Source organism: Glycocaulis sp. (assembly GCF_051859565.1).
GTDB lineage: Bacteria > Pseudomonadota > Alphaproteobacteria > Caulobacterales > Maricaulaceae > Glycocaulis.
Window position 1 is genome coordinate 222,767 of the sequence record NZ_JBHYFK010000001.1, and the last position, 57,671, is coordinate 280,437.

Annotated in this window: 48 protein-coding genes (1 of these 48 cut by a window edge); 17 read left to right on the top strand and 31 right to left on the bottom strand. The window is 64.3% G+C overall.

Annotated features, from left to right (window positions below; genetic code table 11):
- On the top strand, positions 1-640 hold the 3' portion of the coding sequence (locus ACTIGC_RS01085; protein WP_439632650.1) for a hypothetical protein. It extends 506 nt beyond the left edge of the window; 640 of the gene's 1,146 nt are visible here — the last part of the coding sequence; the start codon falls outside the window, past its left edge; the stop codon is at positions 638-640.
- Positions 641-658: 18 nt separating this feature from the next.
- On the opposite strand, the gene ACTIGC_RS01090 is transcribed toward ACTIGC_RS01085, so the two are convergent.
- Entirely contained in the window at positions 659-4,783 is a 4,125-nt protein-coding gene (locus tag ACTIGC_RS01090) for a translocation/assembly module TamB domain-containing protein (RefSeq protein ID WP_439632651.1), read from the bottom strand.
- On the bottom strand, positions 4,783-6,483 hold the full coding sequence (locus ACTIGC_RS01095; RefSeq protein ID WP_439632652.1) for an autotransporter assembly complex protein TamA: 1,701 nt from the start codon (positions 6,481-6,483) through the stop codon (positions 4,783-4,785). The genes ACTIGC_RS01090 and ACTIGC_RS01095 overlap by 1 nt, the downstream gene beginning before the upstream one ends.
- 277 nt (positions 6,484-6,760) lie before the next feature.
- On the opposite strand from ACTIGC_RS01095, the gene ACTIGC_RS01100 reads away from it, so the two are divergent.
- From ACTIGC_RS01100 to ACTIGC_RS01130, 7 genes are all read left to right on the top strand, one after another.
- Positions 6,761-7,915, top strand: coding sequence for an efflux RND transporter periplasmic adaptor subunit (locus tag ACTIGC_RS01100; RefSeq protein ID WP_439632653.1), 1,155 nt, complete (start codon positions 6,761-6,763; stop codon positions 7,913-7,915).
- A complete protein-coding gene (locus ACTIGC_RS01105) occupies positions 7,912-11,106 on the top strand; it encodes an efflux RND transporter permease subunit (RefSeq protein ID WP_439632654.1) in 3,195 nt (1,064 codons plus the stop codon). The genes ACTIGC_RS01100 and ACTIGC_RS01105 overlap by 4 nt, the downstream gene beginning before the upstream one ends.
- 85 nt (positions 11,107-11,191) lie before the next feature.
- Positions 11,192-12,499 carry a tRNA (N(6)-L-threonylcarbamoyladenosine(37)-C(2))-methylthiotransferase MtaB gene (gene mtaB / locus ACTIGC_RS01110; RefSeq protein ID WP_439632927.1) on the top strand — a complete coding sequence of 436 codons (1,308 nt, stop codon included), beginning with the start codon at positions 11,192-11,194 and terminating at the stop codon, positions 12,497-12,499.
- A complete protein-coding gene (gene ftsY / locus ACTIGC_RS01115) occupies positions 12,496-13,653 on the top strand; it encodes a signal recognition particle-docking protein FtsY (protein WP_439632655.1) in 1,158 nt (385 codons plus the stop codon). The genes mtaB and ftsY overlap by 4 nt, the downstream gene beginning before the upstream one ends.
- Entirely contained in the window at positions 13,653-14,498 is an 846-nt protein-coding gene (locus tag ACTIGC_RS01120) for an EamA family transporter (protein ID WP_439632656.1), read from the top strand. The genes ftsY and ACTIGC_RS01120 overlap by 1 nt, the downstream gene beginning before the upstream one ends.
- 83 nt (positions 14,499-14,581) lie before the next feature.
- Positions 14,582-15,301: an inner membrane-spanning protein YciB gene (locus ACTIGC_RS01125; protein ID WP_439632657.1), complete on the top strand. Its 720-nt coding sequence runs from the start codon at positions 14,582-14,584 to the stop codon at positions 15,299-15,301.
- 86 nt (positions 15,302-15,387) lie between these two features.
- On the top strand, positions 15,388-16,119 hold the full coding sequence (locus ACTIGC_RS01130; RefSeq protein ID WP_439632658.1) for a DUF1223 domain-containing protein: 732 nt from the start codon (positions 15,388-15,390) through the stop codon (positions 16,117-16,119).
- A 1-nt stretch (position 16,120) separates the two neighbouring features.
- Here ACTIGC_RS01130 and ACTIGC_RS01135 read toward each other — a convergent pair whose 3' ends face one another.
- From ACTIGC_RS01135 to ACTIGC_RS01150, 4 genes are read right to left on the bottom strand one after another with little or no spacing between them, the layout of a single operon-like run.
- Positions 16,121-17,158 carry a DUF4340 domain-containing protein gene (locus tag ACTIGC_RS01135; RefSeq protein WP_439632659.1) on the bottom strand — a complete coding sequence of 346 codons (1,038 nt, stop codon included), beginning with the start codon at positions 17,156-17,158 and terminating at the stop codon, positions 16,121-16,123.
- Positions 17,155-18,993, bottom strand: a complete 1,839-nt coding sequence (locus ACTIGC_RS01140) for a GldG family protein (protein WP_439632660.1) — start codon at positions 18,991-18,993, stop codon at positions 17,155-17,157. Before ACTIGC_RS01140 ends, ACTIGC_RS01135 begins: the two co-directional genes overlap by 4 nt.
- Entirely contained in the window at positions 18,990-19,730 is a 741-nt protein-coding gene (locus ACTIGC_RS01145) for an ABC transporter permease (protein WP_127565181.1), read from the bottom strand. The genes ACTIGC_RS01140 and ACTIGC_RS01145 overlap by 4 nt, the downstream gene beginning before the upstream one ends.
- Positions 19,727-20,494 carry an ABC transporter ATP-binding protein gene (locus ACTIGC_RS01150; RefSeq protein ID WP_439632661.1) on the bottom strand — a complete coding sequence of 256 codons (768 nt, stop codon included), beginning with the start codon at positions 20,492-20,494 and terminating at the stop codon, positions 19,727-19,729. Before ACTIGC_RS01150 ends, ACTIGC_RS01145 begins: the two co-directional genes overlap by 4 nt.
- Before the next feature lie 332 nt (positions 20,495-20,826).
- Here ACTIGC_RS01150 and ACTIGC_RS01155 point away from each other — a divergent pair, with 332 nt between their 5' ends.
- Positions 20,827-21,153, top strand: coding sequence for a DUF2794 domain-containing protein (locus ACTIGC_RS01155; protein WP_439632662.1), 327 nt, complete (start codon positions 20,827-20,829; stop codon positions 21,151-21,153).
- Positions 21,154-21,217: 64 nt separating this feature from the next.
- Here ACTIGC_RS01155 and ACTIGC_RS01160 read toward each other — a convergent pair whose 3' ends face one another.
- The 16 genes from ACTIGC_RS01160 to ACTIGC_RS01235 form a co-directional block, all read right to left on the bottom strand.
- Positions 21,218-21,988 (bottom strand): Bax inhibitor-1/YccA family protein, encoded by a 771-nt coding sequence (locus ACTIGC_RS01160; RefSeq protein ID WP_439632663.1) that lies wholly within the window; start codon positions 21,986-21,988, stop codon positions 21,218-21,220.
- A gap of 263 nt (positions 21,989-22,251) precedes the next feature.
- Positions 22,252-22,941: a tRNA (guanosine(46)-N7)-methyltransferase TrmB gene (gene trmB / locus ACTIGC_RS01165; protein WP_439632664.1), complete on the bottom strand. Its 690-nt coding sequence runs from the start codon at positions 22,939-22,941 to the stop codon at positions 22,252-22,254.
- 4 nt (positions 22,942-22,945) lie between these two features.
- Positions 22,946-24,130 (bottom strand): methionine adenosyltransferase, encoded by a 1,185-nt coding sequence (gene metK / locus ACTIGC_RS01170; RefSeq protein WP_439632665.1) that lies wholly within the window; start codon positions 24,128-24,130, stop codon positions 22,946-22,948.
- Between the two features lie 73 nt (positions 24,131-24,203).
- Positions 24,204-24,623, bottom strand: a complete 420-nt coding sequence (locus ACTIGC_RS01175) for a helix-turn-helix domain-containing protein (protein WP_439632666.1) — start codon at positions 24,621-24,623, stop codon at positions 24,204-24,206.
- Between the two features lie 90 nt (positions 24,624-24,713).
- Positions 24,714-26,315: an apolipoprotein N-acyltransferase gene (lnt, locus tag ACTIGC_RS01180; protein ID WP_439632667.1), complete on the bottom strand. Its 1,602-nt coding sequence runs from the start codon at positions 26,313-26,315 to the stop codon at positions 24,714-24,716.
- A 14-nt stretch (positions 26,316-26,329) separates the two neighbouring features.
- Complete coding sequence (locus tag ACTIGC_RS01185) at positions 26,330-27,241, bottom strand: hemolysin family protein (protein WP_439632668.1); 912 nt, start codon at positions 27,239-27,241, stop codon at positions 26,330-26,332.
- Positions 27,238-27,702: an rRNA maturation RNase YbeY gene (gene ybeY / locus ACTIGC_RS01190; protein ID WP_439632669.1), complete on the bottom strand. Its 465-nt coding sequence runs from the start codon at positions 27,700-27,702 to the stop codon at positions 27,238-27,240. The genes ACTIGC_RS01185 and ybeY overlap by 4 nt, the downstream gene beginning before the upstream one ends.
- Positions 27,692-28,690, bottom strand: a complete 999-nt coding sequence (locus ACTIGC_RS01195; protein WP_439632670.1) for a PhoH family protein — start codon at positions 28,688-28,690, stop codon at positions 27,692-27,694. Before ACTIGC_RS01195 ends, ybeY begins: the two co-directional genes overlap by 11 nt.
- Positions 28,687-30,093: a tRNA (N6-isopentenyl adenosine(37)-C2)-methylthiotransferase MiaB gene (gene miaB / locus ACTIGC_RS01200; protein ID WP_439632671.1), complete on the bottom strand. Its 1,407-nt coding sequence runs from the start codon at positions 30,091-30,093 to the stop codon at positions 28,687-28,689. Before miaB ends, ACTIGC_RS01195 begins: the two co-directional genes overlap by 4 nt.
- A 104-nt stretch (positions 30,094-30,197) precedes the next feature.
- Positions 30,198-30,491, bottom strand: a complete 294-nt coding sequence (locus tag ACTIGC_RS01205) for a hypothetical protein (protein ID WP_439632672.1) — start codon at positions 30,489-30,491, stop codon at positions 30,198-30,200.
- Positions 30,492-30,560: 69 nt separating this feature from the next.
- Positions 30,561-30,977: a Fur family transcriptional regulator gene (locus ACTIGC_RS01210; protein WP_439632673.1), complete on the bottom strand. Its 417-nt coding sequence runs from the start codon at positions 30,975-30,977 to the stop codon at positions 30,561-30,563.
- 83 nt (positions 30,978-31,060) lie between these two features.
- Positions 31,061-31,504, bottom strand: coding sequence for a GNAT family N-acetyltransferase (locus ACTIGC_RS01215; protein ID WP_439632674.1), 444 nt, complete (start codon positions 31,502-31,504; stop codon positions 31,061-31,063).
- On the bottom strand, positions 31,501-32,157 hold the full coding sequence (gene tsaB / locus ACTIGC_RS01220; RefSeq protein WP_439632675.1) for a tRNA (adenosine(37)-N6)-threonylcarbamoyltransferase complex dimerization subunit type 1 TsaB: 657 nt from the start codon (positions 32,155-32,157) through the stop codon (positions 31,501-31,503). Before tsaB ends, ACTIGC_RS01215 begins: the two co-directional genes overlap by 4 nt.
- Before the next feature lie 7 nt (positions 32,158-32,164).
- A complete protein-coding gene (locus tag ACTIGC_RS01225) occupies positions 32,165-32,791 on the bottom strand; it encodes a malonic semialdehyde reductase (protein WP_439632676.1) in 627 nt (208 codons plus the stop codon).
- 226 nt (positions 32,792-33,017) lie between these two features.
- A complete protein-coding gene (locus ACTIGC_RS01230) occupies positions 33,018-33,578 on the bottom strand; it encodes a NifU family protein (RefSeq protein ID WP_439632677.1) in 561 nt (186 codons plus the stop codon).
- A 107-nt stretch (positions 33,579-33,685) separates the two neighbouring features.
- Complete coding sequence (locus tag ACTIGC_RS01235) at positions 33,686-34,159, bottom strand: universal stress protein (protein WP_439632678.1); 474 nt, start codon at positions 34,157-34,159, stop codon at positions 33,686-33,688.
- Positions 34,160-34,214: 55 nt separating this feature from the next.
- Here ACTIGC_RS01235 and ACTIGC_RS01240 point away from each other — a divergent pair, with 55 nt between their 5' ends.
- Positions 34,215-34,802: a hypothetical protein gene (locus tag ACTIGC_RS01240; RefSeq protein ID WP_439632679.1), complete on the top strand. Its 588-nt coding sequence runs from the start codon at positions 34,215-34,217 to the stop codon at positions 34,800-34,802.
- Here the strand turns inward: ACTIGC_RS01240 and ACTIGC_RS01245 are convergent.
- Positions 34,799-35,695 carry an ATP-grasp domain-containing protein gene (locus ACTIGC_RS01245; RefSeq protein WP_439632680.1) on the bottom strand — a complete coding sequence of 299 codons (897 nt, stop codon included), beginning with the start codon at positions 35,693-35,695 and terminating at the stop codon, positions 34,799-34,801. The genes ACTIGC_RS01240 and ACTIGC_RS01245 overlap by 4 nt on opposite strands.
- A gap of 164 nt (positions 35,696-35,859) precedes the next feature.
- Between ACTIGC_RS01245 and ACTIGC_RS01250 the strand changes: the two genes are divergently transcribed.
- From ACTIGC_RS01250 to ACTIGC_RS01275, 6 genes are all read left to right on the top strand, one after another.
- Positions 35,860-36,870 (top strand): adenosine kinase, encoded by a 1,011-nt coding sequence (locus tag ACTIGC_RS01250; protein WP_127565199.1) that lies wholly within the window; start codon positions 35,860-35,862, stop codon positions 36,868-36,870.
- A 145-nt stretch (positions 36,871-37,015) separates the two neighbouring features.
- The gene (locus ACTIGC_RS01255) at positions 37,016-39,112 is read left to right on the top strand and encodes a putative bifunctional diguanylate cyclase/phosphodiesterase (RefSeq protein ID WP_439632681.1); all 2,097 of its coding nucleotides are present in this window, start codon (positions 37,016-37,018) and stop codon (positions 39,110-39,112) included.
- Positions 39,113-39,438: 326 nt separating this feature from the next.
- Positions 39,439-40,053 (top strand): hypothetical protein, encoded by a 615-nt coding sequence (locus tag ACTIGC_RS01260; protein WP_127565201.1) that lies wholly within the window; start codon positions 39,439-39,441, stop codon positions 40,051-40,053.
- A gap of 26 nt (positions 40,054-40,079) precedes the next feature.
- Positions 40,080-40,889, top strand: a complete 810-nt coding sequence (gene xth / locus ACTIGC_RS01265; protein WP_439632682.1) for an exodeoxyribonuclease III — start codon at positions 40,080-40,082, stop codon at positions 40,887-40,889.
- 91 nt (positions 40,890-40,980) lie between these two features.
- Entirely contained in the window at positions 40,981-41,262 is a 282-nt protein-coding gene (locus ACTIGC_RS01270) for a type II toxin-antitoxin system RelE/ParE family toxin (protein ID WP_439632683.1), read from the top strand.
- Between the two features lie 29 nt (positions 41,263-41,291).
- Positions 41,292-41,594, top strand: a complete 303-nt coding sequence (locus ACTIGC_RS01275) for a HigA family addiction module antitoxin (RefSeq protein ID WP_439632684.1) — start codon at positions 41,292-41,294, stop codon at positions 41,592-41,594.
- Positions 41,595-41,603: 9 nt separating this feature from the next.
- Here the strand turns inward: ACTIGC_RS01275 and pgeF are convergent, their stop codons facing one another.
- From pgeF to ACTIGC_RS01295, 4 genes are all read right to left on the bottom strand, one after another.
- Positions 41,604-42,389 carry a peptidoglycan editing factor PgeF gene (gene pgeF, locus ACTIGC_RS01280; RefSeq protein ID WP_439632685.1) on the bottom strand — a complete coding sequence of 262 codons (786 nt, stop codon included), beginning with the start codon at positions 42,387-42,389 and terminating at the stop codon, positions 41,604-41,606.
- Positions 42,386-43,834, bottom strand: coding sequence for a protein adenylyltransferase SelO family protein (locus ACTIGC_RS01285; protein WP_439632686.1), 1,449 nt, complete (start codon positions 43,832-43,834; stop codon positions 42,386-42,388). Before ACTIGC_RS01285 ends, pgeF begins: the two co-directional genes overlap by 4 nt.
- The gene (locus ACTIGC_RS01290; protein ID WP_439632687.1) at positions 43,834-44,742 is read right to left on the bottom strand and encodes an alpha/beta hydrolase; all 909 of its coding nucleotides are present in this window, start codon (positions 44,740-44,742) and stop codon (positions 43,834-43,836) included. The genes ACTIGC_RS01285 and ACTIGC_RS01290 overlap by 1 nt, the downstream gene beginning before the upstream one ends.
- Before the next feature lie 65 nt (positions 44,743-44,807).
- Positions 44,808-45,047, bottom strand: coding sequence for a hypothetical protein (locus ACTIGC_RS01295; RefSeq protein ID WP_233352452.1), 240 nt, complete (start codon positions 45,045-45,047; stop codon positions 44,808-44,810).
- 296 nt (positions 45,048-45,343) lie between these two features.
- Here ACTIGC_RS01295 and ACTIGC_RS01300 point away from each other — a divergent pair, with 296 nt between their 5' ends.
- The gene (locus ACTIGC_RS01300; protein WP_439632688.1) at positions 45,344-46,648 is read left to right on the top strand and encodes a UDP-glucose dehydrogenase family protein; all 1,305 of its coding nucleotides are present in this window, start codon (positions 45,344-45,346) and stop codon (positions 46,646-46,648) included.
- A 9-nt stretch (positions 46,649-46,657) separates the two neighbouring features.
- On the opposite strand, the gene ACTIGC_RS01305 is transcribed toward ACTIGC_RS01300, so the two are convergent.
- The 4 genes from ACTIGC_RS01305 to ACTIGC_RS01320 all read right to left on the bottom strand — a co-directional run bounded on the left by ACTIGC_RS01305 (position 46,658) and on the right by ACTIGC_RS01320 (position 57,423).
- Positions 46,658-48,823 carry an AGE family epimerase/isomerase gene (locus ACTIGC_RS01305; protein ID WP_439632689.1) on the bottom strand — a complete coding sequence of 722 codons (2,166 nt, stop codon included), beginning with the start codon at positions 48,821-48,823 and terminating at the stop codon, positions 46,658-46,660.
- Between the two features lie 161 nt (positions 48,824-48,984).
- Positions 48,985-49,656 carry a spermidine synthase gene (locus ACTIGC_RS01310; RefSeq protein ID WP_439632690.1) on the bottom strand — a complete coding sequence of 224 codons (672 nt, stop codon included), beginning with the start codon at positions 49,654-49,656 and terminating at the stop codon, positions 48,985-48,987.
- On the bottom strand, positions 49,653-49,967 hold the full coding sequence (locus ACTIGC_RS01315) for a DUF6481 family protein (protein ID WP_439632691.1): 315 nt from the start codon (positions 49,965-49,967) through the stop codon (positions 49,653-49,655). The genes ACTIGC_RS01310 and ACTIGC_RS01315 overlap by 4 nt, the downstream gene beginning before the upstream one ends.
- Before the next feature lie 178 nt (positions 49,968-50,145).
- A complete protein-coding gene (locus ACTIGC_RS01320) occupies positions 50,146-57,423 on the bottom strand; it encodes an autotransporter-associated beta strand repeat-containing protein (RefSeq protein ID WP_439632692.1) in 7,278 nt (2,425 codons plus the stop codon).
- Positions 57,424-57,671 lie beyond the last annotated feature (248 nt).

Genomic DNA, 57,671 nt, shown 5'->3' on the forward strand with positions numbered 1-57,671 from the left:
CTCGCCGGCCTGGTTCATCGCCCAATGGTGCTCCACTGCCTTCCTGTGGTCGCAATGGCTGATGCAGGACCTGGCCAATATCTTCATCTTCCTGCCGCGCGAGACCGTTATCACTGCCGACGGCTCGGTACAGGTCACGTTCTCACTGGGCCTTGTCGTGTTTGCGACACTGCTGATGGTTGCCCTGCACGGCATCATTTTTGCCACGCGCGGCGGCGAGATACAAAAAATAGTCCTTACAAAGACAAATACTGTGGACCCGCGCTCGGCCACCTTTGTCGACCTGATCTACGCGTTCATCCTGCTGTTTTTCAAGGAACTCAACGATGTGCCCATGAGCACGACCTGGGTGTTCCTCGGGCTTCTGGCTGGCCGCGAGATCGCGATCACCTATGTCGCTTCCCTGCGCTCCAAGGGCGAGGCCATGTTCGACGTGGCGACCGATATTGGCCGGGCCGGTATTGGCCTTGCGGTGTCCGTCGCGATGGCGCTGGCCCTGCCCTTCATGGCGACGGGCTCAATGCCCGACATACGCCAGCAGATTTTCGGATCGGCAGAGGCACAAACCCGGCTTGCCGATACGCCGGACCCTCTGTCTGCCGAAACCGGCCCGACCATGCGGGCTCGCGGCGCACCCTGATACGGCGCGATGCGCGCGTCAGTCGTATTCGCGCCGCCAGGTCAGGGCGACGCCGGTATCGCCGTCCGGCGCAATGCGTGACAAGAGGGTCAGGTTCTGGGTCAGCGCCCATTCAATGCGGGTTGTGGCACTCGCCGATCCGCCGCCCGTCTCCACCTCCAGATAAACGTCCTCGGTGAGATAGCGCCCGCCTGCAACGACCGTTTCGCCCGTCCGGCTGGAGCTGACCGAGAGCTGGTCGAGGCCCAGCCCGCTGCGCAGCGCTCCGAACGGATCGAACCCGCCCCCCGATGACATGCTGGCCACCGCGCCAGCCAGCTGGGCGGCCTGCACACCGCTGAGCTGCCCGGCGCCCTGATCGAACAGGAGCCGTGCTGCAATCTCGTCCTGCGGCAGGCTGGGGGTCGAGGCCAGCGTGATTTCCGGCGCGCTTACCACACCGCCTACGCGTATTTCCGCTGTGATATCCCGGGCCTGCCGGGCGGCCACCAGATTGATCGCTGCGTTCATCGGGTCACCGGCGAAGACGACCGAGCCGGAGCGCATTTCGAAGGGACGGCCCAGCAGGTCTGCGCGCCCGCGCAGCAGGGTTGCCCGGCCCCGCAGGCTTATCGCGTTGGTGGGGCCGCGCGCCGTCACATCCATCGACCATTCAGAGTCAAATTGCGGGCCGCGTACAAAGATGCGCCCCGGCGCCCGGATGCGGTAGTCTAGGACGATGTCCGGCCCCCGGCGAAGGTCTGCGAAGTCATCGCGGGCGCCAGCGGCATTGACGTGTACTACCTCCACCAGGGGGATGGACGGACGGCTGGCCTCAGGCGGGCGCACCTCGGCGCGTGCAATCCGGGTCTCACCGCTGATCTCGATGCGGTTATCGCCCACACCAATGTCCACATTGCCCCCGCCCACGACGGTGAGATCGGGGCGCTCGATAATCAGGAAGTCGGTGAACCGCAGCGCCGCCTCGCCCTGAAGGCGGGCACCGGCCAGGCTGAAACTGCCATTGCCGGTCAGTTCCCCGCCTTCGGCGCTTTGCGCCCGCAAGCTATCTATCTCCAGCCCGTCCTCGGCGAAGCGTGCGTCGAGGCGCAGGTTCTGGACAGAAATGCCGATTGCCGGGTCATCAAAACGGCCGTCTTCAAGCACGAGGGTGCCATCAAGGTCCGGTGCGCCTACACTGCCGCCGAGCACCGCTTCCAGACGGGCTGTCCCTGAGAGGCTCTGGCCTTCGGCGAGCCGGAACGCGGCCAGCGTGCCTATCTCGCCTGTTACCCTTGCGGCGCCTGCCAGTCCCGTCTCCGGCGCGGTCAGCCTGTCAGGGCTGGTAACGGGCCCTGAGAGCAGCTGTATACTGGCCGTTGCCTGCAGGTCCGATCCGCGTGCCCGCGCCTCCAGCTGTGCCCCGGCCTCGTTGAGTATCATGGTCAGGGTGCCGTTCAGGGTGATGTCGGCGCCGTCGGGCCGCTGGCTCTCGGGCGGGGAGATGCCTTCGGCCTCAAGCCGCATGGTGCCGGTCCAGGCACCGTCCGCCTGAGACAGGGCGAGATTGCCCGACATGGTGCCGCCCACAGGCTCGCGCCCGGATGGATAGCTGGCCAGCGCGGCGGGAATGTTGGCGGCCTCCAGCGCCACCTCAATATTGTCATTGCTGGTGTCCACACGCGCGTCGAGCGTGCCCCTGTTCAGCCCCAGCGAAAGGCGTGCCCGCGTGCCATCTGGCCCGAAGCGGAAATCGGCGGCCTCGCGCGTGGCGATACGTACACCGCCATAGCGGCCGATGAGGGAAAACCCGAGCGCGGTCCCATCCTCGCCTGATGCCACCCGCCCATTGACGGACACAAGCGCACGTGCGCCGTACGCGCCTTCGGCCTCCAGCGTGAAGCCGATATTGTCCACAGGGCCTTCGGCATCAAACTCCAGCCTGTCGAGATAGGTCAGGTTTTCGCCCACCATGTCCTCGGCCCGGATCCGCGCGGAAAGATGGCCGTCGGCAAGCCGGAAGGCGATCGCTGCCGACCCGAAGCCGTTGACAGGCATCGCGCGCAGCGCACCGCCCACACGGCTGCCTTCGGCCTGCAGCCCCCCGGTGAAATTGAACCCGCCAAACCGGCCTTCGATACCGCTCAGATCGGCCCGCTCGCCCTCGCGTGATGCCCGGCCTCCAATATCGACGGGGCCCGTGCCCGTGGCGCCGGTCAGCCGCCATGCGCCGTCAAAGGCATCGGGGGGCCCTTCGCCCTCAAGGCGCAGCCGCGCATTCTCCACCACGACCGGGCCGGCGCCGGCGCGCGGCGCGGTCATGTCGGCGCGGATGCGCAGCGTGTCATTGCGGTCACGCGCTTCAAAGGCGAGGCTCGCCGTGCCCTCCAGCACCATGGCCGCCAGCGGCGCGCCGCCAGACCATGCGGCCTGTCCGGCTATGTCCCAGCCCTGTTCGTCGGAGCTGCCTTGCGCTTCAGCCACCAGATTGGGGGCTTCAATGTCCAGTGCTTCCAGCGCTATGGCACCGTCCGCGCGCCGCTCCCCGCGTGCACTGAAGCGCGCTTCCCCGCCGATACGCGTGCCCAGCTCGCGTCCCAGGCTCTGCGCCCTGCCGCTCGCCGAGAACTGGCCCGTCCCGTCAAAGCCCAGCGCCAGATCGGCGGTGCCCGAGGCGCGCCCGGACAATTGTTCGGTCAGGCGTTCAATGGCCAGCCCGTCATAGCGCAGCGACAGGGCAATGCGTTCGCGCGCCGTGTCCACACGGCCGCTGGCCGTCAGCACCAGGGCGGAGGCGCCCTCCAGCCGTGCGGACACGATTTCCAGCTCGCGCTGCTCACTGTCCCAGACAAGTCCGGCCTCCAGCGAAGGTTCGGCCCCGGCCAATGTCTGCAGAATGTCCGGCTCCAGAGCGCTGGAGCGGGTCTGCAGGGATGCATCCACGCGTATCGTGTCCAGAGGGCCCTCCACGCGCACCGGGCCTGTTGCGCGGGCGATATTGCCGATGGGAAGCGTGATGCCTTCAGCGCCAATCCGGCCTTCAAACACAAGCGGACTACCCTCACTGGCCGGTATGAGGATGCCGTCAGCCGCCAGGGATGCGAACTGCATGGTCTCGGGCAGCAGCGCGTTTACCAGGCCCGCCGCCTCGCGGACTTGCACGGCGATGCCGTCTGCCCGGCGCGCTGCTGTCAGTGACAGGCGCGGCGCGCGCACCTCGCCGGAGACTGCGTCCAGCTGAGGCGCGGTCACACCCGCTTCGCCGAGCGGCAGCTGCAGGGCGAACTCCAGCGCGCCACCGATCAGCGTGTCGATCGGCTCGAAATTTTCCCAGGCGCGGGCGTTCAGCTGCCCCTGAGCTGAAAGCATGGCACCGGACCAGCTCAGCGTGCTGGCGCCCGCGCGCGCATCGCCGATGAAAAAGACCAGATCGCCGCCACCGGCCTGCGGTGTGCCCTCTGCGCTCAGCCGCGCGGTAGCACCCTGTTCGGGCGCCTGCAACAGAGCCGCCAGAGGCCCGCCCGGCGCGGCATCAATGTCTGCGCGCAAGCTGATATCGCCGTCCGTGACCAGCGATAGCGACACCCGGTCGCCGGGCGCATCAATCCGGTCGGCGTCCAGCTGCGCATTCCACTGGACGCCCTGTCCGCGCGCGCGCCCCAGCACCGAAATGACAGCCGCATCCCCGGCCACTCCTTCAGCGAGGGAAAGCGCGTTAATCTCAAAGCGCGCAAGATTTACTGCGAGGTCGGGCAGCCCGCCTCCGCCGGGCGCCTGCTCCCCCCTCGCTGGCAGGCGCAATATGTTGGCGCGCTGCACAGACAGCTCGGCAATATCGAGCGTGTTGGCCAGCAGGGAGGCAGGCGTCCATTCAAACACGGCCTCTTCCAGCTCGAGCCAGACGCCCTCTTCATCAGACAGGGTGATGCGTCTGGCAGTGAGACGGTCAAACAGATTGCCCTCAAGCCCCGAAATGGAGAGCCGTCCATAACCTGCCACCTGACGGCCATCGGCCAGCCGGACAACCAGGTCACGGCCCGTCTGGCCGGTCAGGGTGACGACCGCGATGCCCGCCGTGACGACCGTCAGCAGCGTCAGTATCCCGAGCGTCCAGGCCAGGATCAGGGCAATCAGCCGTATGCGTGAGGATGAGACCGCAGACATCAGAAGGCCTGCCCGATACTGATATAGAGGTGAATGGAGGCATCGCCGGAGCGCCGGTTCAGCGGCGCAGCGACATCCACCCGCAACGGGCCAAAGCCGGGATAATAGCGCACCCCCGCTCCGATGCCGAAGCGCATCTCGTCAAAATCTGGCTCGATACCACCGCTTGCCACACCGCCATCCAGAAAACCGACAAATCCGAGCCGCTCCGAGTACCGCCAGCGTGCCTCGATGCTGGTTTCCACCAGAGAGCGTCCGCCAAACGGTTCCAGTTCTCCGGTATTTATGCCGATGACCCGCGGTGATAGGGCCTGATAGCCATACCCGCGCACAGAGCCGCCGCCGCCGGCATAGAACCGCAGATCGGCGGGCACGGACTGCGCATCAACGCCAAACAGCGCCCCCACCCGTCCACGCACGGCAATCAGCATGCGCTCGCTCACCGGGAAATATGTGCGTGCCCCCAGAACGGCGCGCACATACTGGCTTTGCGTATCGCCAAACGTCAGGCCGGGCCGGATTTCCATATCAGCGCCGATACCCGATTGCGGATCCAGCACATCGTCGCGGTCATCATAGGCAAGGCTGAGCGGGAAGGTGATCGAGTTCAGCGTGCGTTCGCCCGCTGCGTCGGTAATCCGGGCGATCTGCCCGGACAGGCCTGCCGACGCGAAAAGCTGTTCGGTAACAGGGCGTGACAGGGTAGCGCGCGCGCTGATCGAGTCCTGCTCAAAGGCGTCGGTATTTTCCAGCGCCAGTCCGGCGCCGACTTCCAGCGTCTGCGCAAACCGGCGCCAATGGGGAAAGAGCAGGCTCGCCTCGCCGCCCGTATTGAGCTCGGATGCGCGCCCGATCAGCGTCAGTGTCTCGTCCCGCCGGAACAGGTTGCGGCGTGCCCATTCGACCCCCGCCCCTGCGCCTTCCGTCGTGGCATAGCGCGCTGAAAGCTGGATGCGGTGGCGAGGCGTCGGCTCCATACGCACATCAACGGCGCGTATATTGCCCGCCCCTTCCTCTTCCGGGGCCAGCCGGGCCTCGGCCAGTGCCACGCTGCCCAGTGCTTGCAGGCGCTGGGTGTAGATGTTGAGCTGGCGGGTGCTGACCGGGTCACCGGGGCTGAAAGGCGCCAGGCTGGCCACATAGTCCTCGCGCAGATCGGCCAGGCCACCGGCCAGCTGCGGATCACCAAAGCGCAGGAACGGGCCGGTATCGAAGCGCATTTCCACCGTAACCGACGCATCAAGATGGTCTGCCGTGAACGCATGTTCTCCGGCGCGCGCCAGAGGCCAGCCATTATTGCGCAGCGCTTCCACAACAGCGGCTTCCGCATCAATGATATCCTGCGAGCGCATGGCCTGCCCGGTGCGCAAGGCCACCGCTGACCGGATTTCCTCTCCTGGCTGCGCGCTGCCTTCAGGCGTGTCAAAGAAGATGCCGAGCGTAGCGATGGTGAAGCGTTCACCCGGGCGCACGCGCACCAGCGGACGCTGGTCGTCATCAAGGCGCGGATCAATCAGGGCCGCAAAATAACCTTGCGAATCCAGGTAGCGCCGGATCTGCTCGCCCGCATCACGTGCGCGTTCCCGGTTGCGCCAGCGATTGTCCGTATGGGCCGGGGCTTCGCCGACAATGCGCGCTATGGCGGCATCCAGCGCCGGGTCTTCCACGCCTTCCACGCGCGCCAGCGGCACCGCCGACACCGGGGCGCCGGCCAGGAAAAGCGCGCTGGCTGCAAGAAGAATGTGCCGCCGTATGGGAAAGACTGCTCTCAATTCATCATTCCGTTTCGCCCCATCCCAGCACCATTCACCATATGGCTTCAAGGTGCGGGCGTCACTACGGGTTGCAGCCGGTCACCAATGGCGCACGGGCTTAAAAAGCTAACCGGAATTTCATGTTTGTGCGGCGACGCGCCCACTGTGCAAATGCAGTAAAGGCGCTAGGTTAGGCCTCACCGGCGAGGGGCAGACAGTCACCATGGACCAAGACAGGCAGGATGTTCGCGAAGAGCGCGGTTGGCTGGGCTGGGTGCAGCTGGCCATCATCCTCGGGATCATCATCTTCTCTCTTGCCTTGACGGCCTGGCTGGCGGCGGGCAGTTCCGGTGGCGCATCCAATGGCAATGGTGCTCAGGTAACGGCGGCGCCCGTCGAGATCGTGCGCCCGCGCGCGGCCTCGCACACCGTGCAGGTACGCACGACCGGGACAGTGCGTGCCAGGGCGCTGGTCAGCCTGACACCTGAGGTCGGCGGGCAGGTGGTGGAGGTCTCCGACTCGGTGCGTCAGGGCGCGCGGTTCGAGGCTGGTGAAACGCTGGCGGTCATCGATCCGCGCAATTACCGCCTTGCGGTTGACCGGGCCGGTGCTGCCTATGCCGATGCGCAAAGTGCCCTCCAGCGCCTCGAGGCCGAGGCCGGGCTTGCCAGAGAGGAATGGGAGGCACTCTATCCCGGCCAGCCCATTGCACCCCTGACAGCGCTCGAACCGCAGCTGGAGGCCGCCCGTGCGCGTGTCACGTCTGCGCGCGCGGATCTGGAGCAGGCCCGCCTCAATCTCGACCGGACACGCCTTCGCCTGCCGTTTGACGGGCGTATTGCTGAAGCGCGCATAGAGCTGGGCCAGACGCTCGGCGCCGGCCAGCCCTATGGTGAGGTCTACGCCATTGATGCGCTGGAGATCGCCGTCCCTCTGAGCCCGGAGGAGCTGGCGAGGATTTCGCCCGCGCAGGGGCGCCCGGTTACGCTGACCTTCGAGGCCGGTGCGGCGCCCGGCATGACGGGTACGATCGTGCGCGAAGGCGCGCGGCTGGATGACAGGTCGCGCCTGATCACGGTCTTCATTCTCCCGGATGATCCTGAAACCCTGCGGCCGGGTCTGTTTGCCAATGTCGCCATAGAAGGCGCTACCATGGCTGAAGCGCTCAGCCTTCCGGCCTCCGCGCTCGCCGGACTGTCAGAGGTGCGTACCGTCCGCGATGGCCGGATCGTTCCTGTGACGATCACCGTGCTTGACCGTTCCGGCGACAGAGTGATTGCCGCGCCGTTCGACGCCGGTGAAGGTGTTATCGTCTCGCCCCTGCCGGAATCGGTACTTGGCGGGCCCGTCACCATTATCGCGGAGCGTGAGAATTGAGCGGCGCGCGCCCTTCCGGTTCGCCTGACACGCCAGCCGATCACGGCCTGCCCGGCGCGGGCCTGATCCGCTGGTTTGCCGACAATCCGGTAGCGGCCAATCTGGTGATGATCCTGCTCCTGCTCAGCGGGGCGATCAGCGCGGCCACCATGCGCACCGAGGTTTTCCCGGCTTTCACGCCGCGCACCATCATCGTGTCGGTACTCTATCCGGGGGCGACACCGGAAGATGTCGAACAGTCCATCACGCGGCGCGTGGAAGAGGCCGTGATCGGCCTTGATGGTGTGCGTGAGGTGCGTGCCACCGCATCAGAGAATGTTGGCACCGTCACCATCGAGATCAGCGAGTTCGCCAATCCGCGCATTGTACGCGACGATGTGCAGACGGCCGTCGACTCGCTGGTGAGCTTCCCGCCCGCCGATGCCGAGCAGCCCCAGATACGCATCCCCCAGCCAACGACCACGGTCCTCACCCTGGTTCTGACCGGCGCGGTGGATGAAGGAACCCTCAGGCGCGCCGCGGAGCAGGTCGAGCGTGATCTGATGGCGGTCAACGGCATCTCCACCGTGCAACTGCGCGGGGTGCGTCCCTACGAAATCGCCATCTCCGTTTCCGAGGAGGCGTTGCGCGCCTATGGCCTCACCTTTGGCGATGTCGCCCAGGCCTTGCGCGCTGCATCCATCGACCTGTCCGGCGGTCAGATACGCACAGGTGCAGGCGAGTTCCTCTTGCGCACCAATGCGCGCGCCGAGACGGGCGAAGCGTTTGAAGAGATCATCCTGCGCGCCCTTCCCGATGGATCGCGCATCCGGGTACGTGACGTGGCGACAGTCACGGACGGATTTGCCGAAGACCCGCTCATCAGCCTGTTCAATGGCCGGCCGGCCGCCCTTGTCGATGTGCAGCTGCGCGGCAATGAGGACCTTTTGCGCGTCCGGGCACGTGCCATTGATTATGTCGAGAGCGCGGTCCTGCCGCCGGGCATATCCTTGAGCGTGGCCAGCGATCAGAGCCAGGTTTTCCGCGACCGCGTATCATTGCTGGCACGCAACGCGATTCTGGGTTTTACCCTCGTATTCCTGCTGCTGGTGCTGCTTCTCGATCTGCGTCTTGCCTTCTGGGTGGCGCTGGGCGTGCCGATCGCGTTTCTCGGCGGTTTCACCCTGTTTGGCGCAGCCGGGGTAACGCTCAACTTCATCACCACGTTCGGACTTATCATCGTGCTCGGCATCGTGGTCGATGCTGCCATTGTGGTGGGCGAAAACACCGACCGGGAACGCATGAAGGGCCGCTCCAACAAGGACGCGGCCATTGCGGGCGTCACCGGCGTGGCTGCGCCCGTGTTGGTCGGCGTGCTGACAACGGTTGCCGCGTTCGGGCCGCTGGTTTTCATCACGGGGACGTTTGGCGAGATCACCCGGCCGATCCCGATTCTGGTGATTTCCATCCTGGTCGTCTCGCTGATCGTCGCCTTCTTCGTGCTGCCGACCCAGCTGGCGGGCGGGTCCACCTGGTCACGCGGGCCCATGCGCTCGATCCAGACCTGGGTGGACGGCTATGTGGCCGGCTTTGCCGATAACGTCTTGCGCGGCTGGACGCGCTTTGCGGGCCGCATGCGCTATCTCGTTGCCGTGGCGGGATTCTGCATCCTGATCGCCTGTTTCACCTTGCTGGGCACGGGCACGGTGCGCTTTGTGTTCTTCCCGAACATCGAGGCCGATTCCATCACCGCCAGCCTTGCCTTGCCGACAGGTGCGCCCTTCGAGGCGACGCGCGCGGCCGCCACGCGCATGCTGGACGAGGCCGAAGCCATGCAGGCCGAATACGCAGAGCGCGGCGAACCCGTATTTGAGTCTGTTTCGGCTGTCATTGGCGGGCGCACCAGCCTGTTTGGCGGACCCGGCTCCGTCAGTTCAACATCGCTGGCATCGCATCTGGCCCAGATCGAGATACGCCTGACCCCGTCCTCCCAGCGCCGCCTGTCGTCAACCCAGCTGGAGCGTGAATGGCGCACCCGCATCGGCCAGCTGGCAGGGGTCGAACGCCTGACCTTCACCGCCTCTGCCGGTCCGCAAAACCCCGACATCGCCTACCAGCTCTCCCATCCGGATAATGACGAGCTGGAGCGCGCCGTGAACCGGCTGGTGGCGGGCCTGCGCGATGTTGAGGCCTTGAGCGGTATTGATAGCGGCTACGAGCTCGGCAAGCGCCAGCTGGATTTTGCGCTGACCCCGGCAGGCGATGCGGCCGGTTTGCGGGCCTCCGACATTGCCCGTCAGGCCCGCCAGGCCTTCTTTGGCGAGGAAATCCAGCGCATCCAGCGCGGCAGCGAGGAAGTGCGCGTCTTCGTGCGCTACCCGCAAGGCGAGCGCACCAGCCTTGATGACCTCTCGCAATTCCGGGTACGCACCGCCGATGGCACGGCCATACCCTTGAGCGTGGCCGCCAGCATGACCGAGACACGCTCGCTGACCTCGATCAATTCGGTCGATGGCCGCCGCGTGATCGAGGTGACGGCGGATGTGGACCGCTCCATCCTCACGCCGGACGATGCGCGCGCCATCGTTGAAAACCGGCTGCTTGCAGACCTTGTATCGCAGTTTCCCCAACTGCGCTGGGAGCTCTCCGGTGCGGGCCGCGATCAGGCCGAGGATTTTGCCTCCATCGGGCAGGGCTTCCTCTTTGCCATCATCATCATGTACGCCCTTCTGGCGACACAGCTGGGCAGCTATGTCCAGCCGCTGGTCATCCTGATCGCCATTCCCTTTGGCGTGGGCGGCGCGATTTTCGGCCATTTCCTGATGGGTTATGATGTCTCCTTCCCGTCCCTGTTCGGGATGGTGGCGCTCTCCGGCGTGGTCGTGAACGCGTCAATCGTGCTGATGGACCGCTACAACATGAATGTCGCGCGCGGCTACACACCTGCAGAAGCGATTTCGGAGGCCACCTCCCGGCGCTTCCGGCCCATCCTCATCACCACGCTGACCACCGCTTTTGGCCTCCTCCCCATCATGCTGGAGACCAGCCCGCAGGCGCAATTCCTGGTGCCGATGACCATTTCACTTGGCATCGGCCTAATGTTCGCTTCGGCGCTCATCCTGCTGCTCCTGCCCGCCTATGTGCTGATTGTGGAGGATCTGCGCGGGGTAAAAGTGCGTGCGGTCCAGCCCCACGCCGAACCGGCCGAATAGGCTGCGCGCGCACTGCCCGGCTTGACCCGTGGCCTCTCGAGGCTCACTTATCCCGGCCATGAGCGCCCCCGGCCCCGATAACGCGATGCTTGAGCCTGCCGATCCGGCAGCACCCGCCCGTGAGGGCGGGGCCGAAGGCGTGGAGATTGTCACCTTCGGCTGCCGTCTCAACGCCTGGGAAAGCGAGGTCATGCGCGATCATGCGCGCGAGGCAGGGCTTTCCGGCGCGATCATCATCAATACCTGCGCGGTGACGAACGAGGCCGTGCGTCAGGCCCGCCAGACGATACGCCGCATGAAGCGCGACAACCCGTCCGCACAAATGATCGTGACGGGCTGCGCCGCCCAGATTGACCCGAAGCGCTTTGCCGCCATGCCGGAAGTGGACCGGGTCATCGGCAACGCAGAAAAGCTGAAAAGCGATACCTTCCGCGCCAGCGCCATCTCCGGCGGCGAGACCGTCTCGGTCGGTGACATCATGGCGGTCAAGGAGATCGCCGGGCATCTGGTGGACGGGCTGGAGGGCCGCGCGCGCGCCTATGTGCAGGTGCAGACGGGTTGCGATCATCGCTGTACTTTCTGCATCATCCCTTACGGTCGCGGCAATGCGCGCTCGGCGCCTGTAGGCGATGTGGTCGATCAGGTGCGCCGCCTTGTCGAGACCGGCCATACCGAAGTCGTGCTTACTGGCGTCGATATGACCAGCTGGGGCAATGATCTGCCCGGCACGCCAAAGCTTGGCCGCCTCGTAAAGGCGGTGCTCAAACTGGTGCCGGACCTGAAACGCCTGCGCCTGTCCTCCATCGATGCCATCGAGATCGATGATGATCTGATGGACGTGATCGCCAGCGAGGAGCGTTTCTGCCCCTATCTGCACCTGTCCTTGCAGGCGGGCGATGACATGATCCTGAAACGCATGAAGCGCCGTCATTTGCGCGCCGATGCCATCGCGCTGACCGACAGGCTCAAAGCCCTTCGCCCTGACATCGCGTTCGGGGCAGACCTCATCGCCGGTTTCCCGACCGAGACCGATGAGATGTTTGAAAACTCTCTGCGCCTCGTGGATGAGTGCCAGCTGGCTTACCTGCACGTCTTTCCCTATTCGCCCCGCCCCGGCACGCCAGCTGCGCGCATGCCGCAGGTCGATGGCACTATCATCAAGGAGCGCGCGCGCACCTTGCGCGAAAAGGGTGAGGCAGCGCTCGCCGCGCATCTCACCTCCATGGTGGGGCGCGAAGAGGTGCTGCTGGTTGAGAAAGACGGTCTGGCGCGCGCGGGTAATTTCGCGCCCGCCCGCATGGAGAGCCCGGCCCGGCCCGGCGCGCTGGTGCGCGCGGCCATTACGGGCCATGACGGCACCCATCTCATCGCAGACGCGCTGGAGGCGGTATGAACTGGTTCGGCTTTGGCAAGAAGAAGAGCAAGCCCGAAGAGGCCGCGCCGGAACAGCCTGCCGAAGCTCCGGCAGAGCAGTCTGACGCGCCTGCCCCGGCCCCGGTGGGGGAGACACCTGCGCCGGTTGCCGGTCCCGTACAGGGTGATGCGCTGACGCCGGTACCCGATCCGGCGATGGAGCCCGCGCCCGCGCCGGCGCCAGCACCCGAACCCGAAGCGCCGCCTGCCGCGCCGGTTCCGGCCAAGCCTGAAGGTTTCTTCAAGCGGCTCTCATCCGGCCTCTCCAAATCCTCCGCCCAGCTGTCTGGCGTGTTCACAAAGCGCAAGCTGGACAGCGAGGCGCTGGACGAGCTGGAGGAATTGCTGATCGCGGCTGATCTCGGCGCCGCCACAGCCGCCAAGGTGATCGACCGGCTGGCAAAGGACCGCTTCGACAAGGACGTTACCGACACCGAAATCCGTCAGGCGCTGGCCGATGTCATCACCGAGACGCTGGAACCCTTTCAGGCCCCGCTCGATATTTCCGGCTCCGCCCCGCAAGTCCTGCTCTTCGTGGGCGTCAACGGGTCCGGCAAGACGACGACGCTCGGCAAGCTGGCGGTGAAGATGACGCGCGAGGGCGCGAATATCATCACCGCAGCGGGAGACACCTTCCGCGCAGCGGCGGTGGAGCAGCTGGAAGTCTGGTCAAAGCGCGCAGGCGCGCACTTCCTCTCCCGGCCCCACGGGGCGGACGCGGCGGGCCTTGCCTATGATGCCGTGCAGGAAGGTCGGCGCATTGGCGCCGACGCCGTCCTCATCGACACGGCAGGCCGCCTACAGAACAAGGCCGAGCTGATGGAGGAGCTGCGCAAGATCCTGCGCGTGATCGCCAAGGTGGACGAGGCGGCGCCCCATCATGTCGTGCTGGTGCTGGACGGCACGGTCGGCTCCAACGCCATCTCGCAGGCCGAAGCCTTCATGGAAGCGGCAAAAGTCACGGGGCTCGTGATGACCAAGCTGGATGGGACAGCGAAAGGCGGCGCGCTGGTGCAGGTGGCCGAGAAATTCGCCCTGCCCATCCATTTCATCGGCGTGGGCGAGGGAGAGGACGATCTCCAGCCCTTCATCGCGCGTGATTTCGCGCGGGCGCTCGCGGGGCTTGAGGCCTGATGGAGCCAACAGCGCTGGCCGCGCTTGCCATGATCGGCTCGGCCATGGCGCATTCGGTGATGACGCTGTTCACCAAGCAGGCAAAGGACACGCTGGTCTTCCGCGCGGTAACGATCGTGCTGTGCGTGCCGGTCTGCCTGCCGCTGGCGATTATCCTGCCCTTTCCTGAGTGGGAGGTATGGCGCTTCCTGCTCCTGGGTGCCGCCATCATCTGGGCGTTCAACATGTTCCTCATCGCCGCCTTCCAGCGCGGCGAGATGAATCTGGTCTACCCGGTGATGCGCGGGGCCGCGCCCGCCATGGCGGGGCTGTTCGCCTTTTTCTTTCTCGATGAGACGCTGAGCCTCATTGCCATTATCAGTCTTGCCACGGCCTCTGGCGCCATCGTCGCTTTCGCCTGGCCGGAGAAAAACGGCGTGCCCAAGGCGGCGGCGCTGGGCTTTGCGCTGTCAGCCGCCGTGATGACGGCGGGCTATACGGTGGTCGACGCATCGGGCGTGCGCGCTGCCGGTGATCCGATCCTCTATGCGGTCTGGTTCTTCCTGCTCTCTGCCGTAACGATGTCGGTAACGGCCATTGCCCGGCGTGGACCGCGCATCATGACAGCTGCGCTGCAGGAGCTTCCCGGCTCCGCCAAAAGCATGGTCTTCAATCTCGCCACCTACACGCTCGCCCTCTACGCCTATTCTGTCGCGCCCGTGGCACCGATGGCGGCTTTGCGCGAAACCTCCATCGTGTTCGGCGCGGTTCTGGCGGCCCTCGTGCTGAAAGAACCCTTTGGCCTGCGTAGAGGCGTGCTGGCCCTCATCCTCGCAGGCGGTCTGGCACTGTTGCAGCTGGGCTAGCTACCAATCCGGCTGGCCAAGGCTTGCGTAATCAGGCAAGGCTGCTGCCAGCAGACGAAGATGCCCCGGAGGCAAGGACACGCATGAGCACCAACGGCAAGACACTCTCCCAAGGGTCCAGACTGCTGGTTGATGTCGGCCCGGCTGCGGTCTTCATGATCAGCTATAATATCGCCAACCGTGTGCTGGACGAGGGCGCGATCTACTGGTCGACCGGGCTGTTCATGGCCGCAACGGCGATAGCGCTCGCCTATGCGGCTATCTCCCAGAAGCGCTTTCCCCCGATGCTGATTGTCACCTTCGTGATCGTCACGCTCTTTGGCGCGATGACGATCTATCTGCAGGACCCGATCTTCATCTTCATCAAGCCGACCATCATCAACCTCTTGTTTGCGTTCACGATCCTGTTCAGCTTCGCTTTCGGCTTCAATGTGTGGAAGGCGCTGTTCTCGTCCGTGTTCGAGATGCCAGAGCGCATCTGGACCATTCTGGCGATCCGCTGGGCGCTGTTCTTCATCTTCCTGGCCGCGGTCAACGAAGTGCTGTGGCGCCACATCACCGACAGCGTGGTGGTGGACTCCGCGCGCATGTTCGACTGGCTGGAGCTGTCGGAAGCCTTCTGGGTCAATTTCCGGCTTCTGGGCACCTATCCGATCTTCGCGGTCTTTGTGGCCCTCAATATCCCGATCACGCTGAAATGGGCGCGCGCACCCGGTGAAGGCGATGATGAAGGTGTGGGTGGCGAGGCCGATGAAAGCCCTGACGCCGACGCCGCAGAGCCTGAGCCCCGCCCGGCGCAGTAGCGGTTGCGCAATCGCGCCAGCGCTCTTGACTATGGTCACGGCGAGTTGATTGTGCAGGTGCGAGTCTCCCGCATTACAGTTCGTTCATGATGTTGACCCCGATCCTTCTCGCCCTGTCACTTGCTGCTGTGGACGGCCACTATCCCGCCGGTATCGGCGAGACGCCCAACCCGGATCATTCCGAGGACCGGCCGGTCGTGGTGGAGCTGTTTACCAGCCAGGGCTGCCCGCCTTGCGTGGAAGCCAATCGCCGTTTCGGCGACTTCGCGGCGCGCGACGGTGTGATCGCGCTCTCCTACGGGGTCGACTACTGGGACATGTTCGGCTGGGAAGACCAGTTCGCCCAGCCTGCCTTTGCTGACCGCCAGAAGGATTATATCCGCGCGGGCGAGGCCAGCCGGGTGTTCACGCCCCATTTTGTCATCAATGGAGGGCCGGAGCGTCTGCGCTTCACCCGTGACGATGTGCCGGGGCGCGTAGCCAGAACCCTGCCTTTGTCAGGCACCATCAGCCTGACCCCGCTTTCCGGCGGGCGTGTCCAGCTGCAGCTTGAAGGCCCGGTGCGTGCCAGCCCCGCTGAGGTCTGGGCGATCACCTACCGGCCCGGCCTCATCGTGGTGCCAATTGAGGGCGGGCGTAATGAGGGCGCACAGATGGAGCACCACAACACGGTGGCCTCGCTAGAGCGCCTCGAGGACTGGCATGGCGGCGATTACAGCCTTGAATTTGCCGGTCCGGCGGAGGATTTCGGCCTCGCTGTGCTGGTGCAGGATGGCCCCGGCGGGCGGCTGGTCGCAGCCTCGCGCCTGCGCGACTAGCTTAATCGATTATCGGTGATACAGACCGCGTGGCGGCCTGCTCAAGCGGCCGGGTCATGCGCTCATAGGCGTCCTCGCTGACGGTGAACCAGAAACCTTGCGCATTGCGGCGCAAGCCCGACGCCTCGTCCATCACATCGTGATCGCTGGCATCGATGTTGATCCGGGCCCGGATGGCGCCCTCTTCCCGGTAAAAGCGGTACTCATAGACTAGCCCGTCAAACGTGGAGGCGCGGTGAAGCGCAACCGGCGCGCCGGCATCGCCGCTGGCCTCGCCCACATCGCGGAAGCGCACGCGCGCGCCGGCGCTGGCGACCCCGTTGGCGGCGCCCGCCGTAATCAGCTGCCATGTGCGCGGGCTGGCAAGGTCGAAATTGCGCGTTGCCGGGCTTTCGCGTTCCAGAATATAGGCCGGGCCGCTCTCCGGCACGATATAGGCCCGCGCAATGCGTGACGGCTCCACATTGAAGAAATCAAGGCCCAGCCAGCGGCCCGGATCGGCAATGTCCGGCAGGCTGCCCTGCACGGCGAAGGCGCGCTCCTGTCTGCCGGTGCGGATATAGAGCCGGTCGTCTCCGCGCGTATGGCCCACGATCAGCGAGGCGAGCCGGTTCCCGTCCGCATCGGTGATGACCAGGCTGGTGCCCGATCCGCCTGTCGCCGGATCATCCACGCCCAGCCGGTCAAACCGGCCGGCATCATTGGTCAGCGCTGCCGCATAGCTCAGTGATGACAGGCCTGCATCAAGCTCGGCCAGATGTTCCGCCCGGACCGGATAATTGCCCCGCGACGGCATGGTCCAGCCCTCTGGTGTGCGCTCCATGCGGAACAGAGTGTCAGGCGTGATGATCTCTATCGCTGCGGCCTGCCCCGCCATCTCGCTCCAGCCCGGCAGAACCGGCCCGGACACGTCCGGGCGGGCATCGCGCACCGCATCGGCCACCAGTGCAACAGTCCCGGCAGCCAGAAGTACGAAGCCGCCCCCGGCGATGATGAAGGCGCGGCGGGCGCGCCGCCCGAACAGGCGATAACGGATCATGGGCGCCGCCTCCGCCGTAACAGGGTTGTCAGTATGGCCAGGCCGATCACCAGCAAGGGCGGCACCCAGATGGTCCAGAATTGCAGACGGCTTTCCAGCGCCACGATCTCACGCCGGAAACCGCGCTCCACATCGCGCAGCGCCGCGCGGGCCGCAACAATACGCTCCCTGAGAGCCTCCGCGCGCGCGGCGCTTGCCGGAGCGGCTCCGCCGAGCGTGGAGGCCTCTCCGGCGGCACTCAGGCGCGCCAGGGAGCCTTCCGCATCGGAAAGCTCGGCACGCAGCGCGTCCTGCAGCTCCCGGAAGCGCGTCTCGGCTTCGCTGCGCAAGGCCTCCACCCGCAGCATGGGCCGCGCAGATCCGGTGCGCGAGCGCAGATTGACCAGTGCCGGATCACCGGCCAGCGCGTCAGCCAGATTCAGCATCAGGGCCAGATTGTCAGCCACCATCTGCTCGCCGCCTGCGCCGTCAGCGCGCAGATAGAAGGCCGGATCAAGCCAGTCGGCATCAGCGATCACGATAATCTCCGCGTCCGCCGGCCCTGTAATGTGCTGCGAGGCTTCAAAGCGGATGTCGCCAGTGGGCGGACCGTCCGGGAAGGCGGTGCTGACAGGGCCGCTCAGCCGCGCGGCAAGGGCCAGCGGCGCGTTGCTGTCCGGTGTGTAGTCACGCTGCAGCACATCCGGCGACGGCGAGGTGGCGGCGATATCGCTGTCGATGCGCGCACCTTCCTGCCCGGTCGCGGCCAGTACGGTGAAATCGGCCTCCCCGCCGAGATGTTGCACGATGCCGGGCGATCCGAAATTCACCCCCTGGGACAGAGCCGCCGTCGCAGGCATCGTGCCGGACAGTCCTGATGGCGGCACGGAGAACCAGAGCGGGTAGGCGCGTGTGCGCGTCCGGCCCGCCTCATTCACCTGTACCGGCAGGCCGTGCTCGCGGTCCATGGCGGTATAGGTCGGATCATAGCCAATGCCCCAGCGCGACAGGAGGCGCGGCAGGCGTGAGGTGCGAAGCGCATTCACCGGCGGCAGGCCGTCCGGCCCTGTGCGCAGCGCCAGATGGGCCAGAGGGTCGATACTGACAAATACCCGGCCGCGGCGCAGGACATGCTGGTCGACCAGATAGAGCTGCTCTTCGGTCAGGTTGGGCGGATGCAGCAGGAAGAGAGCATCGGCGTCGGGAATGGCGCTGAAGCGCTCATCCAGCCAGCGCACATCATAGGTCTGCGCGAGGGCATCGATCATGGGATTGGCAGAGCGCCCGTCCTGTCCCGGCGCGAAGGGCAGGGAGGAAATGATGGCGATGACAGGGGTGCGCGCGCGCTCCAGCTCGGCAATCACCCGCACGATCTCATATTCCAGCCGGGCTTCTTCTGCCGGATCGAAAAAGGCGATGATGCGCGTGCCGTCCAGCGTATTGGTGCCGGCCAGACCGAAGAATAGCTGCCCGCCATCTTCTGTCGGCACCGCTTCAAGACCGGCGGCAATGGCGGCGTCTTCTGCCGTGCTGAAGGGCTGCGGGTCTATTTCTGAAAGCTGGATACGTCCGCCGGAGCGCGCCGCGACACCGCGCAAAAGCTCGCGCACGCGCGCGCCATAGGCGCGCAGCGCCGGATAGCGGGCCGCCGCCCCGCGCGAATAGTAGAAATTCAGGGTTATCGGCTCTTCCAGCCGGTTGATGACCTCTATCGTGCCGGGGCTGAGCTGGTAGAGCCGCCCTTCGGTGAGGTCCAGACGCACCCCGTCGGCAAACAGGCTCGCCAGAAGGTTCAGGCCCAGAAAACCCGCCACCAGACCGGATACGACCAGAGCCAGAAGACGCGCCGGATTCATCGCCCGCCTCCGCGCCGCGTATCGATCAGCGCCATGGCAAGGGCGAGGCCCGTGGCGATGAGCGATATGAAATAGATGAGGTCAGCCAGGCTGATGACGCCGCGCCGCAGGGAGTCAAAGCGCGACAGCGCGGACAGGCCTGCCATGGCCTCGGCAAACACGCCGGGCAGGCGTGAGGCGACGGCGTCCAGCACCAGCGGCAGGCCGGCCGCTGTGAGGACAAGGCAAACCCCCATGGCCAGCACGAAGGCGACAACCTGGTTGGAGGTGGTGCCGGACAGAGCCTGCGAGATCGCCAGATACCCGCCAGCCAGCAGCAGCCCGCCAAAATAGGCGGTCGCAATGGCGGCATTGTCGGGATTGCCCAGATAATTGACCGCCATCCACAAAGGAAAAGTCAGTGCCAGTGCCAGCGCGGCGATGGTCCAGGCGGCCAGGAACTTCGCCAGCGCGGCCGCCCATAGCGGTATGGGCGCGGCCAGCAGCATTTCCAGCGTGCCGGTTTCACGCTCCTCCGCCCAGGCGCGCATGGCCAGCGCGGGCATCAGTACCATCAAAAGCCAGGGCAGATAGTCAAAAAGCGGTGTCAGATCGGCGCGCCCGGACTCAAACAACCCGCCCACATGCCAGGCAAAGCTGGGTGCAGCGATCGAGAAGGCGGTCAGGAACACCCAGGCCAGCGGCGTTTCAAAATAGGCGGCGAGCTCACGCCGGTAGACAGCCCATAATGGCGTCATGGCAACGCCTCCTTGCGGCTGCGTCCCGGCTTTTGCGTTGCCTGTTCCTCGCTATGGCGCGTCAGCAGGCGGAAAGCCCCTGCCAGGCTCTGGTCCGGCGCGGTGCTGATGAGGCCGGCAGGCGTCGTATCGCTGACAATCCGGCCGCCGGTGATGAGAATTGCGCGGGTACAGATCGCCTCCACCTCATCGAGCAGGTGGGTGGAGATCAAAATGGTCTTCTCTGGCGCCATCATGCGGATCAGGGCGCGCACCCCATCCTTCTGGTTGGGGTCCAGACCGTCGGTCGGCTCATCAAGGACGAGGACCGCCGGGTCATGGGCAATCGCGGCGGCCAGCGCGGCGCGGCGCTTGAAGCCTTTGGACAGCATGCCGATGGGCCGGTCTGCCGCTTCGCCCATGCGCGCGCGCTCCAGCGCCAGCTCGGCCGCATCACGAAGCGCTTTGCCGGTGAAGCCGCGCACGCGCAGATGAAAGCGGGCAAAGGCCCGCGGTGTCATGGCCGGATAGGCGGGGGCGCCCTCGGGCAGATAGCCAAGCGCGCTCTGGGCGGCGTGGCGCGCACGCACCGCATCATGGCCGGCAATCAGGGCGTTGCCCGAATCCGGTTCAAGACACCCGGTCAGCATGCGCATGGTGGTGGATTTGCCTGCCCCGTTAGGGCCGAGCAGGGCAACGACCTCGCCCTTCTGCGCGGAAAAGCTGATCCCGTCGACGGCGCGCGTGGAGCCGAAATGTTTCACGAGGTCATGCGCGTCGATCATGGGCGGGCAAGAACCTGAGTGGCAGGAAAGGGATGAGCCAAATCCATAGCGTGCCTTGCGCGCCGCGGCTAGCGGATCATGCGTTCTGGCTGCAGGTTCTGCGTCGGAATTTTTGGGTGTACCGGCCAGCCCGGCAGGCCCGGATCCGGGGGGCTGGGGGGGCTGAAATCCAGATCAGGCCTGTGGCCCGGAACCGGCCGGCAGGGTCAAAATGGGCACGCGGTGAGGCGCGCGGACGGCGGGAATAAGGCGGGACTGTGGCATAGCATGAAATCTTTGTAAGCCGCGCCGAATTCGCGCAGTGTGTGGGGACTCGCAATCCGGACCCCGCCATGACCCCACTGGACGCGCAGGCCTCGAGCCCGAAGGTGATGTTTGATCGCCGCGAGCTGGATACGATTTTGCGTGTCTATGGAATGATGGTGGCAGCGGGCGAATGGCGCGACTACGCGATTGATGGTCTCAAAGACCGCGCGGAGTTTTCCGTCTTCCGCCACGCCGCCGAGTTTCCCCTCTACCGTATCGTCAAGACACCCGCCGATGCGCGAAAGCAGGGCGCGTGGAAGATAGTGTCGGCCACGGGCGTGATCCTCAAGCGCGGCCACGAGCTGCATCTGGTGCTCAAGGTTTTCGACAAGGCGCGCCTGCGTCTGGCGTGAGGCAAAACAAAAAACGCCCCGGCCAGATGACCGGGGCGTTTCGAGTTAGAAAGGCGTTTGAAGCCTAGTCGCGATTGCCCAGCAGCATCAGGATGACCTGGAACATGTTCACGAACGCGATGTAGAGGTTCAGCGCGCCGTAATTGGTCATCACCGCCATGGAGCGCTGGTCACCGGCAATGCTGGCATAGGTGAGCTTCAGGCTCTGCGTTTGCCAGGCAGTAACGCCCGCCATCAGAACCAGAACCGCCAGCTGGATCAGCATTTCCATGCCGCTCGACTGGATAAAGAAGCTGTTGATGATGCCGATGGCGAGCACACCCAGTACGCCCATGAACAGGAAGACGCGCAAGGGCTGCAGGTTCGTCTTCGTGGTATAGCCATAAAGCGACAGGCCCAGGAAGGCCGCCGCCGTGATGGCAAAGGCCTGTGCGATGGTGCCGAAGCTGATGTTCAGCGTCGTGCCCGACATGGTCTCGCCGGTCACACCGCTCATGGCGAGCGCGACCCAGATCGAAAGGCCCGACCCGATAAGGGCGACAATCGCCCAGTAGAGAACGGCCGATCCGATGGGCGAGGGATTACGCATGAAGAACATCGAGCCGAAGAGCAGCGCGATGGGACCGAACTGGATGACGAAGATCAGCGGCGGGGTCAGCACCGCCTGCGTCAGGGCCGGAATGGCCGCGCTGCCGATCAGGAAGGCCAGTGCGCCCGACACAAGGAGGCCAAGGGCCATCTTGTTGTAGACGCCCAGCATGAAGCTGCGAAGCCCGGCATCGACAGATGTGTCGAGCGTGCCTGCGCCATAGGCGGGTCTGGAAAACTGGTTCATGGGTGTCTCACTAACCTCATTGCAAACAGGGGCAGCGGACGGGTGCGAAGGCACCCACGCTTGGAGCTATATATCAGGGTGAAACCCGCGCAGTTCAAGGAAAACCGGCTGATATTGTGCGTCAGGCGGTCCGGCGCACAGCGCCGCAAGGGCGATCCCCGATCAAGTCGAGGACAGGCCGCCCGCCCGAGCCTATGCGAGGCGTGAAGCCCGGCCTGCCCCCGCGGAGGCGGGGGATGAGCTGAGCGTTCAGAAAAACTGCGTCAGGCGGCTTTGCGCTCGAAATCCATGAAGACCGGGTCGATATCGCCCAGATGCTTGGACTGGTAGCGCGTCGTGATGTGGTCGGCGGGCGCGACACGCCAGTCATCGGCGCCGCTGGCCGTCCAGCTGAACTCTGGCACGTCCAGAAGCAGGGGCAGCGCCCAGTCGGCATAGACGCGCACATCGGTGGCGACACGCAAAGTGCCACCGGGCTTGAGGATACGCGCCAGCTGCGCTGCCGTATCTTCCTGCACAAACCGGCGGACGGCGTGGCGCTTTTTCGGCCAGGGATCAGGAAAGAGCAGGAATACCCGGTCAAATGAGGCATCGGGCATGCGCTCGATCTCGTCACGCGCATCGGCGCGCTTCACGCGAACATTGGAAAGCCCGTGCTCCTGAATGCCCGCCAGCGCCTTGGCGACGCCATTGAGGAAGGGCTCAATGCCCAGAAATCCGGTATCCGGCGCACGCGCCGCCTGTCCGGTCAGGTGTTCAGCGGCGCCAAAGCCAATCTCCAGCACATGGGTGTCAAAGCCCGCCAGCAGGGCGCGCGGATCAAGCGCGCCCTCATCGGCCCAGCTCAGCCCCGGCAACATCGTGTCGACAAGCTGCTGCTGGCGCGCGGACAGGGGATGGCCCTTCGCCCGCCCGTAAAGGCGGCGCGACTGGGGGTGCGGCGCGTCACTCATGGCGTCAGGCAAGGCCCTTGAGCTGGTCAACGAGGTCGGTCTTCTCCCAGGAGAAGCCGCCATCAGCGTCCGGCGTGCGGCCGAAATGGCCATAGGCCGCCGTGCGCGCATAGATGGGCTTGTTGAGCTGGAGATGGGTGCGGATGCCGCGCGGCGACAAATTCATCAGCTGCGGCAGGACGCTCTCCAGCCTGGCTTCATCAATCTGCCCGGTCCCGTGCAGATCAACATAGACCGCCAGAGGCTTGGCCACGCCGATGGCATAGGCGAGCTGGATGGTGCATTTGCGTGCCAGGCCTGCAGCCACGACATTCTTGGCCAGATAGCGCGCGGCATAGGCCGCCGAGCGGTCCACCTTGGTCGGATCCTTGCCGGAGAACGCGCCGCCGCCATGGGGGGCCGCGCCGCCATAAGTGTCCACGATGATCTTGCGGCCCGTCAGGCCGGCATCGCCGTCAGGCCCGCCAATGACGAACTTGCCGGTCGGGTTCACATAGAACTCGTCCTCGGGCGGGAACCAGCCCTCGGGCAGGACCGACTTTACCACCGGACGTACCAGCTCACGCACCTCATCGAGCGAGGTGGAGGCGGTGTGCTGGGTGGAGACGACCACGCTGGTCACACCGACAGGGCGGCCATTCTCATAACGCAGCGAAACCTGCGACTTGGCGTCCGGCTCGAACTGCCTGACGGCGCCCGTTTTGCGCAGGCGCGCCATCTCTTTCAGTATCTGGTGGGAATAGAGGATGGGGGCAGGCATCAGCTCGGGCGTCTCGTCGGTGGCAAAGCCGAACATGATGCCCTGATCGCCCGCGCCTTCCTCGGTGTAGGAGCCGGTGCCCTCATCCACACCGGCCGCGATGTCGGCGGACTGTTCGTGGAGATAGTTGGAGAAGGCCGCCGTTTCCCAGTGGAAGCCGTCCTGCTCGTAGCCGATATCCTTTACCGCCGCGCGCACCGCCGCCTCGATCTCGTCGCTGGAGACGTCATGGGCGCTGCGCACCTCGCCTGCCAGAACAATCCGGTTGGTCGTGGTCAGCGTCTCGCAAGCCACCCGGGCAACCGGGTCCTTGGCCAGGTAGAGGTCGACAATCGTGTCGGAAATCCGGTCACAGACCTTGTCAGGATGGCCTTCGGATACACTCTCGCTGGTAAAGATATAGGATGAACGCGCCACTAGCGACCTCATATAAAGCTTCCTTTATATGCGGGCTTAAAGACCATCTGGGCCGCGAACGCAAGCGTGTAAGTGTGTGCTCGCCCTATTCGCCGGCCTGATCGCTGTCGGCCAGAGAGCGGACGAGCTCCAGTACGCGGCGGCGCACCTTGGGGTCGGTGATCTTCGAGAAGGCCTGCGCGAGCGCAACGCCATCCGGCGATTGCAGGAAGTCGTTGACGATCGGGGTCTGGTCGCCTTCGGCAAAGCCTGTGGGCTGCTGGGCGGTGCTGGTTGCTCCCTCATAGAAGAAGGCCACCGGAACTTCGAGAACCCGCGCCAGATGCCAGAGCCGCCCTGCGCCAATGCGGTTGGCCCCGCGCTCATACTTCTGCACCTGCTGAAAGGTGACGCCGAGTTCCTCGCCAAGCTTCTCCTGGCTCATCTCCATCATCTGCCGGCGCAGGCGGACGCGCGAACCGACATGACGGTCAATCGGGTTGGGTTCTCGCGGATTGGGCGACATGACAAACTATCCTCGAATAAACAGGCCCGCATGTCCTTGATAACAATAGCACAGTGGGTTTCACAAACGAAGTGAAAACAATCTCCGGTGTTACTGTCTCTGGTTTCGGGCAGAGGCAATGAAAACGGCAAGTTGCAGGCAACCAAGTAATAGAAGCCCACACACAATCCATGGGATATTCCCGTAAATTGCATATGTCACTGGTTGGAGCGCTGAAGGCACGTTTATGTCAAGCGTTTCGTTCATTTGCGGATCGCTCAACCGGACCGCGCGGCCATAGGCATCAATCAGGCCCGATGCTCCTAGCGAGGCCGAGCGCACCATGGGCAGGCCTTCTTCGATGGCCCGGTAGCGCGCCTGATTGAGATGTTGGCGCGGACCTGCCGAATTTCCATACCAGGCGTCGTTGGAAATGTTCAAAAGGAAGCCAGGCCGGTTTTCTCCGCGTGGGGCGAAGCGCGGAAAAATCACCTCATAGCAGATCAGGGGCGCGAAGGCAGGAGTGCCGGCTATCTGCAAGGTCTGCGCTCCCGGCCCCGGCGTGTAATAGGGCGCGTTCATGGACAGGGTGGTGAAGCCGAACAGCCCGGTGATCAGCTGGACCGGATTGCCCTCACCAAACGGCACCAGACGCACCTTGTCATAAATCGCCTCGACCGCCCCGGCTCCGCCCTCGAAATGCAGCGCGGCCAGCGAGTTGTAGTAAAGCTCGCCCTCGGGGAAGCGCTCGCGGCGGGTGACGCCGCTCCACAGCCGCGTGCCGTGCGGCAGCGTGTCCTCGATTCTCATGAGAACGGAGCTGTCTTCCAGCATCACGGTAGGAATGGCGCCTTCGGGCCAGATGACCGCGTCCACATCTTCAAGGCCGGGCTGCATCGTCAGGTCCAGATAGGTCTGGAGAATGGGCAGCCGGTTGGCGAAGCGCTTTTCGCGCTGATCGACATTGACCTGCACGATGCGCAGCCGTGTATCGGTGAGGCTGTCTTCAGCTCCGGCCAGCCGCGCACTACCCCAGCCCCACATGCCCGCCAGCATCACGGTACTCAGGGCCAGTGGCGCCGCGCGCACCAGCCAGTGACCGCGCCCGGAGAGGGCCGCCGGGCTGGCAAAGGCGAAAAGCACGAAGGCTGAAAGGCCCAGCGCGCCAATAAGGCTTGCCATCTGGCTGACAGGTGTACCTGCCTCGAACACATGGCCGGGCAGATTCCACGGGAAGCCCGAGAACAGCACCGAGCGGGCAAACTCAACGAGGGTGAACAGCGCGGCGAACAGGCCGATGCGCATCGGGCCCTCGGGGGCAAAGCGGACATAGAGGCTCGCCGCCAGCCCCCAGAACAGGGCAAGCCCGCCCGGCAGCAGGGTCAAAGGCGCCCAGATCAGCCAGGCATGTTCCTCCGCGCTGACGAGGAAGGCATTGGCGACCCACCAAGTGCTGCCAAGGAAATAACCGGCGGCAAATGTCCAGCCCCGCCAGAAGCCGGCGCGCAAGCGCCGCTCCCGCCGCCGCGCCGCGTCCAGAGAGAGGACCAGCAGGACAAGACCGAAAATCAGTGCTGGAACGGAGTGGAAGGGTGCATGGGCCAGCGTGGAGAGAAAGCCGAGTACAAACAGGGCAAGCCCGATGCGCCAGCCGCGCGCGGCCTGCCACCAGTCAAGCAGTGCCACGCTGACGCGTGCTCCGCGGCGGACCATGTCAGCTGCGCGCATTATTGCAGATTTCCGGCGTCTCCCGCGCCGTCCTTGCGCGAACGGATACGTACCCGTCGGATGCGCCGCGGATCGGAATCGAGAATCTCGAACTCCAGCCCGGTTGAGTGGGCGATCACCTCACCGCGTTCAGGCACACGTCCTGTCAGCATGAAGACAAGTCCGCCCAGCGTATCGACATCCTCGATCTCGTCTTCGGTGGCAACCGGACGGCCGATTGCCTCGGCCAGCTCATCAAGCGACGTGCGTGCGTCCGCTTCCCAGACATGGGGGCCGCGCGCCCGGATCAGCGGGCCTTCGGCCTCGTCATGTTCGTCATCAATCTCGCCAACGATCGGCTCCAGCAGGTCTTCCAGCGTCACCAGCCCGTCCGTGCCGCCAAATTCATCGACGACCAGCGCCATGTGCATGCGGCGTGACTTCATCCGCACCAGCAGGTCGGCGGCGCGCATTGAGGGCGGGACATAGAGCAGGGGACGGCGTACCTGCGGCAGGATTTTTGCCGCCGCCCAGTCTTCCGGGCGCTGGCCATCGGGATTGCCGGCCAGATGCGCGATGAGATCCTTGATGTGAACCACGCCGACCGGATCGTCGAGCGTTTCACGATAGACCGGCAGGCGCGAATGGGATGCGTCGGCGAACAGGCGCGCTGCATCGCCCAGCGCAGTGTCGATCTCCATGGCCACGATATCGGCGCGCGGCACCATCACATCGGCCACACGCAGCGCATCCAGTGCGTTCACATTGAAGGAGAGTTCCCGGTCAACAGTCTGGCCCGCCTGGTTTGTGCCGGCCTCGTGGGTCTCCGTATGGAGAGCTGCCGCGAGGTCCGGGACGGGGCGCCGGTGAATGGCGCCTTTCAGCCGGGCCATGAGACTTCGTCTTGGCGGATCGTCACTCATCACGCTCATATGCGTTCTTTATAGGGATTCGCGATGCCCAGCCGGGCCAGAGCCGCGATTTCCACTGCCTCCATCTGTTCTGCCTCGGCCTCTTCCTTATGGTCAAAACCGTTAAGATGAAGAACGCCGTGTACCGCAAGATGGGCCGCGTGATCCACAAGCGCAATGGCGCGCGTGTTCGCTTCCGCCTGACAGGTCTCGAAAGCAAGAGCAATATCGCCCGGATACTGTTCCGATTCCGGCGCCGGGAAGGACAATACATTGGTCGGCTTGTCCTTGCCCCGGAAGCGCTGGTTCAGCGATTGCAGTTCGCCATCGCCGGTAAACAGGATCACGGCCGGGCCGGGGCGGGGGTCTTCGATCATTGCAAGGACGGCTGACACCGCCTCAAGGCAGCGCGCCTCCAGCCCGGCCACCGCCTGCCAGCCTTCGTGCTCGATCACGATCTCGCAGGTGCCCTCATCCGCCATGCTTGGCATCCGCACGTTCATAGGCATCGACGATCATCCCAACGAGATCGTGGCGGACCACATCGGCGCGGGTAAACCGTGTGACCGCAATGCGCGGCACGCCAGAGAGGATGTCGAGCGCATCGGCCAGCCCGGACGGTTCGCGCGGGCCCAGATCAACCTGTGAGGGATCGCCGGTAACCGCCATGCGCGACCCCTGACCCAGCCGGGTCAGCATCATGCGCATCTGGGCGCGGGTGGTGTTCTGGGCCTCGTCACAGACTATGAAGGCCCGGTTGAGCGTGCGCCCGCGCATGAAGGCGAGCGGGGCTACCTCGATACGGCGCTCCTCACGCATCTTGTCGACCACCTTCTGGGTCAGCGCATCGCGTAAGGAATCCCAGATCGGCAGGAGATAAGGATCGATCTTCTCGTTGAGATCGCCCGGCAGGAAGCCGAGGCGCTCACCAGCTTCCACCGCAGGACGGGTGATGACCAGGCGGTCGATCTCGCCGCGCGCGAGCTTTGCCGCGCCCCACGCAACTGCGAGCAAGGTCTTGCCGGTGCCGGCAGGCCCGACACCAAAAATCATGTCGTAGCGGTCTTCATCCTTCAGCGCGCGCACATAGTCTGCCTGGCCATTGGTGCGGGCAGCAAAGCTCACCCCGCGCGGCACGCGGATAATGGTTTCGTCGCCGGCGCTGACGGGCGTGTCGTCCATACGGCAGGCCGCGCGCACGGTTTCAGGGTCGATGACCAGCCCGGATTCGGCGCGCGCATAGAGCGCATGGACCACGCGGGAGGCATCAGTTCTCGCGCGCTTGTCTCCGCCCGACAGCAATAGCTGGCCGCCACCAGGCGCCTCGACATGCACGCCAAGCTCGGTTTCCAGCGCGATCAGATTGGCATGGCCGGGGCCTGCCAGCGCACGCACATGGGCCGCTTCATCGAAATGCAGGGTCTCTGCAGGTGCGCGCTCTGTGCGCTTGGGTCGCGGGGTCCGGCTCACGCGGCGCAGCTCTCCCCGCTCAGCAGGCGGCCGCCAAGTGCGTTCTTCGAGGCAGAGACGATCTCTACCATGGCGATCTGGCCGATAAGGCTCGCAGGGCCATCACAGTGGACACCTTGCAGATACGGGCTGCGCCCGCCCAGCTGGCCGGGATTGCGCCCCTTACGTTCAAAGAGCACGGGCAGGCTCTTGCCCACCATCGACGCGTTGAAGGCCTGCTGCTGGGTGTCCAGCAGGGCCTGCAGGCGGGCAAGGCGCTCGGTCTTCACCGCTTCATCCACCTGGCCTGCCATGGCCGCGCCCGGCGTGCCGGGACGGCGCGAATACTTGAAGGAGAAGGCCGATGCATAGCCAACCGTCTCGACCAGCTTCATCGTATCGGCAAAATCGCTTTCCTGCTCGCCGGGGAAGCCGACAATGAAATCTCCGGAGAGGGCGATGTCGGGGCGCAGGACACGCAGCCGCTCGATGAGCGCTATATAATCCGCCGCTGTGTGCTTGCGGTTCATGGCCTTGAGGATGCGGTCAGAGCCCGCCTGTACCGGCAGGTGCAGATAGGGCATCAGCTTTTCTTCTGATGCGAAAGCCTCGATCAGATCCTCATCCATGTCGTTCGGGTGGGAGGTGGTGAAGCGGATGCGGTCAATCCCGCCAATCATCGCCAGGTGCCGGATCAGGCGCGCCAGTCCCCAGCGCCCGCCTGCCTCCTCGCCTGCAGGCGCTTCGCCCGAATAGGCGTTGACGTTCTGGCCCAGCAGGGTGATCTCGCGCACGCCTTGGGCTGCCAGCGCGCGCACTTCGGCGGTGATCTGGGCGGCGGGACGCGAATATTCCGCGCCGCGCGTATAGGGCACCACGCAGAAGGAGCAGAACTTGTCGCAGCCCTCCTGCACCGTCACGAAGGCGCTATAACCCTCCACATGACGCTTGGGGGCCGCCAGCGCGTCGAACTTTTCCTCGACCTCGAACTCGGTCTCCAGCGCCTCGCCGCGCTCGCGATGGACCCGCGCGATCAGTTCGGGCAGGCGGTGATAGGTCTGCGGGCCGACGACCAGATCGACGACCGGCGCGCGGCGCTGGATTTCCGCGCCTTCGGCCTGCGCCACGCAGCCAGCGACCGTCACGGTCATCTGCCCGCCAGCGGCTTCCTTCTCGGCTTTCAGCGGCTTCAGACGCCCCAGCTCGGAATAGACCTTCTCGGCGGCCTTCTCGCGGATATGGCAGGTATTGAGGATGACAAGGTCGGCGCCCTCGGGCGCATCCGCCGGCTCATAGCCGAGCGGGACCAGCAGATCGCGCATGCGCTCTGAATCATACACATTCATCTGGCACCCATAGGTGCGGATGAAGAGGCGTTTGCGAGCCGTTTTGGCCGTCTCGATGGTCATGGTCTCTGCGGTCATCAGGTGGTCCTGAAAGGCGAATGCGCGCTGTGGATATCCTCGGCGCGCTTCTCAGGCGGTTATGGGTGAAATGCCCAGCGCGCGCAAGGCCGGGCGCCTTCGTGTCAGGTGTAGCTCTTGATTTTCGCCAGACGGTTTGCCTTCACGCTGGTGAACTCCAGCATATGGCTGAACCGGCGTATGCGGCCGTCCTCGAAGCGCGCCTCACCGCTGGCGGCACCCACCTTGCCGTGAGCAATAGCGTGCTCAATCACGATCAGCGAGGGCTTAGCCTGCTGTGCAAGCCATGCCTGTGCAGCGTCTCTGCCTTCAAGAAGATTGTCAGCGGCTTCATGCCAGATGACGTCGTCGTCCAAGACATCCGGTTTGCCGGGACCCGCTTCGAGAAGTACCGCCACATCCTGAACGAAGCTGTTCTTGGGTGAGTTCCCGCAGTCCTTGCTTCCGTGAACACGCGTCACGCGGGTCTACTCGCCGTCTTTCAGCTTTACTGCGTAAAGCTCCAGCCGGTGATCGACGAGCTTGTAGCCGAGGCGGCGCGCAATGGCTTCCTTCATCTTCTCGATCTCTTCGTCATAGAACTCGACGATATCGCCGGATTTGAGATCGATCAGGTGATCGTGGTGATCCTCGGTGGCTTCCTCATAGCGCGAGCGCCCGTCGCGGAAATCATGGCGCTCGATAATCCCGGCATCCTCAAACAGACGCACCGTGCGGTAAACGGTTGCCAGAGAGATACGGTTATCGACGCTGGCGGCGCGGCGATGCACTTCCTCGGCGTCGGGATGATCTTCAGCTTCCGACAGCACGCGCGCGATCACGCGGCGCTGCTCGGTCATGCGCAGACCTTTTTCGATGCACAATTGTTCAATGCGATCTGACATGGGTCAGCCTCCATGAAGCGCTTGTCTGCGCAAGGCCATTACACTCTGTCCTTAGCCCTGCAGGCCAAATCTGTCCATTCCTGCTACAGGCTGCGCGACATAATGAGCGCATCCGAGCCGTCGCGATAATAGCGTGTCCGGTGCCCCGCTTCACGCCAGCCGTCAGAGCGGTAAAGCGCGATTGCCGCCATACTGTTCACCGACACTTCAAGAAAAGCGTTTGCCGCGCCGCGCCGCTGCGCGGCCTCCAGTCCCGCCTTGACCAGCGCCCGGCCAGCGCCCGCCCGGCGCGCCGATGGCAGGACGGCAAGGGTGAGCATCTCTGCCTCATCGGCTATCGTGCGCATCAGGATGAAGCCCAGCGGCGTGCCGCCTCTGGCCGCCAGCAGCGCATCCATGCCCGGTCCCGCCAGCAGGGCCTCGAAGGCCGCCGCGTCCCAGACCTCCCCGCCGTCAAAGGCTTTCGCGTGCAGGGCGGCGAGCAGTTCGCTGCTCTCAGGGCCGGCAGCGAGAATGTCCGCGCTCATGGGACGATGCCGCCAGGCAGCGCCGCGTCCGGCGGGCGGGCATAGTGCGGGCTGGGCAGGGGCGTGTCGCCGCCTGCTTCACGCGTCAGCGCCAGCAGCGCCATCAGAGGGGAATGATCCACCCATGGCGAGGCTGGGTCCAGAAGATGTGCGCCAGACCCGGCAAGGTGGGCTGCGCCGCTGGCGGTAAAGGCCGCTCTGGCATCTGCCACATCGCTGCGAACCGGCTCGCCCTGCGCAGCACCGCGGCTGAACACCTGCCAGACCAGCTCGCTGCGGCGGGCGTCATGGACGGCAAACACCGCCGCGCGACTTTCAGGGTCTGCTTCGTGCGCCATCGCCGCCAGGCTGGATACGCCGACCGCCTGCGCGCCGCTCGCCAGTGCCAGCCCGCGCGCAAAGGCAGTGCCAGCGCGCGTGCCGGCAAAGCTGCCCGGCCCTGTCGCTACGCCAATGCGCCAGAGTTCGCGAGGCGCAATACCCGCCTCATCAAGCAGTTCGCCCACCAGAGGCGCCAGCCTTTCAGCCTGTCCGCGCTCCATCGCCTCGTCGCGCTGGAGGATCCGGCCATTGGCCAGCTGCAGCGCAGCCGCGCACCATCGCCCGGTCGTGTCGATGACCAGAACCGGGCGATGGAGGGGGTCACTTGCCATGAAGAGTCTATTTCAGAATGCGCGCAGCCTCGTCGAAGGAGAGGCGCGGCAGGCGCGGGAACAGCTTCTCGGTCGTTCCATAGCCGATATTGACCAGAAAGTTCGAGCGCCAGTGCTTCATTTTCGGGTCGGAGGCGAAAAACTCTTCATCGACCTTGGCGTTGTCGAACCCGCTCATCGGGCCGCAATCAAGGCCCAGCGCACGGGCCGCCAGGATCAGATAAGCGCCCTGCAGCGTGCCATTGCGCACACCATTGGCCTTGCGCGCGTCGTCAGAAGCAAACCATTCCTTGGCACCGGGATCATGCGGGAAGAGCTCCGGCACTTTCTGGTGAAATTCCCAGTCCCACGCCACAATGGCCGTCACAGGCGCGCTCATCGTCTTGTCGACATTGGACGGGATCAGGAAGGGCTTGAGCCGTTCCTTGGCCGCGCCTTTGAGGAAGATGAAGCGCGCGGGCGAGTTGTTGGCGCTGGTCGGGCCGTATTTGAGAAGGTCGTAGAGCGCCTGGATCGTCGTGTCGGACACATCCTTGTCCTCCCACGTGTAGAAGGTGCGCGCACCCCGGAACAGCTGGTCCAGCGCGTGGTCGGGCAGGGTCTTGTGGCGGTCGGCAAGGGCAAGCTCGCTCATGGCAGGGCTCCTCATTCTTGTCGTGCGCCAGCTCTCGCTGGCAGGAAGGGCTTCGACACGAGATAAGCCGGATAGGCCAGGGACGCTATGGCCGGTGCGGAAAAACCGCTGTGCCGAAGTCTCCAGCGTATGAAATCCCGGCCAAGCGTAGCGCGAGCCGGGACCTCGGGCAGAACTGGCATCAGGCCCCGGATACCGCTTCGCGGTTCCGGGGTTTCAAGCGTGGCTAGACCACCGCCTCGACGCCCAGAACCTCCGGCACATAGTGTTTGAGCAGATTCTCGATCCCGCTCTTCAGCGTCATGGTCGAGGACGGGCAGCCCGCGCACGCGCCGCGCATATGCAGGCTGACAATGCCGGTTTTCTCGTCATAGGCGTGAAACACGATATCGCCGCCATCCTGTGCCACGGCCGGGCGCACGCGCGTATCGATGACCTCGCGGATTTCCTTCACGATGGCCGCTGTCTCGCCCTGATAGACGGTTTCGGCCTCTTCGCCGGAGCCGGAGAAAAGCGCCTTGCCCGATTGCAGCACATCCATGATCGCGCCCAGCACGGCAGGCTTGATATGGACCCATTCCACGCCCTCGCCCTTGGTGACAGAGACGAAATCGGACCCGGCAAACACGCGCACCACACCCTCGACCGCGAATAGTTCGCGCGCCAGCAGCGAGGATTGCGCCTCTTCGGGCGTTGCGAAATCGCGCGGGGTTTCCGGCGCAATTTCCTGACCGGGCAGGAATTTCAGCGTGTCGGGATTGGGGGTGGCTTCGGTCTGGATAAACATGACGGGTCGGGCCTTCTTCAAAGCCTGGGCAGGGCTGTGCCGGGATCAGCCCTTCACTTGGCCTTGAACGCGCGTCCTTTCAACCCTGCAGGCATCAGGGTTACCCGTCAGGTCAGTGCCTTTATCGTCTCTTCGGAGAGATCGCCCGGTACCACGGTGACCGGGATGGCTCGCTCGCCAAACAGGCCGCGCCCGCGCGATAGCGAGGTGACAAGCGGACCGGGGCCATCGCCCTTGACGGCGGAGCCGAGCACCAGAATCGAGATGCTCTCATCGTCCTCGATCAGCTTGCGGATGCAGTGTATCGCCTCGCCCTCACGTACCAGCAGTTCGGGCCGCTCACCAGTGACGCCTTCAATGTCCTCGGCAAGGCTCTCCAGTGCGGCCTCGGCTTCCTCCATTGCCTCGCGGCGCATGGTCTCGCCTACACCCAGCCACGGCTCGACGGTCGTGGGCTCAATCACGGCCAGCACGGCCACCTTGCCGCCGGTATTGTTCGCCCGGTGCGCGGCATAGCGCGCAGCGGCAGCGGACTCTTCGCTGCCATCACCGATCAGAAGGAATTTTCTCATGTTCGCCATGGTCTGACCGTGACGCTTTCTTGACGCGGCGGCAAGAGGGCGTCATCTGCCTTGCATGGCCAGACCCCGCAAAACCTCACCAACCGCCCCAAAGCCGCTCGACCGGCTGGACGATTGCCGCTCCGTTGCCTCGCCTTCGCGCCAGATCACGCTCTGGCCCGACCGGCTGGAGGAAACAGCGGAAGGCGCGCTGGTGCGCCGTATCGCCATTGAGGCGATAGAGGAGGTACGCCTGAGCGTGGAGCCGTCAGGCATTGGCGCGAAAGACCCCGCCCAGATCATCTGCCGGGTCAGTGCAGGCGACAGGACGATCAGCTTTTCCTCGCTGCGCTCCACCGGCATCCTCAAATGGGAAAATCAGGCCGACCGCTTCGCCCTGTTTCTGCGCGAGGTCCACGGCGCGCTCAAGGACCGCGAGGATGTCGCCTATGTCGAGGGCGCACCGCTCGCGGCGAAACTGAAGGCTTTCCTGCCTGCGCTCGGCGTGGGTATTGCGGGGACGGTGCTGGCGGGATGGGCGTTTACCGCCGGCCAGATCGTTATCGGCCTGATCGGTCTGGTGCTGGCCGTTACCGGCGGCTACTCCGCCTGGATATTCCGTCCCTTGGGTGAAAAGCCCTACGACCCCGCAAAATTCGGCTAGCCCAGAAGCGTCCTGAGGCCCGCTGCAAACAATGGCCCGCAGCGCTCTGCATTGGCCGGATAGTAGAAGGGCTCGATCAGCTCGATCTCCATCAGTTTGAGATGGCCTTCCTGTCCGCGCACCATGTCGACGCGTGCATAGAGCAGCGCCTCCACACCGCAATGGGTGCAGGCGGCATTCAGGCACTGGCGGGCAAGGGCAATGTCGGCAGACGAGGGCTGATAGGGCGTGTCCACACCGCCATACATGCCCTGAATCCGGTAATCGCCCTTGGCGGCGCGCTTGATGACGGCGTGGGAAAACTCACCCCCGAAGAAGAGTAGCGAGTATTCACCCTCTTCCTGAATGGCGGGCAGGAATGCCTGGATCATGGCCCGGCCGGGCGGCAAGGCTTCTGCTGGCGGCAGCGCGTCGCCGCGCTTCACCCGCGCCTGACGCCACGCGCCTGCACCTACCACCGGCTTGATGACCAGATCATCACTGGCGAGCGTGTCGAAGGCCGGCGCGATGGTCTCCGGCGTGGCCAGATCGGTCCAGACCGTCTCGATCACGGGCGCGCCAAGCGCTGCCAGATCGCGCAAATAGGTTTTGTCCATATTCCAGCGCACGACATTGAGCTGGTTCAGCAGCGGCACGGTTGCGCTGGCCGCTGACAGCACCTGAAGGAAGCGCTCCGTCTTGTCCCAGTAATCCCAGGTCGGGCCAACCACCACGCCGTCAAAGCTCTCCGGGTCAAACCCTTCGTCCCAGACCACCGGCTCCAGCGCGAACCCGGCTTCCCGGCAGGGCGCATCAATGGCGGCGAATTGCTCGGTGAACTCGTGCGCGTCACCGCGCGCTTCACGGCGATGGGCCAGCACATTGGCCGAGACAAGATAGGCTATGGCGCGCATGAAACTCCCCGTTTTCCCTCGTGCTGACGGTCCGGCTCTAGCGTCACCGCATTTTGCGTCAAGGGCCGGGCGGCAGCGCCGGCCTGAATCCGCAGCCGGGCTTGAGTGTATGCCGTGCAGGCGTTAAGCCCACGCCCGCACCGCAACCGGAAGGATTACCGCCCATGGCCACCCCCAGCTTCGACATTATCGGTGTCGGCAACGCGATCGTAGACGTGATCGCGACGGCCGATGACGCTTTTCTCGGCCAGCACGGTATCGAGAAAGGTGCCATGACGCTGATTGACGAGGATCGGGCGAAAGCGATCTACGCCGCGATGGGCCCGGGCCAGGAAGTCTCTGGCGGGTCAGCGGCCAACACGCTGGCAGGGGTGGCGAGCCTGGGCGGGCGCGGGGCCTATATCGGCAAGGTGGCCGACGACCAGCTGGGCGAGATTTTCGCCCACGATCTGCGTGCCACCGGCGTTGATTACTCGACGGCGCCGCTGACAGGCGGACCGGCGACTGCGCGCTGCCTCATTCTGGTGACGCCCGATGCCCAGCGCTCGATGAACACCTTCCTGGGTGCATCGACCCTGTTCTCCGGTGAGGATGTCGATGCGGCCCGCATTGCAGATGCCCACATCACCTATCTGGAAGGCTATCTTTTCGACCGGGACGAGGCGAAAGCTGCTTTCGTGGCGGCCGCCGAGATCGCCCGCAAGGCAGGCCGCAAGGTGGCGCTGACCCTGTCTGACCCCTTCTGCGTGGATCGCCACCGCGCCAGCTTCCGCCAGCTGATTGCAGGCCATGTTGATGTGGTATTCGCCAATGAGGCAGAGCTGAAATCGCTCTACCAGCTCGATGATTTTGATGCGGCTCTGGCACAGCTGAGGACGCAGACGCGCATCGCGGCCATCACGCGCTCGGAAAAGGGTGCCGTCATCATCTGCGGAGAGGAGAGTGTTGCGGTTCCGGCTGACCCGGTCGAACGGCTGGTCGATACGACGGGAGCGGGCGATCTTTTTGCTGCCGGCTTCCTGCTGGGGCTTGCGCGCAGCGCGGATCTTGAGACGTGTGGCCGTCTGGGCGTGCTGGCCGCCGCCGAAGTGATCTCCCATGTCGGTGCGCGGCCCCTCGTCAGCCTGGCAGGGCTGGCCGCCCGGCGCGGCATCACCATCCCCGCCGCCGCCTGACGATTACAAGAAGCGGTTTCAACAGGTTAACAGTCTCTATGCGGGTGCTTAACGCGATTTTCAGCAAGCTCTGAAAATCTGCGTCTACCTGCCGCACCATCCGGTACGACAACCGGACAGGTGTGGCCTTGCCCCGTGAGGACTGATGGCTCCGCTTCGCCACGCCCTGTCACGCATGATGCGTTCGCTCGTGATGAAATTCACGGTGCTGTGCGCGTTCGTGCTGATTGCTGCCACATCGGTAATGACCGGCATCGGTTATGTGTCCAAGTCGCACGATAACCGCGTTACCGCGCTTGCCCATGCCGAGTTGATGTCACAGGTGCTTGCATCCAATCTCGCTGAACAGGCCTCCCAGCGCGATGCCCGCCGCCTGACAATGGGGCTGGGCGCGTTCGGCGAGCGCGGCGATGTCCAGGGCGCGTATATTGTCGACCCGGCCCGAGAGGTGCTGGTCAGTGCCGGCAATGTGGAGTTCGCGCCCGGTGAACGCAGCACTGACGCCCTGGTCCACGGTGCGCTTGGCTCTGTTGATACCCGGGTGGAAATTGTTGGCGAGCTGATCCGTGTCGCTCACCCTGTCATGCACCAGGGGCGCCTTGCCGGCGCCATCGTGATTGATGTGCCGATCGCGGCTGTCTCGCGTCCCGCGGCCGAGATTTTCCAGCGCCAGATTCTCGTCGGCCTTGTCGCGCTGCTCATCTTCCTGCCTCTCGTCGCCTACGTCGTGCGGACGGCTCTTGGCCCTATCCACAAGTTGACCGAAGCGGCACGCCTCGCCTCCTCGCGCAAGCTGGACATGCGCATCGACGTGCGCACGGGTGACGAGCTTGAAGTGCTGGCTAATGCCTTCAACCGCATGTTTGCCCGCCTTGATGCGTCCATGAAACGCATTCACCGCCTTGCCTATGTCGACATGGTCACCGAGCTGCCCAATCGCGAGCGCTTCCGCAAGGAAGTCGAGCGCGTGACCCGGCGCGCTGAAGACACAGGCACGGCCGGAGCGGTCTTGTTCCTTGATCTCGACCGCTTCAAGCGCGTGAACGACTCGCTGGGTCTGGGTGAAGGGGACCGCCTGCTGGAAGCAGTTGCCCGGCGCCTGCGCGAAACCGCCCGCGGCTGGGATCTGCGACAGGGCGAAGATGGCGCCGAGCCATCGCTGGTCGCGCGTCTTGGCGGCGACGAATTCACCATCCTTCTGCCCGCTTTGCGCGATCCGGCTGATGCGGCTCGCGTAGCACGCCTGGTGATCGATGCGGTCCGCCGCCCGTTCGAGATTTCGGGCCACCGTGTCTTCCTGGGCGTATCGGTTGGTGTGGCGGTCTTCCCGCGTGATGGCGGTGACCCTGAAACCTTGCTGCGTCATGCCGACCTTGCCATGGCGGCTGCCAAGTGCGCGGGCGGCAATGCGTACGAGTTTTTTGAAGCCAGCATGAACCAGACAGCCTTTGAACGGCTGGTGCTGGAAGGCGAGCTGCGTGAAGCGGTACGCGACGACCAGCTGGTGGTCTTCTACCAGCCCAAGATTTCCATCAAGGACGGCTCGATTGCGGGTGTTGAAGCGCTGGTGCGCTGGAACCACCCCACGGCCGGCCTCCTGTCTCCCGGTACGTTCATCCAGGCAGCTGAAGAATGCGGTCTGATCGGCGAGATTGGCGACTGGGTCATGCGCCGCGCCTGCACCGAAATCGCGGACTTAAACCGTCGCGGCTACAGCGTGCCCGTGGCCGTCAACGTCTCGGCCGTCCAGTTCGAGGATGAAGGCTTCGCCGACAGCGTGCTCGACACGCTGCGCGAAACCGGCCTGCCAGCCTCCCTGCTGGAGCTGGAGCTGACCGAGTCGGTCGCCATGCGCCAGCCTGAGCGTGTGCTGGAACAGATCGAACCGCTGCGCGCGCGCGGCGTCGGCTTTGCCATTGACGATTTCGGCACCGGCCATTCCAGCCTGTCCTACCTGACCCGCATGCCGTTTGACGTGTTCAAGATCGACCAGAGCTTTGTGCGCGATATGTCAAAAGACCCGCACGCCCGCATCGTGGTCGAGACAATTCTGGCCATGGCAAAGGCCCTGAAGCTGCAGACCGTGGCCGAAGGCGTGGAAACCAGCGAACAGCTTGCCTTCCTGCGCGAACAGGGCGCCACGCTGGCGCAAGGCTATCTCTTTGCCCGTCCGATGCCGCTGGCCGACCTTGTGCGCTTTGCCGATGACGACAAATCCAGGATGCAGCTCGCCAGCGCCTGAGGGCACGAAATCATCGATTCGGCATGCCTCAGCATGTGGCGAATTGGCAACGCACAACACCTTTCTACAATTTAATTGAACAACGCCCCTCACTTGTGGCATAAATACACGTGCGGGCCGCAAGCACTCTGACCCGCTCGCTCTGGCACGGCGTCGTCCCCCGCAAACCGTCCAGGGTCAGGCCCGCTCCGGTTGATCCCCTCCCGGTGCAGCATGTGGCAGTCAAGCGGTCCCGATCGGCGCCCGATGGTCCCCTCACCATCGGGCGCCATAGTTTTTGCGGTTGTGCCCTGTTCGGGCATTCGTCAGCGCGCTAGACAGCAGGCATGGCACCGTCTGACTCCCCCGATTCCAGCGATGATGTGATCGCCCGCCTGCTCGAGGAGATACCGCTCCTCTACAAGGCGCGCGCCTTTGCCGAGAGCATAGCTGATCCGGCTTTCTTCTCGCGGCTTGGCGAGCGGCTAGACCCGCGCGAAAAGGCCCTGGCGCGCGCCTATCTTGATGGTCTGGGATTTCCCGATGCCGAGCCTGCGCCGCTGGGCAGCTGGGAAGATGCCGCGATTGCCGCTGAAAGCCTCGACACGGACCCGCTCGCCTGGGAGGCCGAGGAGATGCTGCGTGCAGGACTGGTCGAGAGGGCGCTCGAACGGCTCGACCCGGAGGGTCTTGAGGCCGCCCTGACGCTTGTCGCCTCGTCCATCGGGGAGCTGGCGCGCGAGGCGGCCGAGGCAGCTGCCGCGATGGACGACATGTATGATGAGAGCGTGGTCAACATCGCTGCAGGCGGGCTGATCCAGGCCGCCAATGGCGCGGTGCTGGTTCTGCTCGCCGAGGCCGAGGACGAAGAGCCGACCCACCCCTTCCTGGCCCGCTGGCGGCTTTATGTGCGCGGGCGCTGGCCGGTGGGCGTTGCTGGCTCCACCTATAATATTCTGTGATCCACTATCCGCAGGAAGGAGCCGTGATGGCCGCCCTGACCCTTGCCACCTGGAATATCAACTCGGTCCGCCTGCGCATCGAACAGGTCGCGCGCTTTGCTGATACGGCAAAGCCGGATGTGATCTGCCTGCAGGAAATCAAGTGCATGGAGGATCAGTTCCCCGCCAAAGCCTTCAAGGATATGGGCTATCCGTATTTCCACGTGAGCGGTCAGAAGGGTATGCATGGCGTGGCCACTGTCTCGCGCACACCCCTTGACGTGCTGGAGGACTGCGAGGTGTGTCCCAAGGGGGAGGCGCGCCACCATGTCGTGCGCGTCGACGGGGTAGAGATCCAGAATTACTACATCCCCGCTGGCGGCGATGAGCCGGATATCGCGATCAATCCGCGCTTTGCCCACAAGCTGGATTTCCTGGACCGGTTTGGTGCCTATCTGGAAAAGCGCGGCCAGAAGGGTGGCGATGTGGTGCTGGTGGGTGATCTCAACATCGCGCCGCGCGAGCACGATGTCTGGTCACACAAGCAGCTCTTGAAAGTGATCTCGCATACGCCGGTGGAAACTGAAGGGCTGGAAGCCGCGCGCACGAGAGCGGGCTATCTCGATGTCGCGCGCGAGCTGATCGCCGAGCCGGAAAAGATCTACACTTGGTGGAGCTATCGCAATCGCGACTGGCGCAAATCCAATCGGGGCCGGCGGCTCGACCATATCTGGGTCTCCCCTTCGCTACAGGCCGCGGCAACCGCCCATGGCCGCGAGGGCTTCACCATCTGGGATGAAACCCGCGACTGGGAAAAACCGTCCGATCACGTGCCGGTGACGCTGAAGCTGGGGTAAGGTGGATCGTTCGCGCGTATCGATAGGCGGTACATTTTCTTGACAAGCGTATCGTGCGCCGATACCTTAGGCCAAGATTCGGGCGGTCCGCATGATCAAGAGCTTTGCCGACAAGATCACAGAGACCGTCTTTCTGGGTTCCTGTCCGAAAGGCTTCCCCGCCGAGTTGTTTGGCCGTACCCGGCGAGCGCTTGAGCGGATACACGCCGCCTCTGATGTTTCGGATTTGCGTGTTCCGCCATCCTTCCGACTGCATCAGCTCAAAGGCGATCAGGCGGGGCGGTGGTCGATTTCGGTGAATGACCAGTTTCGCATCACTTTTGCATTCGCAAATGGTGATGCCCGGAATGTTCGTTTTGAAGACTACCACTAACCTGACATGCCGTCCCGATGAGGTTCCCCATGTCCTATAAGTTTCAGGCCCCTGCCAGCACGGTCGGGGAACATCTCAAGGAAGACTTCATGGCGGAGTACGCCATCAAGGCACCGACGCTCGCAAAGAAGCTGGGTGTGCCGCGCGCGCGCGTTGTGCGCCTGCTGGAGGGTGCAGCGTGTGACGGTGATATGGCGCTTCGTCTCGCGCGGGTGTTCGGTACGACGCCGGAGTTCTGGATGAATCTGCAGATGCTCCGCGACCTCTCACTGGCTCAGGTGGAACGCGGCGCTGTCATAGAAGCTGAAGCGACGCCTCTGCAGATGGCGTAGAGGTCTGGCTCACCCTTTCAGCGCGATGATGCCGCACTGGCCGCCAAACTGGCCGGCATGCCCGTCGCGTGCGGCCCGTCTCGACGAGAAAAAGCGGTCCTCATCGGCGAAGGTACAGGCGCGGATGCGGCTGATCCGGTCTTGCGCCACACCGGCTGACAGGAGCTGGCGGTGGACGCCTTCAGCCACGTCCAGCCCCGCGCCGCCTTCGGCATCCTTCGGCCCGATCAGCGGCTCATCAAGCGTGCCGAAGAGCCCTTCAAAGGCCTCCAGCACTTCTGGTCCCACCCGGTAGTTCGCTTTCGAGATTGCTGGGCCGATAGCGGCGCGCAAGTTTTCCGCCCGGCTGCCATAGACCTCGCCCATCGCCTCGATCGTGCGCGCGGTGATGTTCTTCACCGTGCTGCGCCAGCCCGAATGAATGGCGGCTATGGCGTGATTGACCGGATCATGCAGCAGCACCGGCACGCAGTCGGCAACCTGCGTACATAGCGCAAAGCCGCTCTGGCTGGTGATGAGCGCGTCGCCTTCACCCACTGACCAGCCTTCAGGCGGCCCATCGGCTTTCAGCACGGTGTCGGCATGCACCTGATTGGCAAAGACCAGCCGCGTGACACCCAGCGCCCGGGCCACCCGCGCGCGGTTTTCAGAGACATGATCCTTGTCATCGCCGCGCGACCAGGTGAGGTTTAAACTTGCATAAGGGCCTTCGCTGACCCCGCCACTGCGCGTGGTGAAGGCGTGAACAATGCCTTCGCCCAGACTGTCCGCGAAGAGGAATTCCAGCCTGCTCATGACGTGGCCCCATCGAGAAAACCGCTGCGGCCGCGCCCCAGATCATAGGCCTCATGAGCGTCAGAGACCCGGCCCAGCAGGGTGTGCAGCGCGGACCAGTCATCGCTCTGCGCAATCGGCGCCCAGGCCGCTTCCATCGTTTCGAACACCATGTCCGTCGGCTCATCTTGCGCAAAATAGCGGTGGGACAGGCGCTCAGGGCGCACGGGCGCGCGCGCGTCAAATCCCTCCAGCACGCTCTCAAACCCGTCAGCGCGGTAATGTTTCCCGCGTGGACCTGCAAAAGCCCGGTCCTTCGAGCCCGCGCCGCCAAACCAGTCGAACACCACCGCTTCAAAGGGCAGCTGGCTCTGGTGCATGAAGCGCAGCAGGGATGTGAGGAAGGCCCCGTCCGCCTCGCCGCCCAGCGGCGCTATGCCAAGCCGCCGATGCCAGGCTTCGTAAAGCGCGGCGCGGTACTGGTCCGGGAAGGTCATCAGCGCCTTGACGAGGCTGTCTTCCTCGCCGATGAGCAATAAGGCCCCTGCCAGCTGCTCCAGCGCCCACAGGACCGATTCCGGCTGGCGGCCATAGGCATAAAGCCCGCCCTCATCGAAATAGGCGGCTGTAAAGCCCGGCTCGAAGACGGGCAGGAAGCGCCACGGCCCGTAATCAAAGCTCTCGCCCGTCACGACCAGATTATCGGTATTAAGCACGCCATGGACAAAGCCTGCCGCCATCCATTCAGCGCTAAGCCGGGCCAGCGCCGCAGTGGTGTGTTCGAGAAACGCCGCCGCACGCGCGGGCGTATCGCCGCCTGCCGCGCCGGGGTGAAAATGCTCAATCGCATAGTCCATCAGCGCTTCAATCAGGTCCGGCCGGTTGAAATAGGCATGGCGCTGGAACATGCCGATGCGCACATGGGAGTGCGACAGGCGCGTCATCACCGCAGAGCGCGTGGGGCTCGGCTCATCGCCCCGGTGCAGCGCTTCTCCGGTCTCGAAAATGGCGAATGTCTTGGAGGTGTAGACGCCGAGCGCCTCCAGCATTTCCGATGCCAGCAGCTCGCGCACCGCGCCTTTCAGCGTCAGACGGCCATCGCCGGTGCGCGAAAACGGCGTCTGGCCCGACCCCTTTGTGCCGAAGTCCAGCAGGCGGCCCTCGTTATCGCGCACTTGCCCGAACAGGAAGCCCCGCCCGTCGCCGATCTGCGGGTTATAGGTGCGGAACTGGTGGCCGTGATAGCGTAGCGCCAGCGGCTTTTCCTGATTGCCGGGCAAAGCCTCGAAACGGTGAAAATGCGCCGCGCGCGCGGCCCCGTCCAGATCGCCCAGTCCCACCGCTTCGGCCCATCGCGTGTTCCACCAGCGCTCTATGCCTGCGGGGAAGCCCGCTGGCTCCACCGGATCGGCAAATTCACCGCCCAGCGCGGAAAAGCGCGGATCGGGCTGGTAGCGTGCGGCCATCAGGCCAGCCCCTTCTCAAGCGCCTTTGCTGCCCTCACAACCGCCTCCGCGGCCTGAGGCAATATGCGCGTCATATTGAGGAAACCATGGGGCACAGTATTGATGACCACCCTTTCCACCGGCACGCCCGATGCGGCCAGCCGGTCGGCATAGGCTGCACCCTCATTGAGGAGCGGATCAAGCTCTGCGGCCAGAAGGAAGGTAGGCGCAATGCCTTTAAGGTCGTCAGCCAGCAAGGGCGAGACACGGACGTCGCGCACATCATCGAGGCTGCGCAGATAGCTTTTCTGAACACGCTTGAGCACTTCGCGGGACAGGAGTGGGCCTTCCTGCCAAGGCTGACGCGCGCGCCTGATTTCCACGAGTTGCAGCAGCGGATAGAAAAGCAGCTGGAAGGCCACCTTGCCGCGCCGGTGCTGCGCGATGACAGCGGCCAGATTGCCGCCCGCCGAGTCCCCGCCAACGGCCAGCCTGTCAGCGGAAAACCCGCAATCGGCCAGCGCACCGTCCCGCACGGCATCAAATGCGGCCAGTGCGTCGTTCACGGCTGCCGGGAAGGCGTGTTCCGGTGCCTTGCGGTAATCCACCGACACCACACGCACACCCGACGCCGCCGCGAGGCGCTGGCAGAGCGGCGCATGGGTGTCGATATCACCGACCACGAACCCGCCACCGTGGAAATAGACCAGTCCGGCGCCATTCTCGGCCGCATCGAACGGTACCCAGACGCGCACCGGAATTGGCTCGGACGGGCCGGGCAAAGTCAGGTTCTCGATCCTTTCAACGCCCGGCGGCTCAAGCTCTGCAATGGGAATCATGCGCCGTAACGCTTCACGCATGCCCGGCGCAGTGCGCTCAGGCGTGAAATGCGCTGCCAGATCAGCAAAGGCTTTTTCAGGGGTCAGCATGGAAGCTGCATAGTTCGGCGCGCGGGGCCTCAATGGCAAGCGCCAAACGATGCGGCCCGGACAGCCTAGTGCAGCTGCACAGGGCTTGCGGCATGGATGCGCCCGGACAGGGCATCCTCGATCTCGCTTTTGAGCGCCCGCCACGCGGCGGCGCTCTCCGCCTCGCCCTTGTCTTCCATTTCGCTAATCGCTTCACACGCATAGCCGAGCGCGCGCGGGCCGTGGCGGTCCACCAGCGTGAACGCAATCTGGCGGATATCATCAGGCGTAATGCGTGAGCGGCGCTGGGTGGCTATCGGATGCAAGGGCTGGGTCTCCGGGGCTGGCAGGCGGCTAGTCGGTGGAGATATGGCAAAGGGCGGGCCACTCTGTCGCGTTCCGCAATATATTGAATTAATTTGCATATTCCTGACAGGGGCGACAGGTGGAAGGAGGAGGTGCCCGCCGACCGGCCATTCTTGCCGGGCATACTTGTCCGGCGCGCAGCTGGACAGATCCGCAGCCATTGCAGGCCCTGCTTCGGGTGTTGTTCCTTGCCTGAAAGCCGTATTGCGGGCATTACGCAGATCAGAAGCGGAAGATATGACGGAGTGCCCTTCCCATGCGCGTGGCAATGATCGGTACAGGCTATGTCGGCCTGGTCTCTGGAGCCTGTTTTGCCGATTTCGGCCATCAGGTGACCTGCATCGACAAGAACGAGGAAAAAATCGCTCTGCTGCGTTCCGGCGGCGTGCCGATCTATGAGCCGGGCCTCGACCAGCTGGTTCAGCGCAATGTGCGTGAGGGCCGCCTCGACTTTGCCACCGACCTGACCGAAGCCGTGCGCGCAGCCGATGTGGTCTTCATTGCCGTGGGCACGCCCTCACGCCGGGGCGATGGCCATGCCGATCTGTCCTATGTCCATGCGGCTGCCGAAGAAATTGGCCAGGTCATGGACGGTTTCACGGTCGTGGTGAACAAGTCGACGGTCCCGGTAGGTACCGGCGACGAGGTGGAAGCGCTGATCCGCAAGGTGCGCCCGGACGGGGACTTTGCCGTGGTGTCGAACCCGGAATTCCTGCGCGAGGGCGCGGCGATCGATGACTTCAAGCGTCCTGACCGGGTGGTCGTCGGCACCGAGAATGCGCGCGCGCGCGACATCATGAGAGAGCTCTACCGGCCGCTTTTCCTCAACGAGACGCCGATCGTGTTCACATCGCGCCGGACATCCGAGCTGATCAAGTATGCCGCCAATGCCTTCCTGGCCATGAAGATCACCTTCATCAACGAGATGGCCGATCTGTGCGAGGCCGTGAGCGCGAACGTGCAGGAAGTTTCCAAGGGTATCGGCCTTGATGGCCGTATCGGAGCGAAATTCCTCCATGCGGGCCCCGGCTATGGTGGTTCGTGCTTCCCCAAGGATACGCTGGCTCTGGTGCGTACCGCGCAGGAGGCCGATGCGCCCTTGCAGCTGGTCGAGGCTACCGTGCGGGTCAATGATGCCCGCAAGCGGGCGATGGCCGACAAGGTGATCGCCGCCTGCGGCGGGGACGTATCGGGCAAGACGATCGCGGTGCTGGGCCTGACCTTCAAGCCCAATACCGACGATATGCGTGAGGCACCGAGCCTCGACATCATTCCCGCGCTTCAGGCCAAGGGCGCACGTGTTCGCGCCTATGATCCTGCCGGGATCGAGGAAGCCGAGAAGCTGCTGAAGGATGTCGAGTACACGACCGGCCCGTATCTGGCGCTGGAAGGCGCCGACGCGGTGGTTATCATCACCGAGTGGAACGAGTTCCGGGCCCTCGACCTTGACCGCGTCAAGACGGCTCTGAAGTCGCCGGTCGTAGTGGATCTGCGCAATATCTATGATCCGGCCGAGATGAAGGAAGCCGGCTTGTCCTATACCAGCGTCGGACGGCCGTAAGGCTCCCCGCTAGCGGGCTGCCAGCGGTCCGATGGCCGTCATGATGTGATAGAGCATGCTGGCAGGGATATCCTTTGCCAGCGGCGCTCCGTCCGGGTCATAGGCGTCCATCCAGCCGCCTTTGCAGGCATCGGCGAGATAGGTGGCGCGAAGCCGCTCCAGCAGGCGTTCTGCTTCCCCCGGGGCCGCCGTTTCAGGGTGGCGCAGGCGCGCGCGCAGCATTTCCAGCTGCGGCCACAGGCGACGGTTCTCATCAAGAACAGTGCCTTGCGTGTCCACGCTGTTATGCGCAAACCCGCTCGCGCGGTCACGTCCCTTATTGTCAGCAAACCCGATCAGGCGCCTGCGCCAGCTGATGAGATCATGGCCGGTCCGCGCTTCGTATTCGGCCAGCAGCCAGGCCCATTCATGGCAATGGCCGGGCTCGGCGCGCCACGGCCCGCTTCCCCTTGACCAGTCTGCGTGCAAATCCTCGACCACTGCCCCGCTGGCCGGATGGAAGAAGCTGTCTTCAAAGCGCTCTACGCAAAGGCGCGCGCAGTCCAGCGCATCGGCAGAGCCACTGGCGGCCTCGAGTGCCAGGCACGCTTCGAGAAGGTGCATGTGCGGGTTTGCGGCGCGCACATCGGGTGCCATTTCCGGATCGTAAAATCCTTCGCCGGACCTGTCCGCCATCCGGCTTGTCACGAAATCCAGTGCTTCCAGCGCCAGTTCCAGTGCCCGCGCCTCGCCAAAGGCCTGAAAAGCGGCAGCACCGGCCAGAATGACGAACGCATGGTCATAAAGCCCGCGTCTTGGGTCCAGAGGGGTGCCTGAACGGTCCAGACGGTGAACCCATCCGCCAGCCGATGCACGGGCCGGGCCATCAAGATACTCAAGGCCCAGCATCGCGATGTGGCGCGCCTCGTCTTTGTTCCAGCCCAGCAGGGCGGCCTGTGAGAAGGCGAAAATCTGGCGCGGGATCACCCGCATGCGCCGTTCGCGCTCCGGCTGGGACGTGCCATCCAGTGACAGGGTTTCAACAAACCCGCCTCTGTCGGCGTCCCAGGCAGTGCGCGCCCATAAGGGCAGACAGTCATCGAACAGCCAGCGGCGCGCCCAGTCCGCCGCCGCCGGTGAAAGAGGGGACACCGACTGCGCAGCGCTGACGAGCGGCTTGATGCCGGCCGCCTCGTCAAGGCGGGTCACGATGACCGCCTCGCGGGTTGCGGCAACGGCCAGTCCGTCCACGCCTTTCACCGCGATGACAGGGCCCTCGCTGCGGACATAGCTTCCGGTGACGCCATGCAGGACGGCAGGGCCGTGCACCATGTTTCCGTTCGCGTCTGGCTCTGACAGGGCTTTGAGCGCGGCATAGTCACCCACATCACTCCAGCCCATATCGACCGGGACCAGGCTTGCCAGAGGCGTTTTCTCCATCACGGCATAATCTATGCTGATGGCCGGGGCCGCCGCAAAGGCAGAGCGTGCTACGATGCGCGCGCCGCTAACCGTGTCCGTTTTTGCGCCTGCCAGTGCCTCGCGCGCTGCCGACAGCACAGACGGTGCCTCGCGCCCCAGCTCGCCCAGCATCACATCCGCCCGGAACAGGAAAATGCCCGCATTCCAGAAGTATTCGCCCGACGCGAGATAGTCCCTGGCGGTGGCGAGGTCCGGTTTCTCGACGAAGGCTTCGACCTTGCGTACCGCCCCGGCTTCACAGGCACGGATATAGCCATAGCCGGTCGCCGGGTGGTCAGGCGTGATGCCGAAAACGACGATGCGCCCGCTCGCGGCGGCCTCTGCACCGCTGGCGATGGCCTGAAGGAAGCGTTCAGGCCGGGCAATATGATGATCGGCCGGCAGGATCAGCACCAGCGCGTGAGGCGAGGCTGACAGGGCCGCCAGCGCCACGGCTGGCGCAGAATCGCGTGCAACCGGCTCCAGAATGAGGGCGGCATCCGGCAACTGAGCGCGCAGCAGGGCGCCATGACGCGTAGACCCGATTGCCGTCACGGGCAGAAAGCCGATATTGCTGCGCTCTCCGGCGTCGAGGCGCGAAGCCGTTTCGGCCAGCATGGTGCGTCCCGAAGGCAGGCTCAGAAACGGTTTGGGACGCAGACCGTCTGACAGGGGCCAGAGCCGGCTGCCGGCCCCGCCGCACAGGATGAAGGGCATGATCGTGTGCGCACTCATCGACAGCCCTGCCCCCTTCTTCCCTCACGGCCAGACATGCATGCCGGCATGCGCGCTCTTTGCCCTTAGCCCGCTTCGCCCTGACATGACCAGTTCGTGCCGGCTGGCTTTGCCCGGCCGGTCCCTTGCGGGCATTGATGACGATACGGATGAAAGACTGCTTAAGGGGCCGTTGCAAACCAGATCGTGTGCATCGGTCCCTTGCCGTTTTCCCGCGCGCGCACCTTCACCTCCTCGACACGAAAGCCGATTTGTTTGAGCCTCTGGGTGAAGGCCCGGTCCGGGCTTGCAGACCACACAGCGAGCACACCGCCGCTCTTCAGCGCCGCGTGGGCGCGGGCAAGCCCCTGCATGCTGTAAAGGCCATCATTGGCGGGGCGGGTCAGACCGTCGGGCCCGTTATCGACATCCAGCAGGATTGCATCATAGCTCTGCCTGCCGGCCGCGATTTCTGCGCCGACATCACCAATGCGCAGCTCGACACGGCGGTCATCAAGACACCCCTCAGTCATCGCCTGCATGGGGCCGCGTGCCCATTCGATAATGCCGGGAACCAGCTCTGCCACCACAAGGCGTGCATCGCTGCCAAGCTCTGCCAGGGCTGCCCGCAAGGTAAAGCCCATCCCATAGCCGCCAATCAGCAGCCGGGGCGCGGGCCGTGCGCCCAGCCTCTGGCATGTCAGACTGGCGAGCGCCTTCTCAGAGCCGCTCATGCGGCTGCTCATCAGCTCGTTGCGGTCCAGCATGATGATGAAGGCATTGTCGTGCCGGACCAGTCGCAGCGGCGGGCCGCCGGGAACCTCGGCCTCGCCAATCAGCTCGCGTGGTTTCATTTTTGCCGGGCTTTACGCGCCGCATAGCGGGCATCACGCGCGGCCTTCAGTTCAGCTTCGGTCCGCTGCGCTGCTTCGGCCTCTGCCGCCGCCTGTGCCTTGTCTGCCTCTGCCTTGGCAATCCTGGCCGCAGCCGCCTCCGCCTTTCTGGCCGCCCGGCGTTCTTCGCGTTCCGCTTGGGCGGCCTTGCGCGCTGCCAGAACGGCCGGATCGGGCGCGGGCTTGTTACGCAACTGCTCGACCGCAGCCTGTTTTGCGGCGCGCGCAGCTGCTCTGCGTTCGTTGAAATCGGGAGCCTTGAAGCCTGACATTACTGATCCACTGTGTTGCGGCGCGCATGATGGACGCCTTCAGGCCTGCATATAACCTGATCGGCATCCGCATTCTTCTGCGCGTAGCAGGTTCTGTGCGTCAATGGCTACCGGCCTCGCAACGGCGCACCCCCTGAAACCTAACTGGCCGGTTTCAGGGGGTGCCTGTCTGACCGATCTAGAACGCCCATCTTGCGCGGAATTCTGCGCCATGATTGCGGGCGTTGGAGCCGATCTCGCCAGCATAGCCGAGCTCAAGGCTCATCCGGTTCATCGGTTCGATCGTGATGCCTGCCTCGATGGCGGCAGCTTCGCGGTCGACACCATTGCCTTCGAAATAGACCGGAGCGCCTGACAGATCGCCGGAGACGAACTGGCGATGGCCGCTGAATACGCGACGCCAGCCAAGCGAGCCGTCAAAGCGCACATTCGTCCCGCCTGTCTGCCAGTCATGGCTCAACCGGGTGCCTAGTGTGCCTTGCGTCATCTGGCGGGTCTCGCTGTCGATGGCTAGTGCCGCTGCGCCGCCCGCTTCGCCAAACCCGCCCGTATCAAGGCGGACATGGGCCAGCGAGAGGAAGGGCTCGAGCCCCGCCGGTCCGGCAAGTCTGGCCTCGCCGAACACCTGCACGCTGTCGGCGCTGTGGCTGGAGCGCATATACTCGTCAAAGCCCGGGAAAATGATGGCCCGGCGGGTGGTCAGATCATGCCAGCCATAGATCGCGCCGGCGCTGAGGCCAAAGCCGGCGAACTGACCGCCGGCATAGACGCCCAGCGAACGGCTTTCAGTACTGCCTGACGCGCCGCGTCCGGTCAGACTGAAGCTGTTTTCGCCAAATCCGGCCATGACGCCGATGCGCGCCCGCTCGCTTACAGGCGTGTCGATGCCGAAGATTACGCCGGACGTGTCTGCCGAGGCGCGCGACACGCCGGTGCGGCTGCCAAATTGCGCACCGCCGAAATGCCCGCTGATCCAGGCAGAACCGGCCTCTTCGCTGCGCGCTGCGGCAAGGCGCGAGCTGACGGCCCGGCGGGTGTGGATTGTATCATCCATCACCAGCTGGCGGTGGGTGGCGTGGATCTCGCCATTGAGCGCTTCAAAGGCGAGGGGCGCGGCGGCTTCCTCTAGCAGCACAAGGGCTTCCCAGACCGGATTGCCGGCGCCCAGGCTGTCTGCGGCGTTGGCAACCGAGCGCTGGTTACGGGTCTGCGCGAACTGGGCGAAATCGAGAATGTTGCGCTCCAGCTGCAGGGTCAGGGTTCCCCCCGTCAGCGACAGGTTCGGGGTCAGGAAGGCAAAATTGCTGGTGATGGCGTCGAACTCGCCGGTAATGCCGCCGGCCGCCGAAAGGATGGTGTAGTTGGTATTGGCAGCAAACCCGCTATCTGTACCGACCACCAGGACCGACCCGCCATTGATGGTGATCGTGCCGGTAGCATTAATCAGGTCAGACTGGCCATCGGGCAGGGCGGTAGCTTCATAGAGCGAACCGCTCTCGAATACGAGATCACCATTGATGGTGAGCGTGCCGACAGAATTGCCCGGCGCGATGGTCGAGCCCGCCAGCAGCCGGGTGGAGCCCAGCGTGCCAAAGCCGCGCAATACACCGCCATCGGCCACGTCGACCGTGCCGCCAAGCGTGCCGTTCATCAGCACATTGCCGGTAATGATAGTGTTGCCGGTAAAGGCCGAACCATTGCCGGTGAAGATGAGCGTGCCCGCCCCGGTAAGGCCCAGATCTCCCCCGCCGGTCACATGGCCTGCATGGGTGGCTGTGCCTGAACGCACCTGCAGCTCGTTCGTGCCGGAGAAGGTCAGGGTGTTGGATACGGTGATCGCGTCATCATAGGCGATATTGGAGTTGTTGAGCGTGACCGCGCCGGTGCCCGCACTATTGTTGGCGGTCAGCACAAGCTGCGAGCCGAAGACCTGTGTGCCGCCCGTATAGCTATTGCCGGAGCCAAGCGTGAACTCGGCCCCGCCGGTGAAGCGGAAGAGGCCATTACCCGACAATGACTGGCTCAGGCTGGCATCGCCCGCCTGATCGAACACCACCACGCCATTATTGGCGATATCGCCAATGACCGAAGCGGTGGAGCCGATGAGCGTGCCGGCGCGCACCTCTGTCCCGCCAGTATAGCTGTTATGGCCGGTCAGGGTCAGCGTGCCGAGATCGGTCTTGACCAGAGCCGCATCGCCGGAGAGGTCCGACCCGATGGTGGCGGTAAAGGCTGCGCCTGCGCCCGTACCGTTACCGACCCGGAAGATGGCATCGCCATCGCCATTGCCGGCAAGCGTAATGCCATCGCCGTCAATGAGATAGCCATCGACCGCGAACTGCGCCCCGGCAATCTCGATCCCGCCTTCGCTGCCATCGACCGTGACATTGCCAGCAGCGCCGGAGAACACGATGAAGCCGGGCGCCGGCCGGGACGGGCCGGACACCAGACCGTCAGCATCGGTGAAGGTGAAGGAAGTCGCGCTCCACACACCGTCCCCGCCATCAATCACGCCATTAAGCGCATTGGCAGGATCATCCCCGTCCCAGAACAGGAGATCGACGCCGATATTGGAGACGAGGTTCACCTCGCCCGCCACGCTCGTCTGGAGCTGCAACTCGCCCGGCAAGACGCCCGGTGCCGCACCAATCGCAAAGCCGTTATCGGTCAGCGATCCGCCATAGGTGAAGAGTCCATAAAGGCCGGGGCCGAACCCTCCCATATCGATCACGTCCAGCGTGCCATCCAGCGTCAGATCGCCGCCTACGGCGAACAGCTCTCCATCGCCCGGCGCACCAAGGGCCGCGATCACCTGTGCGCCCGCGGCCAATCCCAGATCGCCCGTAATGGTGAGGGTGGAACCCGACACACCAACAAGCGTGCCGCCGCCAGCGACCAGAACATCCCCGCCGACCGTGCCGCTGCCTGTGAGGAAGCCCGACCCATCCACGCCCAGCTCCACCCCGCCCGAACCCAGCGTGCCGTCGACAGACAGCGCGCCGCCGCCTACCAGGACGCCGCCGGCAAACCCGGCGCTGTTGCCTGTCAGGTGGGTGATCCCTTCGGCGTGGAGGATAAATGCCTGCCCCAGCGGGTCGCTGGAGATATCGGCGTCAAAGAATAACCCGCAGCAATTGGTGTGGTTGAACACCAGTGCGCCGGTGCCCGCGCCGAATGTGAGCGTTTGGGTGTTGAGAATGCCTGCGCCAGACGGCGCAACGCCGTCCGAGCCGATATAGACGATACCGGTCGAGCTTGCGCTATGCGCGATTATGACCTCATCGGCGCTCACCTCGCCGCCATCGGAAAGGGTCAGCGTGCCGTCGCCGGATGTCCCAACGTACAGAAGGCCGCTATTAATCCAGCCGGACCCTGAACCGGTGACGATCGCAGCTCCCGTGGAACCTGCCTGTTCGCCGATATAGCCGGTCGTGTTGCGCACCTCGCCGCCGCCCGCAATCGTCAGCGTGCCTGCACCAATCCGCCCGACGCTAAACAGGTCCGTCATGGTCCAGTTGCTGCCCGTGCCGGTAACGAGCACATGGCCGTCGCCGTCCGGATAATAGCCAAGCCGCCCCGTCGCGCTGGTCACTGTCCCGCCATCGGCAATGGTCAGATATCCGGTATCGAAGTCACCCACATCCAGATAGTTGGTTGTGGTCCAGCTCGAACCTGTTCCGGTCACGGTCGCGCTGCCGCTCGACCCTGCCTGCGCTGCCACGATGGCGTTCACGCTCGTCAGACTGCCGCCATTGGAAACGGTCAGCGTGCCTGCGCCAAACCGGCCAATACGGAGTGCCCCGGTATTGTTCCAGGTGGAGCCCGTTCCGGAGATCGTCACCGTCCCGCTGGACCCGGCCTCCGCGCCCACAAGGCCGCCATTGCTGTTGACCACACCGCCATCGGCTATGGTGAGCGTGCCGGTGCCGCTGCTGCCGATGCGCAGCTCGGATGAATTGGTCCATATGCTGCCTGCGCCGGTGACAATGGCTGAGCCATTGCTGGTTGCACCACTGCCAATGATGCCGGATGTATTGCTCACTTCACCACCGCCGGAGATTGTCAGTTCGCCATCACGATTAAAACCGACAGTGAACTGGCCCGAGCTGGTCCATTGAGAGTGCGCGCCATCAACCGTGACAGAGCCAACGCCTGAACCCACAGCTCCCAATATTGCCGCGCCGCTGTCGATCCGTCCGCCATTGGTAATCACCACAGCGCCTGCATCATTGGTGCCCACCCAGACCTGATTGCTGGCCGTCAGCAATGACCCTGCGCCATCGATGGTCAGCAGGCCTGTCGAGCCGGTGACATCGGCAATGCTGACCGTGTCGGTTGCCGTGACTTCGGCCCCGCTCTCAATGAGCATTTCGCCATGATCAACTTCGCCGATGATCAAATTGCTGCCAGTGCTGATCTGCGCGCCATTGCGCGCGATGATGCTGGCGGTCGGTGATCCAGCCGCCGAGGCGGTGAGGCGCCCGGCAATGCTAAGGCTCCCGCCATCAAAGGTCAGCGTGCCTCCGCTTACCCGCGTGGCGCCTGTGAACGTATTGGCCGCCGTCAGAATGAGCTCGCCATCGCCGATTTTCTGGAAGGGGCGCGGGCCGTTATTTTCCGAGATCACCCCCGACTGGGTGGCCGAGCCGGAAAGCACCTGGAACTGGGTAGTATTGGAATCGATGATGATGGAGTTGGCGATATTCACGCCGTTCGCATAGTCCACCACCGAGCCCGTCGTGCGCAGCGTCGAGCCACCCAGCGCATTATTGTGGCCAAGTGTCAGCGTGCCGCCTTCCAGCAAAGTACTGCCGGTATAGGTGTTGTTGCCACTCAGAGTGGTGCGGCCAGACAGGATGCGCACCGTGCCATTGCCGATAATCCTGGTGGCCAGCTGGAAATTATCATCGGTATGATTGAACACGATGGTGCTGGTGCCCACGCCGAACTGGATGTCGGGTGTGCTCAGCGTCCCCGCCGCCACGGCCGCATCTCCCGCCGCCGCGCCGAAATTAAGCGTGCCGGTGGCTGAGCCAGATGCCGCAATCACGAATTCCTCGGCGCTCACATGGCCGCCATCAGAAATCGTCAGCGTACCGGTTCCGAACCTGCCGACGTTGAGAGTCTCCAAAATGGTCCATGTGCTGCCCGCGCCAGTGATTGTGACAGCGCCTGAACCTGAGGCGTTGAAGCCTAGAAACCCTTCCGTGCTGTGTACCCGGCCCCCATCGGCAATCGTCAGCGTGCCAGTTCCGCTATTGGCGACGCGCAGCTCGACTGAATTGTTCCAGAAACTATCGGCGCCGGTGACGGTGACCTCGCCGGTTGAGCCAGCGTTTACCGCAATATTGCCGATCAGGTTCGATACCGTAGCACCATCGGCAATGGTGAGCGTGCCGGCGCCGGACTGGCCGACGGCCAGGGTGCTCGAATTAATCCATTGCGATCCTGCGCCGGTGACGGTGACGGTACCGGTGGAGCCAGCCGCGTCACCGATCCTGCCGGTCCGGTTGCTGACCGAGCCGCCATTCATGATCTGAAGCGTAGCGTTATCACCATCCGCGCGGCCAACATAGAAGTCCTGCCCCGCCCCCAGAGCCACCGAGCCGCCATCCAAGGTCAGCGTGCCGCCCTCCAGCAGGGTGTTGCCGGTATAGGTGTTGTTGCCTGAAAGGACGAAATGGCCGCCACCATTGAAGGTGAGCCCGCCAGCTCCGGACAAGACGCCGGCCATGATGTGCGTGCCGGCCGAGTTGATCGTGGCGCTCTGGTTCAGGACCAGAGTTGAATCCTCACTCATGTTCAACCCGCCAAGGGTGAGGGCGTGATTGGCTGTCACAGCGCCGTCATTGGTCAGGGTGAGGACATTGCCGGACGGCAGGGCATTGGCATGGGCCAGGGTGAGGCTGCCGCCCGACACATTCAGCCCGCCGTCAAATGTGTTGCTGCCGCCCAGCGTGATGTTGCCGCCAGTAACATTCACAGCACCGTTTGCGCCGGAAATATTTGAATTGACGGTCAGGCCCCCGCCGGCCAGCGTTATCGTGCCGCCTCCAATAAAGGAGATGCCGCCCGCCAACGCAGCGCTTTCATCGGCAGCGGTCTGCAGGGTGAAGTTCCCAATAGCAAAAATTGACGACACCGCAGAAACGCCATCGCCGAGTTCCAGTACGCTTTCCATCTCGGCAAAAATGTCTGCGAACACGCCCCCCTCGGCCCTCAGACGGCTGTTGCTGCCGAGTTGCAGACTTAGGCCATCGCTGATCGCGCCCGTTGTGGTGACGTCCGACCCGCCTTGGATGTCCACAATTCCCGAGCCGCTCATATCGCCGTTCAGCGTCAGCGCGTGAGTGGTGGCGTCGAGGGTCAGATAGGCAGCAAATGGCAGCGCTCCGGGCCGGTCGAACACGATATCGTTGTTGACAGTTCGTGCCGCGCCTTCAGCCCTCAGCGCCGGCCGGCCTTGTTGAAATGCGCCTGTAACGGTCAGCGTGCTCGTGCCAAGCGCGCTGTCTGATCCCAGCGCAATCGTGCCGCCGTCAAAGAAGGTGTCGCCGCCATAGGTGCTATTGCCGTTCAGTGTGGTACGCCCCGACAGGATACGCACCGTGCCATTGCCGGAAATGTCGGCATCCAGCTCGAAATCATTGCTGGTATGGTTGAAGACGATAGTGCCGGTGCCTGGGCCGAACGCGATGGTGGGTGTGTCCAGCGTGCCCGCCGCCACGGCGGCATCGCCCGCCGCTGCGCCGAAATTGAGCGTGCCATTGCCAGCAGCAAACATGCCGAGATTCACGCCGGCGGCGCTGACCTCACCGCCATCGGCAATGGTCAGGGCGCCGGTGCCAAACAGGCCAATGCGAAGCGCGTCGGTGTTGATCCATTGGCTACCGGCGCCTGTAACCAGCACACTGCTGCTGACCGCCGGTGTATCCACACCAAGCTCACCGCGCACGTTTTGAACCAGGCCGCCATCGGAAATGGTCATGTTGGCAGAGCCCGAGCCGCCAACCATCAGAGTACTGGTACTGATCCACTCGCTGCCCGCACCGCTCACCGATACGGTAGCAGTTGATCCCGTTTCGTAGGCGATATAGCCGATGCCCGAGTGCACCGAGCCACCCTCGAGAATGGTCAGTGTTCCGGCGCCAAGACCGCCGATCCGTATCTCTCCGGGATTATTCCATCTGCTGCCCGCGCCGGTCACGGTCACCGCGCCTGTGCTTCCCGCCCTGCGCCCCACAAAGCCGGATGTGCTGCTGACAACCGCGCCATCGGAGATGGTCAGCGTGCTGTCACCAAAATCACCCACGATCAAGGAGTTGCCGATATTCCACGGATCGGGCCGGTCGCCTGGAACAACGACGTCGTCGTTCTCGATCACGTGCTGAGCCATTGCCTGCTGCGGCAACGCGGTAATCAGCGCCGCCGCGCCCGCCAGCATGGTCGCGCCCATCAGGGCGGCGCGTAGCCTGGACGCTGGCCTGCGGGAGTTAAAAACAGGCGCAAAAAGGCTAACATTGCGGCTTGCGCCGCAAGTACCGGGCTGGCGATCAGACATTTGGGATACCTCTGTATATCGGCGGCCCGCAGGCCGCACTTCCCCACAGATCTGTCTGGCCGCCACCCCGGCAAGACGTCGATGCGTAAATTAATGGCTAACCAAATGGATCTGCACAACCCAAAAGCGCGAATTGGCTGCAA

Coding starts and splice junctions, on each gene's coding strand:
- ACTIGC_RS01090 (WP_439632651.1), bottom strand. CDS start 4,783: ATGTCTGCGGTCTCATCCTCACGCATACGGCTGATTGCCCTGATCCTG.
- ACTIGC_RS01320 (WP_439632692.1), bottom strand. CDS start 57,423: ATGGGCGCGACCATGCTGGCGGGCGCGGCGGCGCTGATTACCGCGTTG.
- ACTIGC_RS01290 (WP_439632687.1), bottom strand. CDS start 44,742: ATGCTGACCCCTGAAAAAGCCTTTGCTGATCTGGCAGCGCATTTCACG.
- ACTIGC_RS01100 (WP_439632653.1), top strand. CDS start 6,761: ATGGACCAAGACAGGCAGGATGTTCGCGAAGAGCGCGGTTGGCTGGGC.
- ACTIGC_RS01245 (WP_439632680.1), bottom strand. CDS start 35,695: ATGCGCGCCATAGCCTATCTTGTCTCGGCCAATGTGCTGGCCCATCGC.
- lnt (WP_439632667.1), bottom strand. CDS start 26,315: ATGGTCCGCCGCGGAGCACGCGTCAGCGTGGCACTGCTTGACTGGTGG.
- ACTIGC_RS01140 (WP_439632660.1), bottom strand. CDS start 18,993: ATGAATCCGGCGCGTCTTCTGGCTCTGGTCGTATCCGGTCTGGTGGCG.
- ACTIGC_RS01155 (WP_439632662.1), top strand. CDS start 20,827: ATGACCCCACTGGACGCGCAGGCCTCGAGCCCGAAGGTGATGTTTGAT.
- ybeY (WP_439632669.1), bottom strand. CDS start 27,702: ATGGCGGATGAGGGCACCTGCGAGATCGTGATCGAGCACGAAGGCTGG.
- ACTIGC_RS01225 (WP_439632676.1), bottom strand. CDS start 32,791: ATGAGCGAGCTTGCCCTTGCCGACCGCCACAAGACCCTGCCCGACCAC.
- ACTIGC_RS01210 (WP_439632673.1), bottom strand. CDS start 30,977: ATGTCAGATCGCATTGAACAATTGTGCATCGAAAAAGGTCTGCGCATG.
- ACTIGC_RS01275 (WP_439632684.1), top strand. CDS start 41,292: ATGTCCTATAAGTTTCAGGCCCCTGCCAGCACGGTCGGGGAACATCTC.
- ACTIGC_RS01175 (WP_439632666.1), bottom strand. CDS start 24,623: ATGTCGCCCAATCCGCGAGAACCCAACCCGATTGACCGTCATGTCGGT.
- ACTIGC_RS01235 (WP_439632678.1), bottom strand. CDS start 34,159: ATGGCGAACATGAGAAAATTCCTTCTGATCGGTGATGGCAGCGAAGAG.
- ACTIGC_RS01300 (WP_439632688.1), top strand. CDS start 45,344: ATGCGCGTGGCAATGATCGGTACAGGCTATGTCGGCCTGGTCTCTGGA.
- ACTIGC_RS01135 (WP_439632659.1), bottom strand. CDS start 17,158: ATGATCCGTTATCGCCTGTTCGGGCGGCGCGCCCGCCGCGCCTTCATC.
- ACTIGC_RS01185 (WP_439632668.1), bottom strand. CDS start 27,241: ATGAGCGTGATGAGTGACGATCCGCCAAGACGAAGTCTCATGGCCCGG.
- ACTIGC_RS01230 (WP_439632677.1), bottom strand. CDS start 33,578: ATGTTTATCCAGACCGAAGCCACCCCCAATCCCGACACGCTGAAATTC.
- ACTIGC_RS01260 (WP_127565201.1), top strand. CDS start 39,439: ATGGCACCGTCTGACTCCCCCGATTCCAGCGATGATGTGATCGCCCGC.
- ACTIGC_RS01215 (WP_439632674.1), bottom strand. CDS start 31,504: ATGAGCGCGGACATTCTCGCTGCCGGCCCTGAGAGCAGCGAACTGCTC.
- miaB (WP_439632671.1), bottom strand. CDS start 30,093: ATGACCGCAGAGACCATGACCATCGAGACGGCCAAAACGGCTCGCAAA.
- ACTIGC_RS01315 (WP_439632691.1), bottom strand. CDS start 49,967: ATGTCAGGCTTCAAGGCTCCCGATTTCAACGAACGCAGAGCAGCTGCG.
- metK (WP_439632665.1), bottom strand. CDS start 24,130: ATGAGGTCGCTAGTGGCGCGTTCATCCTATATCTTTACCAGCGAGAGT.
- ACTIGC_RS01160 (WP_439632663.1), bottom strand. CDS start 21,988: ATGAACCAGTTTTCCAGACCCGCCTATGGCGCAGGCACGCTCGACACA.
- trmB (WP_439632664.1), bottom strand. CDS start 22,941: ATGAGTGACGCGCCGCACCCCCAGTCGCGCCGCCTTTACGGGCGGGCG.
- ACTIGC_RS01310 (WP_439632690.1), bottom strand. CDS start 49,656: ATGAAACCACGCGAGCTGATTGGCGAGGCCGAGGTTCCCGGCGGCCCG.
- xth (WP_439632682.1), top strand. CDS start 40,080: ATGGCCGCCCTGACCCTTGCCACCTGGAATATCAACTCGGTCCGCCTG.
- ACTIGC_RS01240 (WP_439632679.1), top strand. CDS start 34,215: ATGGCCAGACCCCGCAAAACCTCACCAACCGCCCCAAAGCCGCTCGAC.
- ftsY (WP_439632655.1), top strand. CDS start 12,496: ATGAACTGGTTCGGCTTTGGCAAGAAGAAGAGCAAGCCCGAAGAGGCC.
- mtaB (WP_439632927.1), top strand. CDS start 11,192: ATGCTTGAGCCTGCCGATCCGGCAGCACCCGCCCGTGAGGGCGGGGCC.
- ACTIGC_RS01285 (WP_439632686.1), bottom strand. CDS start 43,834: ATGGCCGCACGCTACCAGCCCGATCCGCGCTTTTCCGCGCTGGGCGGT.
- ACTIGC_RS01255 (WP_439632681.1), top strand. CDS start 37,016: ATGGCTCCGCTTCGCCACGCCCTGTCACGCATGATGCGTTCGCTCGTG.
- ACTIGC_RS01250 (WP_127565199.1), top strand. CDS start 35,860: ATGGCCACCCCCAGCTTCGACATTATCGGTGTCGGCAACGCGATCGTA.
- ACTIGC_RS01305 (WP_439632689.1), bottom strand. CDS start 48,823: ATGAGTGCGCACACGATCATGCCCTTCATCCTGTGCGGCGGGGCCGGC.
- ACTIGC_RS01120 (WP_439632656.1), top strand. CDS start 13,653: ATGGAGCCAACAGCGCTGGCCGCGCTTGCCATGATCGGCTCGGCCATG.
- ACTIGC_RS01270 (WP_439632683.1), top strand. CDS start 40,981: ATGATCAAGAGCTTTGCCGACAAGATCACAGAGACCGTCTTTCTGGGT.
- ACTIGC_RS01130 (WP_439632658.1), top strand. CDS start 15,388: ATGATGTTGACCCCGATCCTTCTCGCCCTGTCACTTGCTGCTGTGGAC.
- ACTIGC_RS01125 (WP_439632657.1), top strand. CDS start 14,582: ATGAGCACCAACGGCAAGACACTCTCCCAAGGGTCCAGACTGCTGGTT.
- tsaB (WP_439632675.1), bottom strand. CDS start 32,157: ATGGCAAGTGACCCCCTCCATCGCCCGGTTCTGGTCATCGACACGACC.
- pgeF (WP_439632685.1), bottom strand. CDS start 42,389: ATGAGCAGGCTGGAATTCCTCTTCGCGGACAGTCTGGGCGAAGGCATT.
- ACTIGC_RS01150 (WP_439632661.1), bottom strand. CDS start 20,494: ATGATCGACGCGCATGACCTCGTGAAACATTTCGGCTCCACGCGCGCC.
- ACTIGC_RS01145 (WP_127565181.1), bottom strand. CDS start 19,730: ATGACGCCATTATGGGCTGTCTACCGGCGTGAGCTCGCCGCCTATTTT.